This window comes from Edaphobacter sp., from assembly GCF_035763405.1.
Lineage (GTDB): Bacteria > Acidobacteriota > Terriglobia > Terriglobales > Acidobacteriaceae > Edaphobacter.
In genome coordinates, this window is the sequence record NZ_DASUBE010000030.1 from 1 (window position 1) to 41,110 (window position 41,110).

32 protein-coding genes and 2 tRNA genes are annotated in these 41,110 nt (G+C 60.7%); 16 read left to right on the plus strand and 18 right to left on the minus strand.

Features of this window, described 5'->3' with window-relative positions; genetic code table 11:
- Window positions 1-189: 189 nt before the first annotated feature.
- Together rimO and VFU66_RS02695 are read right to left on the minus strand one after the other, a co-directional pair.
- Window positions 190-1,770, minus strand: coding sequence for a 30S ribosomal protein S12 methylthiotransferase RimO (gene rimO, locus VFU66_RS02690; protein ID WP_326444691.1), 1,581 nt, complete (start codon window positions 1,768-1,770; stop codon window positions 190-192).
- A gap of 118 nt (window positions 1,771-1,888) precedes the next feature.
- Window positions 1,889-3,253: a DUF1015 domain-containing protein gene (locus VFU66_RS02695; protein ID WP_326444692.1), complete on the minus strand. Its 1,365-nt coding sequence runs from the start codon at window positions 3,251-3,253 to the stop codon at window positions 1,889-1,891.
- Window positions 3,254-3,508: 255 nt separating this feature from the next.
- Here VFU66_RS02695 and VFU66_RS02700 point away from each other — a divergent pair, with 255 nt between their 5' ends.
- The 5 genes from VFU66_RS02700 (at window position 3,509) to VFU66_RS02720 (ending at window position 9,005) form a co-directional block, all read left to right on the plus strand.
- Window positions 3,509-4,567: a VWA domain-containing protein gene (locus VFU66_RS02700; RefSeq protein ID WP_326444693.1), complete on the plus strand. Its 1,059-nt coding sequence runs from the start codon at window positions 3,509-3,511 to the stop codon at window positions 4,565-4,567.
- Window positions 4,568-4,601: 34 nt separating this feature from the next.
- Entirely contained in the window at window positions 4,602-5,684 is a 1,083-nt protein-coding gene (locus tag VFU66_RS02705) for a VWA domain-containing protein (RefSeq protein WP_326444694.1), read from the plus strand.
- Between the two features lie 2 nt (window positions 5,685-5,686).
- Window positions 5,687-6,601, plus strand: coding sequence for a cysteine synthase A (cysK, locus tag VFU66_RS02710; protein ID WP_326444721.1), 915 nt, complete (start codon window positions 5,687-5,689; stop codon window positions 6,599-6,601).
- 8 nt (window positions 6,602-6,609) lie between these two features.
- Entirely contained in the window at window positions 6,610-7,764 is a 1,155-nt protein-coding gene (locus VFU66_RS02715; RefSeq protein ID WP_326444695.1) for a trans-sulfuration enzyme family protein, read from the plus strand.
- Between the two features lie 83 nt (window positions 7,765-7,847).
- Window positions 7,848-9,005: an acyl-CoA dehydrogenase family protein gene (locus VFU66_RS02720; RefSeq protein ID WP_326444696.1), complete on the plus strand. Its 1,158-nt coding sequence runs from the start codon at window positions 7,848-7,850 to the stop codon at window positions 9,003-9,005.
- Window positions 9,006-9,019: 14 nt separating this feature from the next.
- Here VFU66_RS02720 and VFU66_RS02725 read toward each other — a convergent pair whose 3' ends face one another.
- Together VFU66_RS02725 and VFU66_RS02730 are read right to left on the minus strand one after the other, a co-directional pair.
- On the minus strand, window positions 9,020-11,491 hold the full coding sequence (locus VFU66_RS02725) for a glycoside hydrolase family 2 TIM barrel-domain containing protein (protein WP_326444697.1): 2,472 nt from the start codon (window positions 11,489-11,491) through the stop codon (window positions 9,020-9,022).
- 72 nt (window positions 11,492-11,563) lie between these two features.
- The gene (locus tag VFU66_RS02730) at window positions 11,564-13,051 is read right to left on the minus strand and encodes an oligogalacturonate lyase family protein (protein ID WP_326444698.1); all 1,488 of its coding nucleotides are present in this window, start codon (window positions 13,049-13,051) and stop codon (window positions 11,564-11,566) included.
- A 177-nt stretch (window positions 13,052-13,228) separates the two neighbouring features.
- Between VFU66_RS02730 and VFU66_RS02735 the strand changes: the two genes are divergently transcribed.
- On the plus strand, window positions 13,229-14,311 hold the full coding sequence (locus tag VFU66_RS02735; RefSeq protein ID WP_326444699.1) for a radical SAM protein: 1,083 nt from the start codon (window positions 13,229-13,231) through the stop codon (window positions 14,309-14,311).
- Between the two features lie 3 nt (window positions 14,312-14,314).
- On the opposite strand, the gene VFU66_RS02740 is transcribed toward VFU66_RS02735, so the two are convergent.
- Together VFU66_RS02740 and VFU66_RS02745 are read right to left on the minus strand one after the other, a co-directional pair.
- Window positions 14,315-15,766 (minus strand): phytoene desaturase family protein, encoded by a 1,452-nt coding sequence (locus VFU66_RS02740; protein ID WP_326444700.1) that lies wholly within the window; start codon window positions 15,764-15,766, stop codon window positions 14,315-14,317.
- A gap of 38 nt (window positions 15,767-15,804) precedes the next feature.
- Window positions 15,805-17,424, minus strand: coding sequence for a lipase maturation factor family protein (locus tag VFU66_RS02745; protein WP_326444701.1), 1,620 nt, complete (start codon window positions 17,422-17,424; stop codon window positions 15,805-15,807).
- 199 nt (window positions 17,425-17,623) lie between these two features.
- Between VFU66_RS02745 and VFU66_RS02750 the strand changes: the two genes are divergently transcribed.
- Together VFU66_RS02750 and VFU66_RS02755 are read left to right on the plus strand one after the other, a co-directional pair.
- Complete coding sequence (locus VFU66_RS02750) at window positions 17,624-18,049, plus strand: hypothetical protein (protein WP_326444702.1); 426 nt, start codon at window positions 17,624-17,626, stop codon at window positions 18,047-18,049.
- Between the two features lie 618 nt (window positions 18,050-18,667).
- Window positions 18,668-19,147, plus strand: a complete 480-nt coding sequence (locus VFU66_RS02755; RefSeq protein ID WP_326444703.1) for a hypothetical protein — start codon at window positions 18,668-18,670, stop codon at window positions 19,145-19,147.
- A 40-nt stretch (window positions 19,148-19,187) separates the two neighbouring features.
- Here VFU66_RS02755 and VFU66_RS02760 read toward each other — a convergent pair whose 3' ends face one another.
- The 7 genes from VFU66_RS02760 to VFU66_RS02785 all read right to left on the minus strand — a co-directional run bounded on the left by VFU66_RS02760 (window position 19,188) and on the right by VFU66_RS02785 (window position 24,829).
- The gene (locus VFU66_RS02760; protein ID WP_326444704.1) at window positions 19,188-19,484 is read right to left on the minus strand and encodes a hypothetical protein; all 297 of its coding nucleotides are present in this window, start codon (window positions 19,482-19,484) and stop codon (window positions 19,188-19,190) included.
- A 127-nt stretch (window positions 19,485-19,611) separates the two neighbouring features.
- The gene (locus tag VFU66_RS02765) at window positions 19,612-20,103 is read right to left on the minus strand and encodes a hypothetical protein (RefSeq protein ID WP_326444705.1); all 492 of its coding nucleotides are present in this window, start codon (window positions 20,101-20,103) and stop codon (window positions 19,612-19,614) included.
- 44 nt (window positions 20,104-20,147) lie between these two features.
- Window positions 20,148-21,806 (minus strand): hypothetical protein, encoded by a 1,659-nt coding sequence (locus VFU66_RS02770; protein WP_326444706.1) that lies wholly within the window; start codon window positions 21,804-21,806, stop codon window positions 20,148-20,150.
- Window positions 21,807-22,111: 305 nt separating this feature from the next.
- Entirely contained in the window at window positions 22,112-22,471 is a 360-nt protein-coding gene (locus VFU66_RS02775; RefSeq protein ID WP_326444707.1) for a recombinase family protein, read from the minus strand.
- Between the two features lie 48 nt (window positions 22,472-22,519).
- Window positions 22,520-24,244, minus strand: a complete 1,725-nt coding sequence (locus VFU66_RS02780) for an AAA family ATPase (protein ID WP_326444708.1) — start codon at window positions 24,242-24,244, stop codon at window positions 22,520-22,522.
- Window positions 24,244-24,663, minus strand: a complete 420-nt coding sequence (locus VFU66_RS15730) for a CHC2 zinc finger domain-containing protein (RefSeq protein WP_414649364.1) — start codon at window positions 24,661-24,663, stop codon at window positions 24,244-24,246. The genes VFU66_RS02780 and VFU66_RS15730 overlap by 1 nt, the downstream gene beginning before the upstream one ends.
- Complete coding sequence (locus VFU66_RS02785) at window positions 24,608-24,829, minus strand: helix-turn-helix transcriptional regulator (protein ID WP_326444709.1); 222 nt, start codon at window positions 24,827-24,829, stop codon at window positions 24,608-24,610. The genes VFU66_RS15730 and VFU66_RS02785 overlap by 56 nt, the downstream gene beginning before the upstream one ends.
- 66 nt (window positions 24,830-24,895) lie before the next feature.
- Here VFU66_RS02785 and VFU66_RS02790 point away from each other — a divergent pair, with 66 nt between their 5' ends.
- Window positions 24,896-25,612, plus strand: coding sequence for a hypothetical protein (locus VFU66_RS02790; protein WP_326444710.1), 717 nt, complete (start codon window positions 24,896-24,898; stop codon window positions 25,610-25,612).
- 23 nt (window positions 25,613-25,635) lie between these two features.
- On the opposite strand, the gene VFU66_RS02795 is transcribed toward VFU66_RS02790, so the two are convergent.
- The 4 genes from VFU66_RS02795 to VFU66_RS02810 form a co-directional block, all read right to left on the minus strand.
- Window positions 25,636-26,850 (minus strand): tyrosine-type recombinase/integrase, encoded by a 1,215-nt coding sequence (locus VFU66_RS02795; protein ID WP_326444711.1) that lies wholly within the window; start codon window positions 26,848-26,850, stop codon window positions 25,636-25,638.
- A 169-nt stretch (window positions 26,851-27,019) separates the two neighbouring features.
- Window positions 27,020-27,111, minus strand: a tRNA-Ser gene (locus VFU66_RS02800).
- Between the two features lie 83 nt (window positions 27,112-27,194).
- Window positions 27,195-28,163, minus strand: a complete 969-nt coding sequence (locus tag VFU66_RS02805; RefSeq protein WP_326444712.1) for an aldo/keto reductase — start codon at window positions 28,161-28,163, stop codon at window positions 27,195-27,197.
- Between the two features lie 128 nt (window positions 28,164-28,291).
- On the minus strand, window positions 28,292-29,119 hold the full coding sequence (locus VFU66_RS02810; protein ID WP_326444713.1) for an IclR family transcriptional regulator: 828 nt from the start codon (window positions 29,117-29,119) through the stop codon (window positions 28,292-28,294).
- Between the two features lie 250 nt (window positions 29,120-29,369).
- On the opposite strand from VFU66_RS02810, the gene VFU66_RS02815 reads away from it, so the two are divergent.
- The 4 genes from VFU66_RS02815 to VFU66_RS02830 are packed head-to-tail and all read left to right on the plus strand — an operon-like array spanning window position 29,370 to window position 33,944.
- Window positions 29,370-30,554: a four-carbon acid sugar kinase family protein gene (locus tag VFU66_RS02815; RefSeq protein ID WP_326444714.1), complete on the plus strand. Its 1,185-nt coding sequence runs from the start codon at window positions 29,370-29,372 to the stop codon at window positions 30,552-30,554.
- Window positions 30,551-31,549, plus strand: coding sequence for a 4-hydroxythreonine-4-phosphate dehydrogenase PdxA (gene pdxA / locus VFU66_RS02820; protein ID WP_326444715.1), 999 nt, complete (start codon window positions 30,551-30,553; stop codon window positions 31,547-31,549). The genes VFU66_RS02815 and pdxA overlap by 4 nt, the downstream gene beginning before the upstream one ends.
- Window positions 31,546-33,111 (plus strand): sodium:solute symporter family protein, encoded by a 1,566-nt coding sequence (locus VFU66_RS02825; RefSeq protein WP_326444716.1) that lies wholly within the window; start codon window positions 31,546-31,548, stop codon window positions 33,109-33,111. The genes pdxA and VFU66_RS02825 overlap by 4 nt, the downstream gene beginning before the upstream one ends.
- 50 nt (window positions 33,112-33,161) lie before the next feature.
- The gene (locus VFU66_RS02830) at window positions 33,162-33,944 is read left to right on the plus strand and encodes an HpcH/HpaI aldolase family protein (RefSeq protein ID WP_326444717.1); all 783 of its coding nucleotides are present in this window, start codon (window positions 33,162-33,164) and stop codon (window positions 33,942-33,944) included.
- A 467-nt stretch (window positions 33,945-34,411) separates the two neighbouring features.
- Here the strand turns inward: VFU66_RS02830 and VFU66_RS02835 are convergent.
- Window positions 34,412-34,489: transfer RNA gene (locus VFU66_RS02835), tRNA-Glu, on the minus strand.
- A gap of 317 nt (window positions 34,490-34,806) precedes the next feature.
- On the opposite strand from VFU66_RS02835, the gene VFU66_RS02840 reads away from it, so the two are divergent.
- The 3 genes from VFU66_RS02840 to VFU66_RS02850 all read left to right on the plus strand — a co-directional run bounded on the left by VFU66_RS02840 (window position 34,807) and on the right by VFU66_RS02850 (window position 40,207).
- The gene (locus tag VFU66_RS02840; RefSeq protein ID WP_326444718.1) at window positions 34,807-35,517 is read left to right on the plus strand and encodes a queuosine precursor transporter; all 711 of its coding nucleotides are present in this window, start codon (window positions 34,807-34,809) and stop codon (window positions 35,515-35,517) included.
- A 234-nt stretch (window positions 35,518-35,751) separates the two neighbouring features.
- A complete protein-coding gene (locus VFU66_RS02845) occupies window positions 35,752-36,849 on the plus strand; it encodes an efflux RND transporter periplasmic adaptor subunit (RefSeq protein WP_326444719.1) in 1,098 nt (365 codons plus the stop codon).
- A 94-nt stretch (window positions 36,850-36,943) separates the two neighbouring features.
- Window positions 36,944-40,207 (plus strand): efflux RND transporter permease subunit, encoded by a 3,264-nt coding sequence (locus VFU66_RS02850; protein WP_326444720.1) that lies wholly within the window; start codon window positions 36,944-36,946, stop codon window positions 40,205-40,207.
- Window positions 40,208-41,110 lie beyond the last annotated feature (903 nt).

Consider the following 41,110-nt stretch of genomic DNA (forward strand, 5'->3'; position numbering starts at 1 on the left):
GACGGACTGTCCGTCAGACTCACTGATATTCCGGTTTATCCGATTCTCGGTCGGCTTCTTCATCGTCTCACTCCCATTCATGGGATCATGGCCGCTCTTGCGCGATGTTGTCTACAATCTCGTATCAAAGCTCTGACGGATCAGTCCTCATAAACGCGCTTGCGTAGGCGTGAGCAACGCCAGGGCTTTCTACTCGAGGATGCGGGCGACGACGTCGTAGTCGTGTGACTCGGTGATTTCGGCTCGGTAGAAGGTGCCTGGGATCAGGGTTTCGTGGGGGCCGAAGTCGTTGATGAAGACTTTGCCGTCGATCTCGGGGGCGTGGAGCATCGTGCGACCCTCCCAGAGCAGGTCGGTCTCTTCGGATTCGCCTTCGACGAGCAGGTCTACCGTGCGGCCCACCCACTGGGCTTTGGCGCGGGCGCTGATCTTTTGCTGGAGCTTCATCAGCTTGTTGCGGCGCGACTGGATGGTGCGCCTGGGGACTTTGATGTCGGCGGGCAGGTTGAAGGCGGCCGCGCCCTCTTCATCGGAGTAGGTGAAGACGCCGAGCCAGTCGATCTCGGCGGTGCGGATGAAGTCTTCGAGCTGCTTGTAGTCGGCTTCGGTCTCGCCGGGGAAGCCGACGATGAAGGTGGTGCGCAGGACGATGCCGGGGACGATGGCGCGGGCCTTTTCGATGAGCTTGAGGAAGTGTTCGGGCGTACCTCCGCGCTTCATGCGCTTAAGGACCGAGGGGCTGGCGTGCTGAAGCGGCACGTCAAGGTATTTGGCGATGTTGTCGTGGCGGGCGATGGTTTCGAGCAGGCGCGTGGTGACTTTGTTGGGGTAGGCGTAGAGGAAGCGCAGCCAGCGCAGGCCGGGCAACGCGGCGAGGGCTTCGAGGAGCTGGCTCAGACCGTCGGTGAGGCCGAGGTCTTCGCCGTAGCAGGTGGTGTCCTGACCGATGAGGGTGATCTCGCGGACACCCTGCGCGATGAGATTTTCCGCTTCCGCGACGATCGACGACATACGCCGCGAACGGAACTTGCCGCGCAACTGCGGGATGATGCAGAAGCCGCAGGGATGGTCGCAGCCTTCGGCGATCTTGATGTAGGCCGAGGCGCGCGGCGTGGAGAGGATGCGCGGCGTGGTGTCGGAGTAGAGGTACTCGGGAAGGGTCGCGGTGGCTCCGTCCCACGCGGCGCGGGAGAAGCGGCCTGCGCGCTCGCGGGCGTCGCCTTCGGGGCGGCTGGGGGTTGTGTTATCCCGTTCTGTGACCGGGGTCGAATGCTTTGCGACTGCTGACGGTGCGCGGCTGATCTGCGCCTGCGTGAGGATTTGAAAGGGAGAGTTGCTGGCGTGGCCAGAGGGCGCGAGGCCAGCGGCGGCGAGGATGGATTCCAGTTCGCCTGTGCCGACGACTGCATCGACTTCGGGGATGTTTTTGCGGATCTCGTCGCGGTAGCGTTCGACCAGGCAGCCGGCGACAATGAGCCGCTGCGCCTTGCCGCCGTGCTGCTGCTTGTGCTGGACCATCTCGATGATGGTGTTGACCGACTCCTGCTTGGCCGAGTCGATGAAGCTGCACGTGTTGACGACGATAATCTCGGCGTCGTCGGCGCTTGGCGTAAGCTCGGCCCCGGCGTGGTGGACGAGGCCCATCATCACCTCGGAGTCCACGAGGTTTTTGGGGCAGCCGAGCGAGACGAAGCCGACCTTCGGGCGTGCGGAGGCTTCGGCTGGGATGCTGGAAACGCCGGGAATTTCAGTTGTTGCGGGAGGGGTCACAGACTTCTATTTTAGCAATTTCAAAGGCTTTTGAAGATGAAGTAGGAAAAGGGCGCAGCCGAAGCCGCGCCCATTTCCCTGCAAGGTCAAGTTTGTTCAGCCAGTTCCTGCTGTTGCATTAGTCCAACGCGTAGATGGCCAGGCCGCTAAGGAGTTTGGGGTAGAAGTCGGTGGACTTCTGCGGCATGACTTCGTTGGCGTAGGAGACATCTTTAAGCTGGTCGAGCGTGATGGGTTTGATGAGGAAGGCCACGTCGGCCTGGCCGCTATGGACCTCGCCGAGCGACTCGGAGACCTCGCGGAGGTAGCGGACGTTGCCGAGTTTGGTGATGGTCTCCTGGCTGAGGCCGAGGATGCGGTCGAGCACGAGTGAGTGGAGCTGGACGACATCGAGCTGCGCCTGACGCGCGGGGATTCCAGCGAGGGCCTTGGCGACTGCTTCCGGCTTCGCGGTGAAGAGGTAGTTGCTGTCGCGCGTTACGGCGATGAAGGCTGTGCCGGGGATGGTGCTGAGGATCGAGACGTCGGGCTGGTCGAGTTTCTTGATGTCGAAGAACTCGCCGGCGCGCCTGGTGAAGTCCTCCACGTTGAAGTTTTCCAGACCGTGGACGACGCGATGCGTGGGCAGGATGGTGATGCCGGGGGCTTCCATGTTGACGAAAGTCATCATCATGGCTGCTTCGGGGAAGGCTGGGACGGGCAGGTGGCTGGGGCTGATCTCGCCGTCTTCCTTGAGGGGTTCGTAGGGCTGGTGGAGCGGGAGCTTGAGCTGGGCGCTGCGCTCTTTGGCGTAGGCCACGGAGGTCTCGTAGCGGTGGTGGCCGTCGGCGATGATGAGCTTCTTGTCGGCCATGGCGGTGACGATGAGGTTAATCAGACGCGGGTCGGTCAGCTTCCAGACGCGGTGAACGACGTTGTACTCGTCGGTGATGGCGAGGTCGGGGGGAGAGCCTGAGTCCGCGCTTTTGCCGTCTGAACCGAAGATGAGCTTTTCGGCGGTGAAGCCCGGGTCCGAGTAGAGCATGTAGATCTGCTCGCAGTAGGCACGGGTGGCCTTGAAGAGGCTCATGCGGTCGGACTTGTGCTTGGGGAAAGTCTGCTCGTGACGGTAGACGACCTTATCGGCATAGTCGTAGAGGTGGCCAAGCGCGATGAAGCCGCGGCGCTCGCGGACCTCGGTCGAGTGGGGCACGGTGTAGGTCTGGGAGTAGCCGTAGAGGGCCGGTTCGGACTCTTCTTTAAGAATGCCGTCTTTGCGCCAGGCGTTCAGATTTTCGGCGGCGCGGGTGTAGCAGTTGGACTGCTCGGTGTCGTTGGGCTCGTGTTTGCCGAGAATGACGCGGATGAGGTTATAGGGGCTGGCCTCGTAATAATGCTGCTGCATGGCCGGAGTAATTTTGTCGTAGGGCTGGGTGACGACATCCTCCATGTTGACGCGGGCGGGGTCGTAGCGGAGGGCGCGGAAGGGGTAGATGCGGGCCATTGCTTTCGTTTTCTCTCCAGAAATGTGGGTATGCATTGATTGTACCGGGGTTTCCGCGGGGCGAGGTATCCGCATCTTAACGAGCAAGATAGAGCGGGGAGACATTTGGATGACAAAAAACTTGCCCACGCCGTCTATGATGTTGGGGCATCCGGCGCGTGTGGAACGGCCAGATGACGTCTGTGCCGGGTATGGTTATCTTGCGGTGGCTGCGGCTGGCCGGTTGCTTTGCAGGGAAGGTTTGAAGGCCCCTTTATGCGGATCGGGAAGCGTGGAGAGCGTTGGCTGACGCGATGGCTGGTGGCAGCCCTGGTGGGTGCGGGGCTGTGGATGGGTGGTGCGGTCTGCCGGGCGCAGGAGAATCCGCTCGACGAGGTGCATACGCCCGCGCCTCCGCCTCCGCCAAAGACGCCGGAGCAGGCGAAGCCGGTCATTGAAGGCGCGGAGAACGCCGCGCGCTATGCGACCTCGCGGCGGGACGCGCGCATCCGAGTGGACGTGAACCTGGTGCTGGTGCCGGCGACCGTGACCGACCCGATGAACCGGCTGGTGACGGGGCTCGATAAGGACAACTTTCAGGTCTTCGACAACAACGTAGGGCAGGTGATTAAAAATTTTTCGACCGAGGATGCGCCGGTGTCGATTGGGATCGTCTTCGACCTGAGCGGGAGCATGTCGTCGAAGTTTCAGCGGGCGCGCAAGGCGCTCGATGCATTTCTGCGCACGTCGAACCCGAAGGACGAGTTTTTTGTCGTCGGCTTCAACGACCGCCCGGCGGTGATCGTGGACTATACCTCGGACGTAGACGACATCGACGCGCGCATGGTGATGCTGAAACCGGAGAACCGCACCGCGCTGATTGACGCGGTGTATCTGGGCGTGGACAAGCTCAGACAGGCGAAGTACGACCGCAAGGCGCTGCTGATTATCTCGGACGGCGGCGACAACCGCAGCCGCTACACCGAAGGCGAACTGCGCCGCGAGGTCCGCGAGAGCGATGTGCAGATTTACTCGATTGGCATCTTCGACCAGTACGCGCCCACGACCGAGGAGCAGATGGGGCCGGTACTGCTCTCGGACATCTGCGACATGACGGGCGGGCGGATGTTTCGTGTGCTGGACCTCAACGACCTGGGCGACATTGCGGCACGCATCAGCGCAGAGCTGCGCAACGAGTACGTCATCGGATATACGCCATCGGACATGAGGAAGGATGGGAACTGGCGTAAATTGAAGATACGGCTGGTGCCGCCGCCGGGGCTTCCTCCCCTGACGGTACACAATCGCCAGGGGTACTATGCACCAACGGAGTAGACGAGTTTGGCCGCGCGCGTTCGCGGCAGGCCTGGTGTTGCTGCTGGCCGGAACGGTGGCCGGAGCCGAGTCCGGATGGGCGCAGCAGACGCCCGCACCTGTCGCGCAACAGCCTTCTACGCAGCCCTCATTAACCGTGGACCGCGATCCGGTGGCTTCACCTGACAAGGATGCGCCAGCGGCGAGTGCGGCAGGCGCGGCGTCCGCAACGGACCTTGGCGAGATCGAGCGGCAGCATGGGCGCTATACGCTGCACGAAGACGCCTACGAGGTGCGGCTGAACGCGACCGTGCTCGACGGCAGCGGGCGCTCGATTCAGACGCTGACTAAAGATGCATTTCATGTGTACGAAGACGGTGTGCCGCAGACAATTCTTTCGTTTCGGCACGAAGATTTGCCGGTGTCGATTGGCCTGCTGATCGACAGCTCGGGCTCGATGTACGACAAGCGCCCCGCCGTGGACAAGGCTTCACTGGACTTCGTGAAGCTCTCGAACCCCGAGGACGAAGAGTTTCTGGTGGACTTTTCCTGGCAGCCGTACATTGATCAGGACTTCACCAACAATATCGCCAAATTGCAGGAGGGCTTGTCCTACGTGAAGTCGAGCGGAGGCACGGCGCTTTACGATGCGCTGGTGGCTTCGGCGGACTATCTTGCGAAGAACGCGAAGCATCCCAAGCAGGTGCTACTGGTCGTCACCGACGGCGAGGACAACGCTTCGAGCGCGACGCTGGAGCAGACCATTCGCAGGATTCAGGACCTCGATGGCCCGGTGATCTACTGCGTCGGCCTGCTCTTCGGGCAGGACATCGACAAGCGCGAGGCTCGCCATGCGCGCAGCGTGCTGGAGGCGCTCTCAGAGCAGACGGGCGGCGTGGCGTACTTTCCGAAGTCGGTGAATGAGGTGGACGCGATTGCGGCGCAGGTGGCCCAGGACATCCGCACGCAGTACACCATCTCGTACCACTCGACGAAGTCGCCTGCGCTGGGCGGCTACCGCGAGGTGCACGTGGACGCGCGCGAGAAAGGCTATGGCAAGCTGTCGGTTAGGACGCGCACGGGCTACTATCCGCGAGTGACTAAGGCTGCGGGCGGCGGAGCGGGGTCCGGGTCCTGATGATGCGAGTGGCTGAAGCGGTTACAGATTTGGTGGGGCAGACGCCCATGCTGCGGCTGGCGCGGCTCGAACCCGAGGGCGGCGCGGAGATCTGGGCCAAGCTCGAATATCTGAACCCGGGCGGCAGCATCAAAGACCGCGCGGCGATGGGGATTGTGCTCGATGCGGAGCGGCGTGGCGTGCTCCGGCCCGGCTCGACGATTGTCGAGGCAACGGCAGGTAATACCGGCGTGGGGCTGGCGCTGATTGGCGTCAATCGCGGCTACAAGGTCGTGCTCTATGTGCCCGAGCAGTTTGCTGAAGAGAAGTGCAAGCTGATGCGCGGGTTGGGCGCAACCGTGGTGCGTACACCAGAGGCCGAAGGCATGGCCGGGGCCATCCGGCGCGCGCTCGAATACGAGCGAGAAACTCCCGGCGCATTTGCGGCGTTGCAGTTTGAGAATCCGGCGAACCCTGACTATCACGAACAAACGACCGCTGCCGAAATCTGGGAACAGATGCAGGGTCGCGTCGATGCGTGGATCTCAGGCGTAGGTTCGGCGGGCACATTCACCGGAGTTGCGCGGTTTCTGAAGAAGAAGCGCACGGAGATTTTGACCGTCGCGGTCGAACCCGAGGGCAGTGTGCTCGAAGGCGGCGAGCCGGGCAAGCATCGCGTAGAAGGCATCGGAGTGTCATTTATTCCGGCTACCTTCGACCGTAGCGTGTGCGACCGTGTGATGAAGGTGATGGACGACCCGGCCTTTGCGATGGTGAAGCGGCTGGCGACGGAGGCGGGCGTGTTTGCTGGTTCCAGTGCGGGCGCGATGGTCTGCGCGGCTGTGGACGTGGCCCGGGAGCTTGGTGCGGGGAAGCGTGTCGTGACTGTGATCCCGGATTCGGCAGAGCGGTATCTGTCGAAAGGATTGTTTGACTAGAGGCAGCGATGGCGGAGATGAAGCGAGGATTTGCGACGCGGGCGATTCATGATGGGCAGGAGCCGGAGGGGCTGACCGGCGCGGTGAACGTGCCGATTTTTCTGACCTCGACGTATCAGCAGCAGGAGATTGGCAAACACAAAGGGCATGAGTATGCGCGGTTGACAAATCCGACGCGCGACGCGCTGGAAGAAAGTCTGTGCTCGCTTGAGGGCGGCACGAGCGCTCATGCCTTCGGCAGCGGCATGGCTGCCATCACCGCGCTATGCACGATGATGAAGTCGGGCGACCACGTGGTGTGTTCGGACAACGTGTACGGCGGCACGGCGCGCGTCTTCGATAAAGTGCTGGCAAACTTCGGCCTGACATTCACCTACGTCAATTCGAGTGTTGCGGAGCGTGTTGCGGCAGCGATTCGTCCCGAGACGAAGCTGGTCCACATCGAAACGCCGACGAACCCGATGATGGCGATTACGGACATCGCGGCTGTGGCGGAGATATGCCGCGCGCGGGGCGTGGAGCTGAGCGTCGATAACACGTTTCTGTCGCCCTATCTGCAGCAGCCTATCGCGCTGGGTGCGGACATTGTGATGCACTCGACGACGAAATTTCTGAACGGGCATAGTGACGGCTTGGGTGGCGTTCTCATTTGCACGAAGCCGGAGCAGGCAGAGCGGTTTCGGTTTGTGCAGAAGTGTACGGGCGGCATTTTGTCGCCCTTTGAGAGTTATCTACTGCTGCGCGGCGTGAAGACGCTGGCCGTCAGGATGAAGCAGCACGACGCAAATGGGCGCGTGGTGGCACGGTTTCTGGAGAGCCATCCCAAGGTGCATGCGGTGTTCTACCCAGGGCTCACGTCGCATCCGCAGCATGAGCTTGCGGTGCGACAGCAGCGCGGATTTGGGTCGATGATCTCGATTGAGCTTGGGTCGCTCGAAAACGCGAACCGCTTTGCGAAGTCGCTGCGGCTGGCGTTCCTGGCCGAGTCGCTGGGCGGCGTCGAGACGCTGGTGTGCCATCCGGCTACCATGACCCACGCAGCTGTCGGCGCGGAAGGCCGTGCGAAGCTGGGCATTACGGACGGCCTGATGCGCATCTCGGTGGGCATCGAGGATGTCGAAGACATCGTCGCCGACCTGGGGCAGGCGCTGGACTCAATTTAGCCCGATTGGGGGATTGCCTCCGTTCATGCAGATGGACTATTCATATATGTAATGGCTATATTAGCGTTCGTTATGGAGGACGCATGTTTGGATTGACCGCGGAGCAGGAGCAGTTGCGGCGGGAGGTGCGGGCGTTTGCCGAGCGCGAGGTGAAGCCGCATGTCGCCGAGTGGGACGAGAAGAGTGAGTTCCCGCATGAGGTCGTGAAGAAGCTCGGCACGATGGGGTTGATGGGCGTGATCTTTCCCGAGTCGCTGGGTGGCGCGGGTATGGGCTATGTGGAGTACGTGCTGGCCGTCGAGGAACTCTCGCGAGTGGATGGCAGCATCGGAATTATTGTCGCCTCACACAATTCGCTATGTACGAACCACATCATGCTGGCGGGCGATGGTGAGCAGCGCAAGCGGTGGGTGACGAAGCTGGCCAGCGGTGCGTGGCTTGGCGCGTGGGGATTGACGGAGCCCGGGTCGGGTTCGGACGCGGGCGGGATGCGCACGACGGCTGTGCGCAAGGGCGACAGGTGGGTACTGAACGGGTCGAAGACGTTCATCACCAATGGCACGTATGCGAACTGCGCGCTGGTGCTGGCTCTGACGGACAAGGCGAAGGGAACGCATGGCGGCGTCTCGGCGTTTCTGGTGGAGAAGGGAACGAAGGGTTTTCGTCCGGGCAAGAAGGAGAACAAGCTGGGGCTGCGTGCGAGCGATACGTCGGAGCTGATCTTTGAAGACTGCGAAGTTCCGGCTGAGAACCTGGTAGGCAAAGAGGGCGAAGGCTTCAAGGACGCGATGCGGGTGCTCGACGGCGGCAGGATCTCGATTGCCGCGCTGAGCCTGGGGATGGCGCGTGGCGCGCTCGATGCTGCGGTTGAATACGCGCAGCAGAGGAAGCAGTTCGGGAAAGCAATCAGCGAGTTTCAGGCGATCCAGTTTAAATTCGCCGACATGGCGACGGAGCTGGACGCGGCATGGCTGTTGACCATGCGCGCGGCGAAGATGAAGGATGCCGGGATGCGCGTGACGCGCGAGTCGGCGATGGCGAAGCTCTATGCCAGCGAGGCCGCGTGCCGGATCTGCGATGCGGGCGTGCAGATTCATGGCGGGTACGGGTTCATCAAAGACTATCCGGCGGAGAAGTTTTACCGCGACGTGCGGCTGTGCCCGATTGGTGAAGGCACCAGCGAGATTCAGCGCATGGTGATTGCGCGCGAGATTCTGGGCAAAGTGCCGAGTCGGGGCTAATCGCTGATTGCGGTTCAAAAGCTGCGCTGAACTGCTTGCGGCTGTGAGGGTGCTGTTTCCAGCGTAGTAGTGGCGGGTGGCAGACCTTCTACGGTTGCAGTGATGGCAATCTTGCCTGCGGTTGCCGTTGCGCGAACGATGGCCACGGCATTGCCTTCATAGAGTTTGCGGTTGTCGGCATGGAAGGGATCATGATCGAACAGGTTGCCGTTGCCGACGGCGATGATTTTGCCCGGGCCCGTGATGGCGAAGTGAACGCGCGTCTCGCTGTCGGGGATGACAGTCCCGTTTGCGTCGGTGAGTGTTGCGGTGAGATAGGCTACGTCGTTCCAGTCTGGCTTGAGTGTTGGAGCGGCTTCGTGAGCGGGCACGTTGGTGAGGCGAGCCGCACTGAGGCCGGTTGAGAGCACAAGATGCGCTGGTGCACCTGCCGTGCGCAGTTCATCTTCGGCGACAATTTTGCCGTTGGTGCGGGCGATGGCTTTGAGCGAGCCCGGAGCGTAGGGAACGTCGTAGGTGATGGGGCTGGCGTCTGCGTGGAGTCTTTGTGTGCCGAGCGATCTTCCGTTGAGGAAGAGTTCGACCTCATCGGCGTTGGTATAGACCTCGACGTGCTCGGTATGCGGCGACTGGCCTTTGGGGGTCCAGTCGAGCAAGAGCGGCTGGCCGAAGCGCGTGGTGGGATCGAGCGGCGTCTTTGCTGTGACCTGTTGATTGTTCGAGGTGGGCGAGGCGTAACCGGGATCGGTGGGCGCGCGGCGCGCAGCCTCGACGCGGCGGGCGATGCGCACCATCGGCACCGTGCTCCACCAGGACTGACGCTCGAAGGCGCGCGGGCGCGGCAGTGCGGTGGTCAGCAACAGGCCACTGCCTGCGCCGATCGACGGCCAGCGGTGGGCTTCTCCGAGGTAGTCGATCCCGCTCCAGAGAAACTGACCGGAGTACTCGGGGTGGTCGCGCATGGCGACCCACTGGTTGCGGTCGTGCGTGTTCTCGGTGCCGATGATCTTGCGGGAGGGTTTGTCTGCGTGGGCTTTGAGAATCTCCTGCTCGCGGTAGTTCTGGCCGATGACGTCGAGCAGGTCGGCAAGGCCGTCGTCGTAGTCATGCGAGACATTGGGGCGGAAGAGAGCCTGTGTGACCGGGCGTGTGGGATCGTACTTGTGGAACGTGGCCACGAGCGATTTGAGGATGGGGATGGCAATGTCCGGGTGCGGGGTGTCGTGAATCTCGTTCCCTGCCGACCAGAGGATGATGCTGGGGTGGTTGCGGTCGCGCTCGACCGTCGCGGCCGTGTCGCGCAGATACCAGTCGCGGAAGTAAAGGTGGTAGTCGTACGGATTCTTGCCGACGGTCCAGCAGTCAAACATCTCGTCCATAACGAGAAAGCCCATGCGGTCGGCAAGATCGAGAAACTCCGGTGCGGGCGGATTGTGTGCGGTGCGGATGGCATTGACGCCGAGTGCGCGCAGAGCAGTGAGGCGGCGTCGCCACGCGGCGAGCGGAACGGCGGTGCCAAGCGCACCAGCATCCGTGTGCAGCGCCACGCCGTAGATCTTGTGATGCACGCCGTTCAGGAAGAAGCCCTGGTCAGGATCGAAGTGAAACTCGCGGATGCCGAAGGGGTCATCTTCGTCGTCGATTGCTTTGCCATTGCGCAGGAGCGTCGCTTTGACGGTGTAGAGCGCGCCATGGCCGAGGTCCCATCGATCGGGATGGGAGATAGTGGTTTCGGTATTGAGGCTGGTTGTCAGGTTTGAATCGAGTGTCTGCGTGGGCGAGGTGAACGTCGTCACGACGTGGCCGTCGGGCGCAATCAGCGTGACGGCGAGCGAGACGCGCTCTGCATTCTTCGATTGGTTGATGACGCTGCTGGCGACGTGAATGGTTGCGCTCGCCGCAGAGACTGTAGGTGTGGTGACGAAGGTTCCCCACGGTTCGATGTGGATGTCGGAGACAGTGACGAGGCGGACCCGGCGGTTGATGCCCGCTCCGGGATACCAGCGCGAGGCGGGCTGCTTCGAATCATCGACGCGGACGGCGATCGTGTTCGCGCCTGCGTGCAGGTGCGGCGTGAGGTCGTAGTAGAAGCTGGTGTAGCCGTAGGGATGGTGGCCGAGCAGCGCGCCGTTGCAGTAGACATCGCTGTTGGCCATGACGCCGTCGAAGACGATGAAGGTGCGTTGGCCGGGGCGAGGATTAAAGTCGAAGGTCTTGCGATACCAGCCGACGCCTGCGGGAAAGAACCCTCCGCCTTGTCCGCTTGGGTTGTTGGGATCGACCGGGCCTGCGATGGCCCAGTCGTGCGGCAGCGTGACGGCCTGCCACGAAGCATCGTCGAAGGCTGGCTGCTCGGCGCCGGGAGCGTCGGCCTGGAGAAAATGCCAGCCTGCTGTAAACTGCTGAACCTGTCGCGGACCGGTTGCGGCATGAAGCGGCAGGTTCAGAACAGCGAGTGCAGCGACGATGAAGAGGATACGGCGCATCGGTTCTCCCGGAACGATTGCAGTGCAGCGACTACCTTTCGGCAGTCGCTGGTGTTGCAATGAGCTAACCGTCTATCGCCGAGGCATGGGCGTCTTGCTATCGGGCGGGTTGACGGGGTTGTATTTGCGAGCAAGGTCCGGCGTGGAGACTACATCGGCAGCAGGCGGATTCACGGCCTTTTGCACTTCGGCTCCGAAGACGTAGCTGGGCCCGAACATATTGCTGGTGAAGATGACGAGCTTTTTATCGGGCGAGAAGCGCACATTCGGCTCCTCGCGGTAGTAGTGGTGCGACATGTTGACGAGGTGTTCTGCGTGGAAGACGCCCGGCTGCCAGAACGACGGATCATTCAGTGCGCCGGAGTCGCCGGTAATCATCTGCGGGTGAAAGAGTTCAATCCACTCGCCGTCTTTCGCGTGAGCAACCTGGCCGGGATCGCCGCCGTCTCCGCAGAAAAGGTCGAGGTCTTTGGTGAGGTTGAAGTGAATCGACCACTCGTTGCGCTGCATGTGATACGCAGTACGCTTGCCGGTTTCGAGGTTATAGCCGGCGAGGAAAAAATCTTCGCCCTTCGGATACTGCCAGTCGTACCAGATCGTCTTGCCGTCGAGCCCCCAGAATTCGTGACCGGCGATCTCCATATACATAGTGCGCTTGTGGATGAGCGTGTTGTGCGTGCCGTCGGTGTGGATCATCCAGATGCGATCGACCTTCTGCCACGGGCCTTCGTGACAGTACATCAGCAAAGTAGGATCGGTGGGCGAGAAGAGCAGATGGTTGACCCAGTCGGTGGAGTGCAGCAGAATCTTCACCGTGCCGGGCTTCTCGCCGTTGGGTCCGGGCTCAAGCCGGATCGTGAAGAGCACGAGCGGAAGACGCGCTGCCAGACGGCGCTCCATCATCAGGCCCTTGCTCTCAGGCTGGTAGTGCGGGCCTTGATTGGCGTTGGCTACGCGGTTGTCGGTGCGCTTGCCGGCTGTCGCGGGAAGGTTCGAGCCGTACTCTTTGCCGGTGGCATCGCCTTCGATGTACGTCCCGGCGGCGAGCGTCTCGTCTGCATTCACGCTGACGATGTTCATGCGCGGCGGCAGGTCGATCAGCTTGCGGACGGCCCCGCTATTGGTATCGGCCTTATACACGGAGGTGACGCGCGTAGTAGGGTCGGTCTTGGTGAAGAAGACGCTGTTCGTCTTGTGCCCGACGACGAGCGCATGAACATTGCCCAGCCGGAACCCGCGCTGATCGGTTGCGGTGGCTGAGCGCGGCGGGTTGGGTACGAGCAGCTTCGTCTTGCGCGTGGCAAGGTCAAGCACGTGGATGCCATCGGGAGCGGTGTAGATCATCTGCTTCTCGTCCGGCGTGTAGGCGTTGACGTTGAAGTAGAAGCCGCCGGAGTTGGGCTCGGTCGAGAGACGCCAGACGCGATGGCCCGTGTCCTTATCGACCCAGGTGACGGGTGGTGTTTTCGTCTGGTTCCCGGCTGGATTCTGGGCCTGGGCAAGCGGCAGTGCGGCGGCAATGGCGAGCGCCGACGCAGCGAAGCGCATGAGAGTGGGCATGGGGCAAAGCTCCTTTGCTGGCGAAAAAGTTATACACCGTTGACGATGCTGTAGGGAAATAGTTTCTGGATGGGAACTTTAATTTGCAAAGAGGTGAGGTTTGCGCAAAAGCGAGGGAACATCGATGCTTTTGCCAGGCAGACACGTGTGCTCAGCCAACTGCTCTAAACTGGTGGTATGGGTTCGATTACCAGTTCGCCCGAGGTCTCGTATTCCGCGATTGCGGCAAAGGTCGCCGACGCCGCGCGCATCACAGAGGACGAGGCGCGCTGGCTTTGGCTCAATGCTTCGGACGAGGAGCTGCGTTCGTTGGCCTCTGCCGTGCGCGGACGATTCCATGCGCCCGGATCATGCACCTATATGGTGATGCGCATCGTGAACTATACGAACGTGTGCGTGGCCCAGTGCGACTACTGCGCGTTCTATCGGCTGCCCGGGCAGGAGGGCGGTTATGTACTGAGCCAGGAGGCGGTTTTCAGCAAGCTCGACGAACTGCTCACGCTGGGCGGAGATTTAGCGGCGTTCAATGGAGGCTTCAACCCACATCTCCCGCTGGACTACTACTGCGATCTGTTTGCGGCAATCCGTGCTCGCTACGGCGAGAGGCTGGAGTTCTACGCCCTGACCATCGCCGAGTTCATGTATCTGGCCGACCACGCGAAGCTGAGCTACGCGGAGGCGGCAGCGCGGCTGAAAGCAGCAGGCGTGTGCTGGATCACAGGAGGCGGCTCGGAGATTCTGACCGAGGACTTTCGCCGGCGGCACTCGAAGTTCAAGTACACCGTGCGGGAATACTTCACCGCGCAGCGTGCCATCCTTGATGCAGGCCTGAAGACGACGGCGACCATGGTGATCGGCTTCGATGAGACGCTCGACGAGCGGATCGAGCATCTGGAGCGCACACGCCAGTTTCAGGATGAGACCGGCGGCCTCGCGAGCTTTCTCTGCTGGACCTATAAGCCGTACTTCACCCAGATGGGCGGCATCGAGATCACGACGGCGGAGTACCTGCGGCACCTCGCGCTCGCGAGGATTTATCTCGACAACATTCCGCGCATCCGCACCTCGGTGTTGACGCAGAACCAGAAGGCGCTTGAAGGTCTGAACTATGGTGCGGATGACTTCGACCTGCCGATTGAAGATGAAGTAACGCAGAAGGCGGGAGCGACGATCAGCCTCGACTTCGAGCGCATACTAGGCTACGCGCGTGAGCTTGGATTTACGCCCGAGTACCGGCATGTCGCAACAGGCGCGAAGTAGAGCCTACCTCAGCAGACGCAGCGCAGTCTGCGCCGCGTTGTATCCGCACATGCCATGCACGCCCCCGCCCGGCGGAGTAGACGACGAGCACAGATAAAGTCCCTTCGCCGATGTTTGATACAGCAGTCCCGTCGGCCGGAAGAGAAGCTGACGCAGGTCCACTGCTCCGCCGCCGACATCTCCGCCAACGAGGTTGGCATCCATCGCTTCAAGGTCAGTGGGAGTGAAGACGCGCCGTGCAAGAACGCAGTCGCGGAAGCCGGGAGCGAAGCGTTCGATCTGCGCCTCGATGGCATCGAGGCAATTTACCGTCGAGCCATTGGGCACGTGACAGTAGGCCCATGCGATGTGTCTGCCGTCAGGCGCGCGCGACGTGTCGAAGAGCGTAGGCTGGGCGAGGATGATAAACGGACGCTCGTGAATCCTCCCCTCGGACACGGCTGCCTCCGAAGCGGCAATCTCCTCCATCGTGCCGCCCAGATGAACGGTCGCGGCCCGCAGGCACTCCGCGGCCTTCCACGGAATCGCCTGCGAGAGCGCGTAGTCCACCTTGAAGACGCCAGGACCGTAGCGGTAACGGGTGAGGCGATGCTGATAACTCTGCGTGAGCCCGTCGCCCGCTATCCGGAGCAGTTGGCGCGGCGTGAGGTCGCACATCGTCACATCGCAAGGTGGAAGCTGCTCCAGACGCTCGATGCGCGTGGAGGTGTGAATGCGTCCGCCGAGAGTTGAGAGATAACTCGTCAGCGCATTGGTGATGGCCTGCGCGCCGCCCCGCGGAATGGGCCATCCCACAGCATGAGCGGCTGCTCCTAGGATGATGCCGAACGATGCGCTGAGCGATTGGTCAAGGCGCATGACGGAGTGCGCGCAGAGCCCGCCGAAAAGCGCACGTGCGCGCTCGCTACGGAAACGTCGTTGGGCAACGTGAGACGCCGAAGGCAGCGCATCGATAGCGAACTTTGCGAGAAGCGATGGGCCGCGCGGCCAGGAGGGCAGAGGCCGCAGAATATCATCGGCAAACCCCGCCCAATGCGACGCAAATGGTTCCATCATCCTGCGCCACGCGGCCCCGTCTTCGCGCAACTCAGTCAGCGCATCGTCGAAGCTGCGTTCGAGCAGGACTGCCGTTCCGTCGTCGAGAGGGTGTGCGAGCGGCGCGGGCGAATGAATCCATTCCAGGCCGTAGTTTTGCAAAGGAAGGGAAGTGAAGAACGGCGAGCCGGCAGCCATGGGATGCACGGCCGAGCCGAAGTCATGGTGGAAGCCGGGAAGAGTCAGCTCCATGGTGCGCGCAGCCCCGCCCGGTTGCGTCTCAGCCTCAAAGACCTCGACCTCCATACCTGCCTGGGCCAAAGCGATGGCCGCTGCGAGACCGTTCGGTCCAGCACCGATGACACACGCCTTTCCGGAGCGGGGATGTTGTATGTCGCGGTCGATGGGAATTGGTCGCATACGGCTATCAGGTTGGATGCGTGTTCCGAGCAACACCATTATGGCTCAGGCGTTTGAATCGTCGGCTCCATCACGATGCCGATCCTGCCTTCGGGGTCTTTGGCAAGCGTCGGCGCGTAGGTGCCCAGCAGCGTGCGATGCCACCAGATGCCTTCGGCTCGCTTCTCGTCCATGCTGCTGAACCAGTATTGCCACAGCACAGCGCGCACCATCTGCGGAGGCTTGTCAGGAAATGGATCTCCAGCAAAAAGCTCAAGCACATCAGGGTCATTGTTCAGCAGCGCCTCTTCCGTGCGCGGCACAATCGGATACTGCGTCCATGTGCCGAGCGACGCGAACCATAAGTTCCAGTCGAACCGAGGTTGGTACGGCGCATAGATACCCGGCGGCTGCTTCACGTCCTGAGGTTTGTAACGAAATGGATACGCCGTCCACGTCACACCGTCGTTCGAACCCTGAAACTCAATCTCGTAGCGGTTCGGCGTCATCACGGCGAAGAGGCCGTATTGATTGGCAATTCGAAACGGGTCAAGCGCAGCGATAGGGCTTACGGGCAAGGGAATCGAGCGCCACGCCATCTGTAGCAGAGGCACGGTGGTGTCGTAGAAGACCCAGCTCAGCATGACAGCGATGACCGCAAGACGCAGCGCGCGAAGATGCTGTGCGAAGTGTTCACGCAGGCCCCCGTGCGACGGATCAGCATCAGCAACCTCCATTTCGGGAGCGGGTGCATCAGCAACATGCAGTCCGTCGAGCCATCGCGACGGCACAAAGCGCACGAGGAAGCGGTCATCGAGCAGCAAAAAGCCCATCGCCAGCACGATGTAGTTCAGGAAGGCATAGTTTGCCGTGAGGATGACGACAATCTGCCACGGCGTTGCGATGAGAAAACACACAATGCGCCATTTGCGCGGCAGAAACAGCATCCACACAATGACAAGCTCAAGCGCGAACGTTGCCACCACGGTCGAAGCGTGAAACCAATGCGGCAGATGCTGTACGTACCAGCCGATCCACGTGGGCAGCGGGCCGTTCTGGTAGTACTGGTCCATCGCGGTCAGGTGCCGCCACTGTGGGTCTCCACTGGCGAGCTTCACCACACCCGACTCGAAGTAGATGCGGAACCACTCCCACTGCAACAGAAAAAGACTGGCGCGTGGCGCGAGCGAGGCGCACCCCCAGCCGGGAAGAAATCCACCCGGCGCAAAGAACAGAGCGATAAACCCGGCTTCGAGCAACATGCCGTCGGACTGATAGCCCGAAAAGTCTCCCGCTGCCGCGACGAAAGAAAGAAAGCAGACGAAACAGGCCACGAGCATCGCGCGCGGCCAGATGTTCAGGACTACGAGCAGCGATGCCGCGATGCCGACCCAGCAGAGCGCCATCAGCATGTGCGAGCTGCTCGAAAACCACAGCAGCGTAGGCGCGAACCAGAAGCGCAGCGGCCCCAGGCTGCGCTCCACCGAAGCCAGGTACTCCGATGCGGGCAGAATTCCTTCCGGTCCGATAAGCCCGCGAATTTGGAACACCAGCGAGTAGAAGGCCGAAAAATAAATCAGCCCGAGCGCACGCAGAAAGATCCATCGCGCGACATAAGCATCCCGTGGACCCTCTTCGGGAGCGAACCAGTGGCGAACGAGCTGTACGGCGCGGTTCATCTGCGTCCGAGATTATAGTTGCCGCGTATATATTCGGTGAGATGCATTCTCCTCAAATCAACCAGGCGCCTGCCTTCCGTGCTCGAACCGGAAAGGCCATAGCTTTGTCGTGCCTGATGTAGCTCGTCTGCGCGATCACATTCGTCCGCGCGTGCGCGTGCCGGACTCATGGCACTAGCCCGTCGGCGCAAGCCTGTCGATGGAGATCGGCTATCAGCGCGCCGTCTACTCGCCCGACACGTGGACGTGGGAGATTCGCCCCATCATCGATAAGACACTCGGCCGCTGGTACTTTGCCGTCAACCCCGCGCTCGAACGCACATGGCATGGCCACGGAGTGGCCGACGGCCTCGACTTCGCTCCCGGCGTCAAGGCAGGGTACGACTTCACCAAGATCGTCAACGCAGGCATCGAGTATTACGCCGACTATGGCCGCCTGGGCCGCCCCGACTCGTTGCACGACCAGCAGCAGCAGATCTTCGCCGTCACCGACCTGAATGTCTCGCCGAAGTGGGAGATCAACTTCGGCGTAGGCGTAGGGCCAACAGCAGCCACGGACCACCTGATCGTCAAAGGCATCCTCGGACGAAGGTTTAGCTGGGGAAGACACCCGGCAGGGAATTGATTTGGGAATGGAAGGAAGGTTGTGGCGAGGGAGGGATTCATATTCCTGCTGTAAGTATTTGAAATATATATGGTGCGTGTGATGGTTCCGGCGATGATGCCCCCAGAAATACACCCATGAAAATAAATTTCGGGCCGCGCTGCAAACCTGCCCATTGTTCCATATTTTTGTCGCCTTCCCTGGAGGCGTGAACGTCTTCGCCGCCGCAACTCCCATCATCGTTCTGCCTCTGAAACGAAGCGCAAACGTAGTCCTGCAATCGAGAGACGTGGCTACCCTGGCGTAGAGGTGGCCAGAATCGCCCTGCACGGCGTTGCAGACGGAAGAGGTAGAGGGAGGGAGTCTCGCCCCGTTTCAACGGCGTTACGGCGGCGTTACAGCGAAGCCATGAGAGAAGCTGGCCGCGCTGTCCGGAAGGCTTGAATTGTCCGACACCCCCGGTCCCCGCGATGTCATCGACGCATCGCCGTCTCTCACATGGCGGAAAATTAGAAAAAAATAGAGGTGCGCAAGCCGAGGCGAAGACTACCCCAATAGTTGAAGGCTGACGCTGCGAGGTGCTATTCCAATGCGGACTGGCGGATGCGACTGTTATATCGGTCACAAAAGGGGTTTCCCGTGAATCGTTGGCTTAGTTATCTCCTGTTCGCGTTCTCTATCGCTGCATCCGCCCAGGCTCCACACATGAAAAGCGGCTCGGCTGTCTACATTGAGCCGATGGATGGGTACGAGACGTATCTCGCCGCCGCCATTGCAAAGAAGCATGTCCCCTTGGTCGTCGTCGCGGACGAAGATAAGGCGGACTACATCATCAGAAGCAGCATCAGCCAAAAACGGCCAAGTCAACCGGCAGTCGTCGTCAACAACACGACCAACGTCAACAGCAACAGCTATCCCAGAGTTGGTGGGTTCCCGAGAGCAGGGTATGGAAGCAATTTTGGAAGCACCAGCGCAAGCATCTCCGTTGTGGATGTTCATTCATCGCAGATCGTCTTTGCGTACTCCGTGGGCAAGGGTAGAAACACAAACCAGATTCAGAGCACTGCTGAGGCGTGTGCCAAGCACCTAAAAGAATTCATCGAAAAGTCTGGGAAGTGACGTTCACCAGACGGGAGCCTCTGCGCCTCTCATGCGAGCTTTACCGGCGTCGGAATCGACGGCGAGGATATACGTTGCACGGGCCTGTCAGCTTGCGGTCCTCGATTTGCAGTTCCAATCTCTTCACCTGCAAATCGTGAAGCCGCATCCGCGCATCACGATGTCGCGCCTGCAAATCGTGAAGCTGCTCCTCAATAAGTAATCTTGTGGCGGCGAGGTTGGGTGAGTCGTCTTCTTCTAAAACGGCGAGTAGCTGTGAGTTACGCTTTTCATCTTTGGAATGCTCAAGCTGCGCTCGAATGCTGGCCTTCACCGCTTGCCGCTCTGACTCGTCCATGCCAACCTCCAGTGTCGTAATGCACATAGGTTAACATACCGTTGCAGTAAGTATCATTGTTTGTAAGCGATAGCCTACATGAAGACGAATATAAGGCGAAGTGCGCGAGGCGCGAATGGAGGATGGGCTATAGGCCCGCATTTCCGTTGACGCGCTCCACGCGGAGCTTGCTCTTGCGGCAATCAAGCGGGTCGCCCTGGTGGCGAACGTATTCGTTTCTGCGTGCGGCCTTCATAATGAAGCGTTTCAGTTCACGGTATCCGATTTCGTCGCCGATGATGGTCCAGGCGTGCAGCTTGCCCTTTTTCCCCGCTACACGCCACCGATGCTCGGAAGCACGTTCAAAGTCGTCTTCATCAACGATGGCAAAGAGCGGAGCACTGCCGAAAGGGTGAGCGTCAAGCGGAAGCAGCCGGGCACCAGCGGGACATACAACCTTTGCCGCGCGCTCTTTGTACATCTCTACGCGCGCCGTCCAGACCTGCTCTGCCGTGACGGGAACAATCGGCGGAAGGACAATGGGGTCGTGGCGATTGCTGTGCCGTACCCTTGGTCCCGTCTTGGTTTGAATGAGACGGGGACGCGGTGGAACGATAGTTTGAGCGGCTTTTGGAAACATGCTTTTACTCTCTGCGGGAACAAATGAGGTGTGCTCTGCGATTGTCACCTTACCTGCATTCCCGTCTTCACGTCGTACCAGGCGTGACCGTCATCGGAGCCAATCTTGTGATTGTTCGGCCCGGTGGCATAGTGCTTGAACTTTCGTTGCGAGGCGACGCGCTGTTTCGCTTCACCTGCCGTCTTCGGATAGCTGGCGGCGGCCTCTGCACTTGCCACAGCGCGCCCAAGTCGCACGGACGCCGCCGTCTGTGCCGCTGGCGTCTTTGCCTTGCTCAAATCCTCCAATGCCTGTACGCCGTCGGTAGTGGTCATGGCGTTCACGAACGGACGCATGGCCAGCCGTTTGAGAATGTCGAACTTCAGGCTGTGCATTCCATAGCCATGAACCGGCACCCCACCCGTTCCGATGTTGGAGGACGCCCTATCCAGAATGTCGGCGGCTTGACGGAGGTGGGCTGCCTCCTCCGGAGAGAATGCGCGCGACAGCACGCCTTCGCGGTCCAACTCATTCAGCCGCGAAACAAGCCTGAGGCCAGAAATTTCCGTGGGTACTCTTTCAAGCCCTGGAGCCTGGAGAGATGCAGGCGTTCCGGAAGTCGAAGAGTTGAGCGCGTCCGCTACATCTCGAATGGCGTAGCCCTTGGCCCAGAGGCGGTTTGCCTCTGTGAAGTTTTGATAGAGAGGCGTGCCAGCCAACGCCTGCTCCATCGCATCGTTCATCGCCCGAACCTCATTCCCGATGTTGTAGCGGACAGCGGCATCACTGGAAGAGCGCGCCATCTTTTGCAACTCGGAGCGGATTTTCATGTAGGTAGTAATGGGCTGTTCGGTTTGAATGTTCTTGAGCGTCAGTTCTCCGGCGTCGATCATGCGCTGAAAGCGTTCGGGTGACACATCCTGCATCGTGACAGGGTTGCCATCGCTATCAACGTATACGTCGCCGCCAACACGGTCGGACAGATCGAACCCATACTTTTTTGCTCGCCCAATCGCCTGATTTACAAGCCCGTTTACTCTGTCGAATCCGTCCGGAACCGTCGCAAGAGAAGCGTCCATCGCCCGGTACATCGGGCGCGCCTTGGCAAACGTTGCTTCTGCGGCGTCTTTCATGGCTCCGCCAACTTCTTCCTTTCCAGGACCAGCGAACCCCGATGTACTCTGAGCCACATTACGAATCACCTGCTTCACCCGCGCCTGCTGCGCGGCGGAAAACTCTCGGAACTTCTGCGAACCCATGCCCCCCGATTTCATGCCCCTTTGGGCGTCGTTTACGTTCATACCGGCAAACTGGGTTTTCGGGTTCACCTCTCCGGCAAGCAGTGGCACGGGTTCGCCCGCGACTTTTACAACCTTAGGACGCAAAGCATCCACCTTGGCGCGAATATCCCTCAGCGAGCCTTTGGCGCTGTCGAATACCTCTCCGCCCACGGCTCCGGCAACAATCGGCGCGGCGAGTTGCCCGATGGTGTACGCGGGATGCTCCCGAAGCTGTTGTGCTGTGCCGGAGGCGAGCGCGTTCAATTCATTGGCCGATTTTGCCATGCGACGGCCAACAGCAGTTTTTTCCGCACCTGGAGCAAGGGGAGCCATTGGCGCTGTCGCGGCATCGCCAACCAGCTTTGCCATGCTCACGGCGGTATCGACTGGATGAAGGATGACGTTTCCAAGCGCGTTTACAGCACCCAAGGCAAGGTCTCCCACGGTGGCCTCCCCGGAGCTGACACCATTCTTCTGCTCTTCCGTGAGCGGCTCAGTGTGCGCGAGAATACGATCCTTCCAGGTGGCAGGAGGGGATTGAGGCCGCCGCACACCGATACCCTTCCTCTTGAAATATGCAATGGCCGCAGTTTTATCCGTACCATCTGGGAACTGGTACGTCTTACGATCCGGTCCTTGAACGGTGACAGGCATTATTGAAACCTCCTGAGAAAGGGTTGCAACTCTTCCGTAGTTCTGTTCCGTGTCGTTGCGGGAACTGTTTCACTTCGTACAACGTTAGACTCCTGCTATTTGGCACGCCTGATGATTCTCGAAATGATGGCGGCCTGCCACGGTTTACCAGAGCGGGCGTAAAGGCCACGCCCATTCAAGCTGGCCGCAATCTCACGGGAGGTAAGGCGGTTTCGTCGCAACTCGTAAATCAACTCCAGCGTGGCACGTTCGGCGCTGTAGTGTCCATAGGGCTTTTGCCCTTCGCAGCGCCCGTAAATGCGACGCGATAGCTCCCGGCCTTTGCGGAGCCGTTCCACGAGTCGCCGCCGCTCAACTTGGAGAAACGCGTCGAACAGTTCCGAGGCGTCGGTTGCGTTCGGGAGCTTTTCGTTGGCAGGCGTTTCATAGGCAGGTTTCGTTGTGATGATGGGCACGGGTTTTGTTCTCCTGAAAATTATTTGAGGCGGTCATAGGTGGCATTCCTATTCATCGTGAATAGGGGCGGTCTCAACATTCGTGACATCAGTCGCGCCAGTTGCGCCACATAAATTGTTTGGCGCGAATGGCGCGACTGTGGTGGATGTGGCGCAACTGCGCAGTTTCCATGTGGCTGGCTGGCCGAATCCTCCTCTGCGGGACTCAACGTCTGCCGACTTCATCGCTCGCTGAACGGTTCGCCATGCGAAGCCGGAACCTTCGGCTTGACGCTTGACCTCTTTTACAGGGAGTGGACCACCAGCCAGAAGCTCTCGCAGGAAGGTCACTGCATCGCGCGCTTCATCATCCTGTCGCTCTGCGTCATCCAGCAATGCACGTGCTGTGCCTTCCAGCGCTTCACCCCAAAGGATGACTGATGCGCTGATGCCTGAGTTCGATAGTTCGTTTTGTTTAATGCCGTAGACGTATCCGCCGCCATCCGGACCAATGTTTGACTTTGCACGTGCAAGGAAACTGGTCGCAGGCGTATCTTCTTCCGCTTCGCGCTTGGCAGTTACGAGAACCACGCGGGCCAACGCGCCGAAGGCAAGCGAGCCGGTGATACGCTCGACAGGTTCGCGTCCTCCGGTATTCTTTGAGAAGTGTGTAATGCCGAGCAGGGCGCAACGGGTTGCCTGTGCCAAATCTACGAGCGGTTGCAGTCCGCGTCGCACCTCGGCATTTTTGTGCGAGTCTCCCGCCACTGCGCTAACAAGAGGGTCTACCACGATCAGGCGCAGGTCTTCGATGCCCGCCAGTGCTCGGCACAGACTCTCCGTATCGTGTGCCGGGTCGAAAGGATAAATGTCTCCTCCCTCCCGCACCCCGGTTACGATATGCACGCGGCTCATGTCAGCGCCTGCGGCTAGCAGGCGTGGTGCGAGCGTGTCACTAGGATCATCCTCCCCTGACCAAATAACTACACTCCCGCGTTGCGCTCGCGTGCCGTCTGGCCATCGCCCGCCAGTGGTAACGGTGGCTGCCAGATCGAGCGCAATGGTCGTTTTACCAGTGCCCGGCTGGCCACCGATGAGATGCAGCTTGCCAGCGGCCAGCCATCCGTTCCAGAGCCAGTTCACGGGCGCGATGGTGATAGCATCACCCCGCTCAAGCACGGCTAAGGGCAGAGCACGGGATGCTTCCGGCATCCCCTTCCTCACCCGCGCCAAACTCAACACCTCATCGGCCCCCGCCGAAGGATGGAGAGTCAGCCAGTCGGAGCAATCGCCTTTTTCGGGGAGTCCCAGAGCGTCCACCTGCACATGCTCGACACTGCATCCGATGGACTCAAGCAGGTCTGTTACCTCGCCCATGTACTTTCGGCCTGCACTGTCGTTATCTGGCCATAGAATCACCCCACGGCCTGCCAGGGGCGACCAATCCGCATGGCTGGCAGTGCTAGTGCTTCCCGATGTAACCGCCACAAGGTTCAGGGAGAGAAGCGCGTTCGCATCCTTTTCTCCCTCCACTACAAAAACGGACGCATCCGGGTTTGCGTTGACCGCCAATAACCCATACAGCGGCCAACCTTGCTCCGGCTTCTCCGGCCTCCTCAGAACGAACGCATCACCGACTTCAGACATCATGCGGAAGGCTTTACTCCCATTGCTCTGCATGATGCGGAGATTGGAGAATGCCAGCGTGCCATCGGGGTTACGGTACTCATAGACATTCTCCAGCGTCCCGATATTGCGCGTGAGCCTTTCGGCGGCCTGCCGTATACTCTCCATCAGCGTTCCTCCCATGCGCCGAGGCGTTTTGCAGCTTCGACAAAGCCCACTCGCGCACGGAGGCGGTAGAAGGCGAGCACATCCCCGCCGTGAGCGTCACATACGAAGCAGCGAAACGCTCCCGTGTGGATGTTCACTCGAAGCGAAGGTTCATGATCGTTGTGAAATGGGCAGAGGGCAGAACGCCACTTGCCAGCACCTCTCAACTTCAAGCCTTCAGCCCTGTAGAAGCCGAGCGCTAGAGGAAGAAGGGCCTTGTTGAAACGGGAGGCAGGGCACCACCCGCGTGGTGTTACGATTGTCTTCATCGACAAGTCCTTTGTGGTTGACCCCGGCTGCAACCGGGGTTTTTCTATTGGTGCTTTAGCTCCTCGCCGAGGCAGCGACGCGCTGGCGAAGCCAATTGTCGATATCCCCATCAGGCCAGCCCACCGCGCGCGCGCTGAGTTTGATTGGGCGGGGAAACTGTCCCTTAGCGATCAGCTCATAGATAGCGCTGCGAGATAGTCCCACACGGGCCTGTACGCGAGGCAGGCGAGAGCAGGAGAGCAAGCCCTTCTGGTAGTTTTCATTTTGCTCGACCACGATTTATCCCTCCTTCTTTACGCCACGACTATGGAATGCCGTGGACACTGTGCGTAAACTACCGAAATGGCATTTTCAGGCAAAAAGATAGCGTCTACATCGCGTGACGCGTTTGCGCTGTTGGTCCCCGCTTCCTCTGAAGCAGGTGCAGATGGAGAGGTCATCTCTGAACCGGAAGTAGGAACGGCATGGGTACGCCGTTTTACCGATCAGGATGTGAAAGGAGCAAAGAAAAGGCTGTCTAAAATAGAATTGGCGCGATTCTCACGCCTCGTCACTGCGAAGGATGCGCTGGAACATCCGGGGTCGTTTCCGGAGGCGTTGAGGCGCATCATGCTCCACTATGGCGAAGTGGAGTATCGTGAGAAGAAGGCTAACCTTTCGCCAGAGGCCCTACAGGTGGGAAAGAACATCGCGGGTGTAGTAGGACTCTCTCCGGTTGATTCCTACATGCATCTTGTGGGGGAGGCTGTAGGCTTGCGTGCCCGCCAGGATGCAAAGCGATTTTTTGCGCGGGAGGCCGCTAAAGCGTTCGCATTGGCGATGTGGGTGTTGTGGCTGGAGAATGGCTGCATTCGTCCCGCCGTATATTGCCTAGATGAGAAAACCGCTCTTTATGGGCATGAATTTTTCTTCCCGTCGATTGGGGGATGTAGATACATTCTTTGTCGGGGGTGTGAGAAAGTGTTTTTTCAGAATGATCCGCGAGATTCTTATCACAGCAAGCAATGCGGCAATAAAACGCGCCGCGCCAAGAGTCGTAACCTCCGAAAGGATGGCTAAGTTATTCGATCATTTGTGCAGGACTACGCCGCTGTCCCTTTCATCGGCAACACCTTCCCGCGCTGCTGCGTTTCCAGATAATCGCTCCACCACTGCATCATCTTTGTTCGCTGGTCCAGGTAAAGCGCGTGGTTGTACGCCGCGCTGACGGCATTGCGTGGGGCATGTGCGAGCTGTAATTCGATGTGCTGATGATCGAAGCCTTGCTCGTGCAAGATGGTTGAAGCGATGCCCCGGAAGCCGTGGGCGGTCATGCGGCCCTTGTATCCCATCCGCTCCAGGGCCTTGAGAATGGTGTTGTTGCTCATCGGTTTCTTGTGGTCGCGCTCGCCAGGGAACAGGAGTTCCTTCTCGCCTGTCAGCGGGCGAAGCAGTTCAAGAGTCTCAAGCGCCTGTTGCGACAGTGGAACGATGTGCGGCGTTCGCATCTTCATCCGTTCGGCAGGGATGTTCCAGCGCTTCGCCTCGAAATCGAACTCCTCCCACCTTGCCCCGATCAGTTCGCCGGTACGCACAAAGGTGTGAGCGATCAGCTTGATGGCCAGACGGGTTGCCGGCGTTCCCTGATAGACCTCAATCGCTCTCAACAGGCCGGGGAGTTCCTTTGCATCGATTCGTGCATAGTTGGTCTTCGGAGTGGACTTTAGAACATCGGCGGGCTTGATATCGGCTGCCGGATTCCGCTTGCAGTAATCATGGGCGACGGCGTAACGAAAAATCTGCCCAAGCGTCTCCAGGACACGTTTTGCGATGTCGTTTACACCTCTCTCTTGAATGCCCTTCACCAGCCTCACAAGCGCGGGGGCTTCAATGCTCGCTATCGGCGCGCTGCCAATGGCAGGGAAGGCGTCGGCCTTCAACCGGCGCATCACATACTCAGCGTGGCGCTCGCTTTTCCCGGCAGACCAATGCTTATGCCACTCCTCTGCAATCTTCTGGAAGGTCGTTTCTGTTGCTATCCGCAAGACGGCCTTCTGGGCCTTCCGTTCTGCCATCGGGTCTTTTCCTTCAGCCATGAGCTTCAGAGCGTCCGCGTGCCTCTCTCTCGCGGCCTTGACCGAGATGTCGGGATATTGGCCGAACGTGATAGTTTTTTCCTTGCCACGATAGCGGTACTTCGCCCGCCAGAACTTTCCGCCAACAGGGGTGATTAGGAGATACAGCCCACGACCATCCGCCAAACGCCGTGGCTTCAAGCCCGCCTTCGCATTTTTGATCTTCGTTTCAGCCAATTTCATGAAATACCCCCACCTGAAAAGTTTCGTTACCCCCAAAATACCCCCAGCGGAAGGAGGCTTCTAGGGGACGCTGGCGGACGCCCGCAGCACGAAACATAGCGTATTTCGAGGCTGATTACAAGATGTGGAGGGAAGATTGGACGCCGCTGGACGGCTCTGGAAGGTGAAATGGCGGAGAGGGAGGGATTCGAACCCCCGATAGCCTTGCGACTATGTCTGATTTCGAGTCAGGTGCATTCAACCGGGCTCTGCCACCTCTCCGCGCTGCGCCGGGCGGCGTGCGGTACATCGTCATTATACCGCACGCTGGCCGGCGAAAAAATCCTCGCAGCGGAGAGAAAACTTCAGCGGTTGTACTGCGGTGCGGGCCCTCGCAGCTCACGCCACACGTCGTCGCAGCGTGTCACTGCGTCCGTCGAGAGCGGGCCTTCTTCGGCGGCGGCGAGAGTCTGGTCGAGCTGCTCCAGCCGCGAAGCGCCGAGGATGACACTGTCGATGGTCGTGTGGTGGAGCATCCAGTTCAGCGCCAGGCTAATCATCGATCGCTTCTCGTCAGCGGCCACCACCTTCAGCCGGTCCAGCGCGTCGAAGTCCTGCGGGTGCCAGTAGCGGTCCTGATACATCTTGTTCTGGTCAAAGCGCGTGCCCGCCGCAATCGAGTCGCGCGAGTGCTTGCCGGTCAGCAGGCCGCCGGCGAGCGGGTTGTACGCTACCACGGAGACACCCATCTGTTTCGCCATCGGTAGAAACTCCTGCTCAACGCCGCGCGCCAGCAGGTTGTACATCTGTTGCGCGACCGTGGCCGGGCGGTAGCGGTTCCTCTCCGCCAGCGAGAGCATCTGCACCACCTGCCAGCTTGCGTAGTTCGACACCGCCGGATACCGGACCTTGCCCTGCTCGACCAGCCTCTCCATCGCCTCCATGCTTTCTTCGATGGGCACGTCGTAGTCCGGCTGGTGGAAGTAGTAGAGGTCAACGTAGTCCGTGCGCAGGCGGCGGAGGCTCTCTTCAATCGCGGTCATGATCGCGCGTCTGGAAAGACCGCTCTGCTCCGGGCCATCGCCCATCTTGCCTCGAACTTTGGTCGCGAGGACGACTTCGGAGCGTCGCTGCCCGAGCGCCTCGCCCAGCATGGTTTCAGCCGCGCCTGCCTGGTAGATATTCGCCGTGTCGAAGAAGTTGACACCCGCGTCCAGACAGCGGTCCACCATGTTGCAGGCGTCCTGCTGGCCAGTCTGCGCGCCAAACGTCATGGTGCCAAAGCAGAGTCTCGAAACGGAGAGGTCGGTTTGTTGCAGTGTGCGGTAGTCCATGTTTCTCTCAGACGACGGAAAACTCTCGCTTTGCTTAAGGTCGCGGGTTTACCCATGCCGTAAATGTTGAATTGATCGTTGGGGCTTTAACCCCCGAGGGCATCTTCGCGGACTGAGCCAGAACTTTCCTACGCGCTTTCCTTCAGCGCGAGCGCCATCTTCTTCGTCGCGCCCAGCAGTTCGGCGATCAGCTTTCTCTGGCGCGTCTCATCCATGCGGATCAGCGGCACGGAGATGCTGACCGCAGCTTCCACGCGCGAGCCGTGCGAGAAGATCGGCGCGCCAATGCAGATGCCGCCCTCGGTCGCTTCGCCGCGGTCGAAGGCATAGCCGGTCTGGCGCACCTGCTCGAACTCCGTGAAGATAGAGCCGTGGTCGGTGATGGTCTTCTCGGTTCGTCGAAACAGGCCATAGACCTCAACCAGCCGGTCGATCACGGCGCGGTCCTGAAACGCCGTAATCGCCTTGCCCATCGAGCTGGCATAGGGCGGCAGAATGCGTCCAATCTTGTTGATCGCGCGAATATCGTGGAAGCTCTCAATGCTGTCGAGCACCGCGATGTGGTCCTCGAAGAGGAACGAAAGGCTGGTTGTCTCGTTGAACTGGCGCGCCAGCTCCACCAGGTGCGGATGCACAAGATCGCGGATGGCATTGGCCCGCTGGCGCAACTGGCCATGCAGTACGCGCGGCGCAAGCTTGTAGGAGCCGTCGGCATTTTGCTGTAGGTAGCCGCGAGACTCCAGCGTGACCAGCAGACGAAACAGCGACGACTCCGGCATGTCGGTGCGCTGCGAGATCTCCTTGAGAGAGTAGGCGGAGAAGGCGTCCGGAAAACACTCCAGCACGTTCAGCGCGCGTCCCACTGCTCGGGATAGGTATTGGTCGGAGGAAGACTTTTCCGATTCGTCGGTGGTCTTGGCCTTGGGGCGGCGGCGGCGGGTTGTCGAGGGCGGCATGGGTTGCGATTCTCCGGCCAGACGGTCGGGGGCGAACGCTGGATGAAGCTCATTCTATCTACGACCGGTCTAGTTTTCAATAATTACGATGATTGCCAGTTTTATCTCGCCGTCTCATCTGTCATCTCTTTTTGTATCAGTAGTTGTTACGGAGCGCCCATGACCAGAACAGGCAGGCATGTGTGAAAATATAGGAAATTGTGATTGACAATTTTCATTTACAGCGAGACTATCTCTGGAGAGTTGCTCCATGCCCCAGGACACCGCACACGGTCTTCGATGCTTCATCATCGCGGACGACCTTACCGGAAGTTGCGACGCTGCCGTTCATTTCGCGGCGCGTGGAGTGTCGTCAAAGGTGGCGATCGATTGGCGACAGCCGCCATTGGAGCCTGCCCCGGTCGTTGCCGTCAACACCGATTCGCGCACGATCGCCGAGGAAGAAGCGCGGCTTCGCGTCAGCGATGCCTTGCACGCGGCAAGAGGCCGATACCAATTCACGTTGAAGAAGATCGACTCCGCGCTGCGCGGCAACGTTGCAGTTGAAGTACACGCGGCGGCGGAGGCGATGGCAAGCGAGGTTATCTTCGTCGCGCCGGCGCTGCCCGTCCTGAACCGCCGAGTGCGTCAGGGCGCGGTCATCCTGCCTTCCGGCGAGCAGATACAGCTTGCCCACGCGCTCGCTCCGCTGCCGATCGTCACAGTTGCAACGCATGATCTGGTCAACACGGAATCTCTGCTCGCTCGTCTGCATCACGCTGCCGCGCAGGGTGTCCGGTATGTCTGCTTCGATGCCGAGTCGGACGCGGACCTCGACGCAGTCGTTGCGCTCGGTCTGGCGTGTGAACAGCGCGTGCTGTGGGTCGGCTCCGCAGGCCTGGCGGCGGCGATTGCACGAGCCTCCGTCGGGACACAGGTGGCGCAGGTTGCCGATCTGCCTGCGGGCGAAGGGCCGGTGCTGTTCGGCGTCGGCTCGGACCACGAAGCGACGCTGGAACAGGTCAAGAGATTGAAGCAAGATGGCCTGCTGTACGAGTGCTCGTTGGACGCGCTCTCTGCCCCGCTCTCCGTCGCCGCGTTAGGCGAGGCTGTTCACAAACACCATAACGTGTTGCTGCATATTCCGCGCAGCGGAATCAAGCCCACGCAGATGGCCGCATTTGCCGCTGCCGCGCCGTTCAGGGCATTCCGTGGACTTGTCCTGACGGGCGGCGACACCGCGGCAGCGTTTCTCCATGCAGCCGGTGCGCATACGCTTGAGGTCGCAGGCGAAGTCATGCCGGGCATTCCCATCTCAGTCGCACGCGGCGGCACGGTCGATGGCGCGAGAGTGATCACGAAGTCCGGAGCCTTTGGCGAAGCGAACGCCTTCGCGCACTGCGTCGAGTACCTGCACGGGCCAGTCTCGGTCGCAGGCGAAAGGTCGTGCCGGTGAGCGAGAGAAAGCCGAGAATCGCAATCACAATGGGAGACCCTGCGGGCATCGGTCCGGAGATATGCCTGAAGGGGCTCCGCGATCCCGCGCTCTACGCGCAGGCCGAGTGGACCATCGTCGGCGACCGGGCGCTGCTGGCTGCGGAGGTAAAGCGATGCGGCCTTGAAGCGATACTCCATCGCGTCGAACTCGTCGACCCCGGCGTGCTGCACGGACACACGGTGCAACCCGGCAAATTGTCATCCGAGTGCGGCGCGGCCGCCGTCGAATATGTGCGTGTGGCGACCGAGATGTGTCTCAGCGGCAAGACCGACGCCATGGTGACCGCGCCGCTCAATAAAGAAGCTGTCACACTGTCCGGAAGGCAGTTCAGCGGCCATACCGAATACATCGCAGAGCTTTGCGGCGCCGAAGAGCCGTGCATGTTGCTCTCGAATGAAAAGCTCTCCGTCGTCCACGTCAGCACGCACGTCTCGCTGCGCCGTGCCACCGAGCTAACGCGCGAGCGCATCATCCGCACCATCGAACTCGGCCACGAAGCCATGCGCTGGATGGGGCGCGAACAACCGCGCATTGCGGTCTGCGGGCTCAATCCGCACGCAGGCGAACACGGCCTCTTCGGGCGCGAGGACGAAGAGACCATCCGCCCCGCGATTGAAGAGGCACGAGCCAGAGGCATCCTCTGCGTTGGCCCCACAGCGCCCGACACGACCTTTCTCGACGGCGTGCGCGGCAAGTACGACCTCGTCGTCGCCATGTACCACGACCAGGGACACATCCCCATGAAGCTCATCGACTTCGAGCAGACGGTCAATATCTCGCTCGGCATTCCAATCATCCGCACCTCGGTCGATCACGGCACCGCGTTCGACATCGCGGGGCAGAACAAAGCCGATGCGCGCAATATGGAGTCCGCGCTGCGCATGGCGCTCAGAATGGCCCGAGGCCGCATCGCCGAAGCGCGCGCTGCCACGCAGGCAGAGGTGCGGCGATGAATCACGCTCTCGCCGTCGAACTCTCCATCGTCGCGGCGTATGTAGCCGTGCTGGTCGGCATCGGCATCTTCTTCGCGCGCCGTCAGACCTCGACCGACACCTACTTCGTCGCCAGCCGCTCCGTGCCGGGCTGGGCAATGGGCATGTCGATGTTTGCGACCATCATCACAGCGGTCACGGTCATCGCATATCCGGGCGCGTCGTATGCGGGCAACTGGTCGCTGCTTGTACCAGGATTCATGGTGCTGGGCGTGCTCGCTGTCGCAGGCGCAATCATCATTCCGTTCTTTCGCCACGCGGTCGGCATGAGCGCGTATGAGTACTTCGGCAAGCGGTTTGGCACCGGCGCGCGCGTCTACTCCTCGCTCGCCTTTGCCGCCGGACACTTCTCGAAGATGGGCGTCGTCCTCTATCTGCTCGGGCTCACCGTAGGCAGCATGACCGGGTGGAGCGTCTACGCCATCATCTGCGTCGTCGGCGCGGCGACCATCCTCTACACGCTCATCGGCGGAATGCAGGCGGTCGTCTGGACCGATGTGGTGCAGGGAATCGTTCTCTGGATCGGTATCTTCATCGTGCTCGCCTATCTGTGGATGCTGACGCCCGGCGGAGCGCGCGCCGCCATTGCGCTTGCCGCGGCGAACCACAAATTCAGCCTGGGCAGCATGTCGCTTTCGCTCTCGAAGCCCACGGTGCTGGTGTTGTGCCTCTACGGCTTCTTCTTCTATCTGCAGAAGTACACCGCAGACCAGACGCTGGTGCAGCGGTATCTCATCGCCCGCACTGACCGCGAGGCCCTGCGCGGCGTCGGCCTTGGCGCGTTGCTGTGCGTGCCCGTGTGGGCGCTGTTTATGCTCATCGGCACACTGCTGTGGGCGTTCTACAGGCTTTCAGGAGAAGCCCTTCCAGCAACCCTCAAGAAAGCCGACGAGATATTCCCCTATTTCCTCAGCACGCACGTCTCGCCTGTATTTACGGGGCTGTTTCTTGCGGCACTGTTTGGCGCGGCCATGTCGTCCATGGCCTCCGACCTCAACTGCATCGCAGTCGTGGGCGTCGAGGACTTCTTCCGCAGGCTGCGTCCCGACGCGACCGACGCGAAGGCGCTGCGTGTGGGCAAAGTGATGGTCGCCATCTTCGGTGTGCTGACCATCTTCTTCGCAGTCGAGCTTGCAGGCTCAAAGGGAACCGCGCTCTCGCTCTACTTCACGATTACGAGCATCGTCGCCGGCGGACTGGCGGGGCTGTTTCTGCTGGCCTTTCTCTGCCCACGCGCAAACCCGCGCGGCGCCTGGGCCGGCATCGTGCTCAGCCTGCTGGTCACGGCATGGGCAACGCTCACGCTCGATCACGGCAGCATCGTGAATCTGGGCCGATGGAACTACCCGCTCAACAGCTACATGATCGGCGTCATCGGGCACATCGTGCTGTTCGTCGTGGGCTACATCGCGAGCCTCGTCCTGCGAGGCGAAGGCTCGCGCGAGTTGACATTGTGGGGCTGGCTGCAGCATCGGCGAGAGACGGCCCTTGCCGAAGCAAACGCGATTGCACAAAAAAGTTGAACGAAGATTTACCGGCACGTTTTAGTTCGTTGCCGTTCTGGAAGGACAATATGAACCGCTTACTGAAAGCAACCAAGGCGCAAACAGGCAGCCCGATTCTCGGGGCCGCAGCGTATTCCTACGATCCCATCTTCATCGAGGTCGCTGCTCGCATGGGCTACCGCGCCGCGTGGATCGAGATGGAGCACGGCTTCATCACCTTTGCCGAGGCGGCCGACCTGTGCCGCATCGCCTCCGGCCTCGGCATGGTGACGATGGTGCGCATCCCCGACGCGCGCCGCGAAAACGTGCTCAAAGCCGCCGAGTGCGGGCCCGACATCATCGACCTGCCCATGGCCAACTCCGCCAAAGACCTGGAGCAACTCGTGCGTTTTGCGAAGTTCCGTCCGCTGGGCGAACGCGGCTTCTTCAGCGTCTCTCGCGCGCTCGAGTACGGCATCGACGTGAACATCTCGGATGCGCAGCAGCAACTGAACGGCGAACTCTGCCTGATGGCGCAGATCGAAACCGTCGAGGCGCTCGAGAAGGCCGAGGAGATCTGCTCGGTTCCCGGGGTAGACATCTTCATCGGCCCCGCCGATCTTTCCGCCAGCCTCGACGTCCCCGGCCAGACCGGACACAGCAAGGTCTACGCAGCCGCAGGCAAGGCCATTCGCATTGCGAAGAGCCACGGCAAGCTGGTCGCCGTCGGTTCCGCGCCCGAGGACTTCGAGTTTTACGTGTCGCAGGGCGTGGACCTGCTCTTCTGCACCAACAACATCGCAGCCATGAAGATCGGCGCGCAGACGGTGATGAAGCGAGCCCTCGCCGCCATGGAGAAGGTTGTCACCTAGGTTGCAGGTTCCTCGATTAAACGAAGCCGTAGAAGTGCTGAAAAATCCTCAGGCTCTTTCTGGGGATGAGTGTGGGGCTTTAGAGGGTGCTGAAAAAGTCAGTTTTGCTTAAGGGCACGGCTTCAGCCGTGCCGCTAACGCTGCAAAACCAACGCGGCTTTAGCCGCTGAGGTACGCTTTCTTCCCGGCGAGACACTTTTTCAGCACCCTCTTCAGCCGACTCTGAGAGGATACGAGGTCCCGTTGCCGGGCATGTTGTTGGCGGTCAAGTCTACCGGCTCGCCCGTCTGTACGCGGAAGGTGAGTGACGTGGACCATCCGCCCACGAACACGTGAAGTTCTGCTGGGGACAAGCCTGGTCGGCAACAGCAGCACGCAACCTACCGTGCTGGCCGTCCACATACACGACCATTAAAGAAGCTCCGAGGCAGAGAACGGAGCGGCGGATAGAGTTGACTCGAAAGACCTGGCGTCCCCGACGGGATTTGAACCCGTGTTATCGCCGTGAAAGGGCGGTGTCCTGGGCCGGGCTAGACGACGGGGACGGTGCTGAAGAATCCGGGCAGCGGCCCGTTTTCATCGTTCTCATCATCATAACGTGCCGTGGTGCCGATACAACAGAGTGTCGCCCCCACCACGTCATCTCGACCGGAGGCGGCGCTTTTGCCGCCGCAGTGGAGAGACCCCCGTATTCCTCCAACTTCAGCCTCGATGCATACCCTTTCCACACCCTCTCTTCGTCCCCGGCCCTCACAACACCACGGAGCGCACATTTCATCGCCGGTAAGAAGTCACGCCCACCGCGCCGCGTGCGATACGATGGAAGACTGCCTGCCGTTCTGCTGTCGGCCTCATTCACCGCATGTCATCCATCGCGCCCCGCTACAAATATCTCGACGCACTCACCACGGCCTTCGTCGTCATCCTGCTCGTCTCCAACCTCGTCGCGCAGAAGATCTGCATGATCGGCCCATTCGCCATCAGCGGAGCCATCCTCCTGTTCCCCATCACCTATATCTTTGGAGACATCTTCACCGAGGTCTACGGATTCGCCGCCTCTCGTCGCGCCATCTGGCTCGGCTTCTTCGGTACTGCGCTGCTCTATGCCATGGCCGCTGCCGTCATCGCGTTGCCCGCGGCCCCCGGCTGGCGCAACCAGCAGGCGTTCACCGCCGTCTTCGGGTTCATCCCGCGCATCCTCGCCGCCAGCCTCGTCGCCTACTGGTTCGGCGAGTTCGCCAACTCCTACACCATGGCGCGGCTCAAGCTGCTCACCAACGGCCGCAAGCTCTGGACCCGCACCATCGGCTCGACCATCGTCGGCCAGGCCGTCGATACCGTCCTGGTCATTGTCCTCACCTTCGCGGGTACGGCGCCGCTTCGGACAATTCTCAACCTCATCGCCTCCACCTATCTGCTCAAGGTGGCCTACGAGGTGCTTGCCACACCCCTCACCTACCTGGTCATTCACTGGCTCAAGTCTGCCGAAGGGGCCGACGTCTTCGACCGAGACGAACGTTTCAACCCCTTCTCCTTCGCTCTCCGCGGCCAGGCCGAACCCTCTGATTCCTGAATGGATACTCCTCTGTCCCGCGTCCGACCCAGTCCGGCTGGCAAGACACATTTTTCGTTTACAAATTGCGACTCTTAGGAAACAGGCCACATCTAAAATGGAATCGAAGCTGTCTTGATGGATTGCGTCTACCGCCGGACCGGCAGAACCATACGTTCAAACGTTTGGCTGTGCGGCGTTCCGTTGTTTTAGACCTATGGTATCCAAGCCTGTAGTTTTTGAAGGAGAAGTTCAGTGCCACAGATTCTGACCCCCCGCCGCGCCTTTGCCCTTGCTGCCTGCGTCATCGCCGTCCTCGCGACGGGCTGCAAATCCGAGCCTCCCACCGCGGCTGCGGCCTCCTTTCAGGCGATGCCCGTGAAGGTCGAGCCCGTCACGCTCGCGCCCGTGCCCACCTCAGACACCTACGTCGCCACCATCAAGAGCCGCCGTTCGGCCACCATCCAGCCTCAGGTGGACGGCAATCTGACCCACATCTTCGTCAAGTCCGGCGACATCGTCAAAGCCGGCCAGCTCCTCATGCAGATCGACCCGCTCAAGCAACTGGCCACCGTCCAGTCGCAGCAGGGAACCCAGGCACAGAAGAAAGCCGTCTATCAATATAGTGAGACCGAGCTCGAGCGCCAGCGTAAGCTCTACCAGGCGGGCGTCACCTCCAAACAGGCGTATGACCAGGCCGTTCAGGCCTATCAGAACGCCAAGGGCGACTACGACTCCAGCGCCGCGCTCACCAACACGCAGCGGCAGCAGCTTGCCTACTACCGCATCCGCGCGCCGTTCGCGGGCATCGTCGGCGACATCCCCGTCCACCTCGGCGACTACGTCTCCGACACCACGATCCTCACCACGGTGGACGAGAACAAAGACCTCGAAGCCTACATCTACATCCCCACCGAGCGCGCCGCCCAGGTCCGCAAGGGCCTTGCCGTCGAAATCCTCGACACCAACGGCGACTCGCTCGCCAAATCCAAAATCAGCTTCCTCTCGCCGCAGGTGGACAACGGCCTCCAGAGTATCCTTGCCAAGGCCGAAATTCCGCGCAGCGCCGAGTTGCTCCGCAACCAGCAGCTCGTCAAGGCGCGCATCACCTGGAGCACCGCCCCCGCGCCCGTCGTCCCGGTGCTTGCCGTCACGCTCGTCGGCGGCCAGACGTTCGTCTACATCGCCCAGCCCAAAGGCGACGGCTACGTCGCGCATCAGGTCGCCGTCACCGTCGGCGAGACCGTCGGCAACACCTATCCGGTCCTCAGCGGCCTGAACCCCGGCGACAAAGTCATTCTTTCGGGTCTGCAATTTCTTCAGGAAGGTGTTCCTGTCAAACCCCTGGGCTAGCCACAGGGCGGCAGTCTCTGCGGCGCTCATCCCGCTCCGCGTCAAATTGGTTCACGCTGCAATCCGGGGCCTGCATCCGGACATGAGGTAAATCGTGTTTGTAGACTTCTTCATTCGCCGTCCTATCTTTGCCACGGTCTGCGCGCTGCTCATCGTCCTTGCCGGCGCCGTCTCGATTCCCACGCTGCCCATCTCGCTCTATCCGCAGCTTGCGCCGCCGCAGGTCGTCGTCACCAGCAACTATATCGGCGCCAACTCCAAAGACGTCGAGGCTGCCGTCACCACCATCCTCGAACAGTCCATCAACGGCGTCGAGGGCATGCGTTACATGTCCTCCACCAGCTCCAACGACGGCACCTCGGCCATCACCGTCACCTTCCAGACCGGCTACGACCTCAACATCGCCGCCGTCGATGTGCAGAACCGCGTCGCCTCCGTGCAAGGTCGTCTGCCCGCCGCCGTCAAGAACACCGGCATCACCATCACCAAGGCCAACTCGAACTTTGTCTTCGCCGCCGGCTTCTACTCGCCCGACCACTCTCTCTCGCCCACCTTCATGTCGAACTACCTCGACGTCTACGTCAAGGACGCACTCAAGCGCGTCCCAGGCGTCGGCGACGTGCTCATCTTCGGCGAGCGCAAGTACGCCATGCGCATCTGGCTCGACCCCACCAAGCTCGCCGCCCGCGGCCTCACCGCACTCGACGTCACCAACGCCCTCGCCGAGCAGAACGTCGAAGTCGCCGCTGGACAGCTTGGCCAGCAGCCTGCCGACGTCCACCAGCAGTTTCAGATGGTCGTCCGCGTCGCCGGCCGTCTCTCCGACCCGCGCCAGTTTGAAAACATCATCATCAAGAACAGTCCCGCGACCAACGGCATCGTCCTGCTCAAAGACGTAGGCCGCGCGGAGATCGGCGCCGAAAGCTACAGCACCGACCTCCGCTACTCCGGCAACGAAGCTGTCGGCGTCGGTGTCCAGCAGCTCTCCAACGCCAACGCGCTCGACGTAGACAAGAAGTGCAAAGCCGTCCTCGCCGACCTGCAAAAGAACTTCCCGCCGGGCATGAAGGGCATCGTCGCCTTCGACACCACCACCGTCATCGGCGAGTCGGTACACGAAGTCCTCATCACCATCATCGAAGCCATCATCATCGTGGTCATCGTCATCTTCCTCTTCCTGCAGGACTGGCGCGCCACCATCATCCCCACCATCACCATCCCCGTCTCGTTGATAGGCACCTTCGCCTTCATCAAACTCTTCGGCTTCTCCATCAACTCACTCACCCTCTTCGGCATCGTCCTGGCCACAGGTCTCGTTGTAGACGACGCCATCGTCGTCATTGAGAACGTGCAGCGCCACCTCTCCGGTCACGCCGCGCCGAGCAGACCGCCCGAAGCCGGCGAAGAAGGTGAAGACCCCTACGCGCCCGATGCCCTCACTCCCGAGCACTCCACCGGCCGCGCGATGGAAGTCACCACCTCCGACCCGCACAAGGCCACCAGCATCGCCATGGCCGAAGTCACCAGCGCCGTCATCGCCACCTCGCTGGTGCTCATCTCCGTCTTCATCCCCGTCAGCCTCTTCCCGGGCACGACCGGCATCCTCTACAAACAGTTCTCGCTCACCATCGCGTTCTCCATCGCCATCTCGGCCTTCAACTCGCTCACGCTGTCGCCCGCGCTCGCAGCCATTCTCCTGCGCGCCGAACAGAAACGCACCGGCCTCATGGCCCTGCTGCTCAATCCGGTCGAGCGACTCATCCAGTGGATCACCCGCACCTACGCGAAGATCGTCACCTTCGTCGTCATGCGCATCAAGTATGTTGTGCTGCTGGTCTTCTTCGCCGCGCTCGCCTCCACGGCATTCATGTACACGCACGTGCCCACGGCGTTCATCCCGCAGGAAGACCAGTCCTACTTCATGATCATCATCCAGACGCCGCCGGGAGCCTCGCTCAGCTACACCAGCGAGTTCGGCGACCGTGTCGCCACTGCGGTGCGCAAAAACGACGGTGTCCTTGGCACGTTCTCGGTCATGGGCTTCTCGCTCGCGGGCGGTAGTTCGCCCAACTTCGGCATCATCTTCGCCCCGCTCAAAGCCATCAACGAGCGCACGAAGATGGGCCCGCAGTTCACCGCGCGCGCTATCGTTGCCGACGTAGGTCCCAAACTCTTTATGATCCCCGGCGGCATCGCCTTCGCCACCGAGCCGCCCGCCGTCTCAGGCATCGGCTCCGTCGGCGGCTTCCAGTTCATCCTGCAGGATGGCGGCCGCAACACCTTCAACGACATCGACCGCGTCGCCCACACCATCGTCGCCAAATCGCGTATGCCCGGCTCCGGACTCGCCGGCCTCAACACCACCTTCACCGCCAACGACCCGCAGATCATCGTCACAGTCGACCGCGAGAAGGCCAAGTCCATGGGCGTGCCCTTCGACCAGATCACCGCCGCACTCGGCACCTTCATGGGTTCCAGCTACGTCAACGACTTCGACTACAACAACCGCTCCTACCGCGTCTACGTCCAGGCCGACCAGCAGTTCCGCATGACCTCCAAAGACCTGCGCCAGTACTACGTCCGCTCCGACTCCGGCCAGATGATCCCCATCGACAACCTCGTTAACATCACCGAGTCCTCCGGCCCACAGGTCATCAACCACTACAACATGTTCCGCTCGGCCGAAATCGACGGCTCGCCCGCGCCCGGCGTCAGCTCCAGCGAAGGTCTCGCCAACATGGTCAAGCTCTTCAACCAGAGCAAACTCCAGGGCATGACCTACTCCTGGACCGGCCTCGCCCTCGAAGAAGTCGAGTCCGCCGGCAAGACCGTCATCATCTTCGGTCTCGGCCTGCTGGTCGTCTACCTCACGCTCGCGGCGCAGTACGAAAGCTTCAGCCTGCCCTTCATCATCCTGCTCGCCGTGCCCATGGCCGTGCTCGGCGCGCTCTTGCTCATCGCCGCGCGCGGCTACACCGACGACGTCTACGTCCAGATAGGACTCGTCATGCTCATCGGTCTCTCGGCCAAAAACTCGATCCTTATCGTCGAGTTCGCCGAACAACTCGTCGCTCAGGGCAAGACCGTCGTCGAAGCAGCCATCGAAGCAGCCGAACTCCGTCTGCGCCCCATCCTCATGACGTCGATCGCCTTCATCCTCGGCGTCACCCCGCTCTACTTCGCCACCGGCGCAGGCGCCTACGGACGTCACTCCGTCGGCACGGCCATCATCGGCGGCATGACGCTCTCGACCATCCTCAACCTCATCTTCATCCCGGTCCTCTACGTCCTGCTCAAGTCATTCCTCGCCCTCTTCTCGCGCAAATCGCGCACACCCCAAACCGAACTCGCACGCTGAGCGTCACCACTTTTGTTGCTATTCCCCTTGTTGTTGTCCTTCCCGAAGGGAGTCTGCGGTTCAAATCGCCGACCCCCCTTTTGTTGTCATTCCCCTTTTTTGTTGTCATTCCCGAAGGGAATCTGCGTTTGTTTCTGGAGTGAGCCACAAACGCTCGGGTGCCCCATCCATCGCGCTTCTGCGATGGGTGGGAACGCACACATTCCCGCGCCCCCTTTTGCATTTCCATTCCGCTCTCTTTTGCATTTCTATTCCGCCCCCTTTTGCATTTCCATTCCGTAGCGCAGCGGAGGAATCTGCTGTGTCCGGGACTCACCCCAAACCCTGTCAACCCCTGAAACAACCAAACCGCCACACTACCAGCCACTTCCCCGTGGCGGTTTAGTTTCCTCCACTTGCTAAACTTTAAGTAGGACTACTAACTCTGGATGACGACGAGGATTCCCGCTTCCAGATGCGCCAGGCCTTCAGGCTTGGCCCTCTATCTCCCCCCGCGAAATGAATGGGCTTTAGGGGGTGCTGAAAAAGTCCGTTTTGCTTAAGGGCACGGCTTCAGCCGTGCCGCAAGTACCGCAAAATCAACGCGGCTTTAGCCGCTGAGGCACGCCTTTCTCTTCGCCAATGACCTTTTCAGCACCTCTTTAGCCCCTGGGGTATGATTTTCACGAAACGTCTGGTCCGCGGACACAGCCAATCAACGCCGCGGATCAAAAAGCGCCAAAGGCCCAGGTCAAGATCGCAACGAACCCAAAGGGCTGAAAGAGGGTGCTGAAAAAGTCAGTTTTGCTTAAGGGCACGGCTTCAGCCGTGCCGCTAACGCTGCAAAATCAACGCGGCTTTAGCCGCTGAGGTACGCTTTCTTCCCGGCGAGACACTTTTTCAGCACCCTCTGAAAGCCCGACA

Coding starts and splice junctions, on each gene's coding strand:
- VFU66_RS02740 (WP_326444700.1), bottom strand. CDS start 15,766: ATGCGACCAATTCCCATCGACCGCGACATACAACATCCCCGCTCCGGA.
- VFU66_RS02700 (WP_326444693.1), top strand. CDS start 3,509: ATGCGGATCGGGAAGCGTGGAGAGCGTTGGCTGACGCGATGGCTGGTG.
- VFU66_RS02805 (WP_326444712.1), bottom strand. CDS start 28,163: ATGGACTACCGCACACTGCAACAAACCGACCTCTCCGTTTCGAGACTC.
- VFU66_RS02725 (WP_326444697.1), bottom strand. CDS start 11,491: ATGCGCCGTATCCTCTTCATCGTCGCTGCACTCGCTGTTCTGAACCTG.
- VFU66_RS02780 (WP_326444708.1), bottom strand. CDS start 24,244: ATGGAGAGTATACGGCAGGCCGCCGAAAGGCTCACGCGCAATATCGGG.
- VFU66_RS02840 (WP_326444718.1), top strand. CDS start 34,807: ATGTCATCCATCGCGCCCCGCTACAAATATCTCGACGCACTCACCACG.
- VFU66_RS02790 (WP_326444710.1), top strand. CDS start 24,896: ATGGCATTTTCAGGCAAAAAGATAGCGTCTACATCGCGTGACGCGTTT.
- VFU66_RS02745 (WP_326444701.1), bottom strand. CDS start 17,424: ATGAACCGCGCCGTACAGCTCGTTCGCCACTGGTTCGCTCCCGAAGAG.
- VFU66_RS02825 (WP_326444716.1), top strand. CDS start 31,546: ATGAATCACGCTCTCGCCGTCGAACTCTCCATCGTCGCGGCGTATGTA.
- VFU66_RS15730 (WP_414649364.1), bottom strand. CDS start 24,663: ATGGGGATATCGACAATTGGCTTCGCCAGCGCGTCGCTGCCTCGGCGA.
- VFU66_RS02815 (WP_326444714.1), top strand. CDS start 29,370: ATGCCCCAGGACACCGCACACGGTCTTCGATGCTTCATCATCGCGGAC.
- cysK (WP_326444721.1), top strand. CDS start 5,687: ATGCGAGTGGCTGAAGCGGTTACAGATTTGGTGGGGCAGACGCCCATG.
- VFU66_RS02810 (WP_326444713.1), bottom strand. CDS start 29,119: ATGCCGCCCTCGACAACCCGCCGCCGCCGCCCCAAGGCCAAGACCACC.
- VFU66_RS02750 (WP_326444702.1), top strand. CDS start 17,624: ATGGAGATCGGCTATCAGCGCGCCGTCTACTCGCCCGACACGTGGACG.
- VFU66_RS02830 (WP_326444717.1), top strand. CDS start 33,162: ATGAACCGCTTACTGAAAGCAACCAAGGCGCAAACAGGCAGCCCGATT.
- VFU66_RS02760 (WP_326444704.1), bottom strand. CDS start 19,484: ATGGACGAGTCAGAGCGGCAAGCGGTGAAGGCCAGCATTCGAGCGCAG.
- VFU66_RS02765 (WP_326444705.1), bottom strand. CDS start 20,103: ATGTTTCCAAAAGCCGCTCAAACTATCGTTCCACCGCGTCCCCGTCTC.
- VFU66_RS02715 (WP_326444695.1), top strand. CDS start 6,610: ATGGCGGAGATGAAGCGAGGATTTGCGACGCGGGCGATTCATGATGGG.
- VFU66_RS02720 (WP_326444696.1), top strand. CDS start 7,848: ATGTTTGGATTGACCGCGGAGCAGGAGCAGTTGCGGCGGGAGGTGCGG.
- VFU66_RS02795 (WP_326444711.1), bottom strand. CDS start 26,850: ATGAAATTGGCTGAAACGAAGATCAAAAATGCGAAGGCGGGCTTGAAG.
- VFU66_RS02735 (WP_326444699.1), top strand. CDS start 13,229: ATGGGTTCGATTACCAGTTCGCCCGAGGTCTCGTATTCCGCGATTGCG.
- VFU66_RS02695 (WP_326444692.1), bottom strand. CDS start 3,253: ATGGCCCGCATCTACCCCTTCCGCGCCCTCCGCTACGACCCCGCCCGC.
- VFU66_RS02730 (WP_326444698.1), bottom strand. CDS start 13,051: ATGCCCACTCTCATGCGCTTCGCTGCGTCGGCGCTCGCCATTGCCGCC.